The sequence below is a fragment of the Kocuria sp. CCUG 69068 genome, from assembly GCF_020833785.1.
In the GTDB taxonomy this organism is placed as follows: Bacteria; Actinomycetota; Actinomycetes; order Actinomycetales; family Micrococcaceae; genus Kocuria; species Kocuria rosea.
The window spans coordinates 1-54,100 of sequence record NZ_PDDL01000014.1; the positions used below are offsets into that span (position 1 = coordinate 1).

Below are 54,100 nucleotides of genomic sequence, written 5' to 3' on the forward strand. Positions count from 1 at the left end.
CCCCGGAGGGACGTCTGCATGGGGACCGACACGAGCCCGATCCCATGGCCCAGGACAGGGAGATCAGCTGTCCGTCAGCAGGGAGATACGTGTCCGCCTACAGGGAGATTGGCATGTCCGCTAGCAACCACCGAATGAGCCCTTTCCCAACACTTACTTAGGCATGCTGGCCATCCTGACCCGGAGACTCCACGTGACAAGCACTCCCCGGGCAGAGATCAACCCCATCTGCAGCTCCGTCCCCACGTGCAATGGCCGGCATCCGGTCGCACATAAAGGGCGACAACGCGCCTGCGTCCGCGCCGTCGCCGGTCCGATCAGGAGTTGTTCGGGCGGCCCTGAGGCAGTGATCGCATCCCGGATACAGGACGCAGCCCGCCTGAAGGAATCCCGGGCACGGAACCGCCAACATAGTAACAAGCATGCTTTCTATCAGTAAGCTTCATACTTACGCTGGCCGCAGTGGTCGGCGTACGGGGTGATCGCACGGTCGGGTACGACGGTGCCGGCACCCCGGGAGCCTGCCGTTGCTCCGCGGTGAGGTTGTCGCCTCCGCGCCGCCAGCCATGACGGTGCGGAGGCGTTCCCCGTGGGTATCAATCCTGTGAGACGACCTCAATGACACCACCCTGTCTCGGCCGCGGCGGCGAGAGACCGCATGGGTCATCCCGGGCCACACAGAGCTTCAACTTTTGGTGAGACCATTGATCAGCAGGCTGATTATCAGTAGGGTGAGAGGCAGCAGCCGAATGCATCACCCCGCCCACCGGCGGATACCGTCTGCGCCGGGCTTCCGCCCGTGAGTTCGTGCCACGCGAATTACCCAAAGGAGATTTCATGGCCACCTACGACGTCAATGCCCTTCTCTCCGCCACCGCCTACGGGTCGGACGGCGACAAGATCGGCAAGGTCGAGCAGGTCTTCCTGGACGACACCACCGAAGAGGTCACCTTCGTGACCGTCAACACCGGTCTGTTCGGCACCAAGGAGAGCTTCGTCCCCGCCGACGGCGCCCGGCAGGACGGCGACCGCCTGGTCCTTCCCTACACCAAGGACGTCGTCAAGGATGCCCCGAACGTGGACGCGGATCAGCACCTCTCCCCGGCCGAGGAGGAGGAGATCTACCGTTACTACAAGATGAACTACTCCGGCACCGGGGGCCGTGACGACCGACACGCCACGGAAACCGATCACAACGCCGTTCCGGCGGCTGGGACCGCCGGGTACACCCGCAATGACCGGTACACCGACGACACCGCGGACCGTCACGACACCGCCGCTCGCGCTGATCTCGACGACAACGAGGTCATCCGTCATGAGGAGCGCCTGCGCGTGGGCAAGGAGCGTCAGGAGACCGGCCGCGCCCGTCTGCGCAAGTACGTCGTGACCGAGCACGAGACCGTTGACGTCCCCGTCCAGCGCGAGGAGGTCCGGGTCGAGCGCATTCCCCTCGACGGCACCGAGGTCACCGGCGGCACCATCGGCGAGGACACCGTGGAGGTCACCCTCCATGAGGAGCGTGCCGTGGTGGCCAAGGAGACCGTGGGCGTCGAGAAGATCGAGCTCGAGAAGGACACCGTCCGCGACACCGAGCGCGTCGACGCCGAGGTCCGCAAGGAGCAGGTCGAGGTCGAGACCGACACCGAGCGCGGCACCGGCCTGACCGACGACGATCGCCGCGACCGCAACTGATCGCACCCGATCGACTCCGGGGCCCCCGTCACCGCTGTGGTGACGGGGGCCCCGTCGTCGTGCCGGACGCGGTTCACCCCGCTGCCCGCCGGGCCCGCGCGCCGGGCACGGCCGCGTAGTAGACCAGGCCCAGCGCGACCACCACCGGTTGCACCGATGAGACCCGGCTGACCCAGTTGGACCAGTCCGAGGTTCCCGCCGAGGAACTGGTGGGCGAGACCATGACCTTGACCAATGAGGTACAAGAGGTGCTCGTGCCCGAGGTCATCGCCATCGGCGCGGAAGACACCATCGTCATGGCCCAGCAATTCCCCGAAGACCTCACCGTCGGGGAGAAGGACGAAGTCACCGGCACCGTGGAAAGCCGAGACGTTTTCACCATCGACGACCACGAGGCCCTATTGGCGGTCACCGACGAGGAGACCGCCACCCACTACATCGACCGTGAGGAAGAACGCATCCTCACCGAGGCCACCGTCACCCAGACCGGCTGACCACCGCCACCAGACGGACCTGCCCCGACACGCTCTCGGCTGAGCCGGCAGAAGGCGAACCCCTGTTCCGCGGCGAGCTGGTCCTCGATCATGCTCACCGCGCCCAGGATGTGGGGCGGGAGGCGGAGGCGGCAACATCCTCAGCAGATGGACATCGGCGATCGACCACCACCGTCCCCGGGATAGAAAACAACCAGGTTCGACCGAAGGCGGACCACGGTGCGACCCAGTGGCCCCATGTCTGCCCCGGAAGATGGTTGACCCCGCATCCTCCCCGGGGTGACGAAGCGCCCCTGCCCGGGAGAGGGCGGGGCGCTTCGCTGCGCCGGAACGCAGAAGGCAACCCCGGCCGCCAGGGAGCAGCCACGGGGTTGCCGGATCGGCGTGCACGCCGATCCAACGGGAAAAATACCAGAGGGTAATCCACGGCGTCGACGGCGCATTCATCCACATGAACTGCCCGGTCAGGGCAAAGACGCCCCGCTCTGTCCTGCAGCGGGGCGTCTCTGCTGCGCCGCAGCGCAGGGCGGCCGTGGTCGGACTGGACGTCGGGCGCTTCCCCCCGGAGGCGCCCTCCGACTCCGTGCCGAGCCCCCCGGCTCGACCGGCCGCACCACCACCAACCCAACCGCCCAGTAACCCTCGGCTCCGAATTGGCGTCTCATGTTGTGGACAACACTGCGCTGACCAGGTGCAACACCCTGGTCCCCATGAAGCCCTGAGCGTGGTGCTCCTGGCCGACCGAGGCGGGGGTACAGGCTGGGCGGGACATCCCGGCGCCGCACGCCGGGTCCGGGAGGGTGCACGAGTCCACGGCGTGCGGGCCGCTCAGTGCCCCCCGGGGTCGGGTGGGCTGACCAGGCCGTCGGCGAAGCGCGACAGCAGCATCCCCAGGCATTCCACCTCGACTGGGTCCCAGTCGCGCACCTGGTCGGCGAGCCATCGGGTGCGCGCGGCCACGGCGCGTTCCCGTAGCGCGGCCCCGGCCGGGGTCAGCTCCAAGGCGGTGCGCCGGGCGCTGAGTGCTGATCGGCGTCGGTGTAGCAACCCGGCCGCTTCGGCCCGGTCCACCAGCCGGCTGGCGGTCGAGGCGGTGACATCGGCCAGATGGGCGACATCGCCCACGGTCACTTCGCACTCTTGTGCTGCGCCGCGGGCGCAGGCCTCGATCACCAGCAGACTGGACATCTCCACCGCGGTGGCACCGTCGTCGACGAAACGGGTGCGCGAGGCGCTCCACAGCCGGCGTAGGCGGATCAGGGCGTCATCGAGTACAGACAGATCAGCATCCACATGTGTACTGTACACATATGGGTTCGCCGATGCTGATCACCGGGGCCACCGGCAACGTCGGGGCGCCGCTGGTCCGGGCGCTGCGCGGTGCGGGGGTCGAGGTCCGCCCGGCCTCCCGGAACAACTCGGATCCAGGCGGGATGTCTTTCGACTTCACCGATCCGACCACCTGGAAACCCGCATTCTCCGGGGTGCGCTCGATGTTCGTGGTGCGTCCCCCGCAGATCACCGATGTGCGCCACGCCATGGTGCCGGCCCTGGAGGCAGCGCGGTCCTACGGGGTGCGACGGGTGGTGCTGCTCTCCGTGCAGGGTGCGTGGCAGGTGCCGGTGCTGCCGCACGCCCGGCTCGAGCGGTGGCTGGCCCAATCCGGGATGTCCTGGACGTTCCTGCGACCGGCCTACTTCGACCAGAACCTCACCACCGTCTTGGCCGCCGACATCCGCGACCGAAATCAGATCGTGGTGCCCGCCGGCAAAGGGCGCATCGCGTTCGTGGACGCCCATGACGTGGCCGCGGTCGCCGCGGCCGCCCTGCTCGACCCGTTGCGCCACACCAGCCGGATCTGGACACCCACCAGCGAAGAAGCCCTCGGCTACGAGGAGGTCGCCACGGTGCTCAGCCAGGCCCTGGGGCGCACCATCACCTACCGGCGCCCCAGCATCCCCGGCTACGCCCGGCATGCCCGCACCGTCTTGGGCTTCGACCCGGCGATCACGGCGGTGACCACGCTCATCCACGCCACGGCCCGCCTGGGCGTGGCCGCCGGCCTCACCGACGACGTCCGCACCGTCACCGGGCGGGCGCCCACCACGCTGGTCCAGTTCGCGGCACGGGAGCGCGCCGTGTGGGAGCCCCGGCTCCCCCAGGAGGCCCCACCGGGGAAAGGCGGGATGCCATGATCGTCACCGTGCTCGGCGCCACCGGCAGGACCGGGCGGCTGCTGGTGGCCGAACTGCTCCGCCGCGGCCACGAAGTCACCGTGGTGGTCCGTGACCCCTACGGGGCCCCGGAGGGCACCCACCTGGTGATCGGCGACAGCCGCGATCGGCAGGCCCTGGTCGCCGCACTGGCCGGGGCCGAGGCGGTGGTCTCCGCCCTGGGCCCCAAAGGAAAAGACCACCAGTTGCACCGGCAGACCGCAGCGCAGCTGGTGCCGGCCATGCGCGCAGCCGGTGTGCGCCGCTACATCGGCATCAGCGGTGCCGGGGTCAACACCGCCGGCGACCGCAAACGGGCCCGGGACCGGGTGATCTCCGCCGGCATGGGTGTGTTCGCCCGGTCCCTGGTCGCCGACAAGACCGCGGAGCTGGCCGTGTGGCAGGACACGGAGGCTGACTGGACGCTGGTGCGTCCACCCCGGCTGGTCGATGGGCCCGCCACCGGCAGGGTTGATCACGATGCGTCCGTGTCCACCCGCTCCACGGTCATGCGGCGGGGTGACCTGGCGGTCTTCCTCACCGACGTCCTCGAGCAAGGGCTCTATTGTCGACAAGCCCCATTCGTGGCCACGGCCGATCCCCGGCGGTGACGACCGCCCGCGGCGACCGGACAACCGGGTGACCGAGGGCACGGGCGTAGGCGTGGGCTGCGGGCCATGGGCGCAGTGACGCTGCCGTCAGAACGCTGTGGGCGCAGGCCGGGCACAGGATAGGCAGACGCAGGCCACGCCGGGTCCGGACGTGGTGCGGAGGGGCTCGTGGTGCTCTGCGGGTCGTTCAGGGGATTTGGGCTGGCCCGGGGGCGGAGTCGGGGACGAAGATGGCCAGCAGCTCGCCCACTTCGTGGCTGGCGGTGGCGGGGTGGCGGAAGTGCTGGTGGGTGTTGACGGTGTAATGGCTGCGCCGGCCCACCCGGTGCCGGGTGAGGTAGCCGGCGTCTTCGAGGTCTTTGAGGATGGTCAGGGTGGCCCGGGTGGTGATGCCCACTTGGGCGGCGATCTCGGCGACCCGGGCGTCCTGGGACTGGGTCACGGCCAGCAGCACGTGGCCGTGGTTGGTCAGCAGCGTCCAGGCCGGACGGGCAACGACCTCTGGGCCGGGTGCTTCGGGATCTTCGCTCGAGGGCGGCGGAACGCGGTCGGGTTCGGAAGTGCCGGGGTTCATGGCCGTGATTCTGCCTTCCCGTGAGGACCCGCGGTGGACTGTGCGGCCGGCTTCCCTGAGCACGGGCCCAGTGCTGGGCGGAAGAGGCTGCGGAGGCCTCGCGTCGATCCTGGCCGCAACAGCACAGGGGATAGCCCTACTGCAGCACCGGGGTGAGGTACAGGGAGACGACGCCGATGGCGATGACGACCGTGACAGCCAAGAGGAAGCCGGCCGATACGGTCAGCAGCGCCCAGGGGCGCCGTCGCCGGTGCTGGGGGTGGGGTGCCGGGGTATTCACGATGCGTCCTTCGTTGGGTGTGACGGGAGCTCGTCCTGGGCCTTTGCAGTGGGTTCTACCTGTTCGTGGTGGGGTTTGATCACAGCTTGTCCTCCCGCGTGCTCATCTGTCCGGGGTGGGGAGGGGCGGTGCCGGTGGCAGGCCCCGCGTGCGGGAGGAATGGGGCGTAGTGGTCCAGCGTCGCGTCGAAGACGGGCACGGCGATGATCCGGGATTCATCTGCTGTGGTGAACTCGGTGTGGGCCATTAGCCCGGGGTCGGCTCCGGCCCGTTCCAACAGCACCGGGGTGATGTTCTCGAGCTGCACCAAACCCTGGGCAGGGATCCGCACCCTGGTGGTGGCACCGTCAGCGGCGATGCGCAGGGTCACCTCTAGCGGGCCGTTGTTCACCAGGGTGCCGAGCACACGGCCTTGTTGATCGGCGGCAGCAGCCACGATCACGACGCTGTGCAGCTCGACCTCCCCCAGTTGCGCCTGCATTCCATTGGGTGGTGAATCGTCCATGGTGGTGACGGCCGGATTGGTGGCCCAGCACCCGGTGGCACACACCAGGACGGCCACTGCCGCCCCCGCGCGGCCGGCGACGCCACGCCACATCGCGGCCGAGCTCGCGCTGGTCGACCCTCTGAGGGGCTGGCCCCACTTCCAGCGACTGTGGTCGCAGACCTCCGGTGCCTCCCGGAGCGGTGCGACCGGCGCTGGGGACGGACCGGGTGATCGCCCCGGCCCGGTGGAAGCCACTGCACCCATACTGGTGGTCCCCCTGTTCTTGATGACCTGGGGTGCTGTGACCGAGCCGGGGTCCGTCACAGCTGGGCCAGTCGGCGCGAACGCGCCGGGCGGCGCACAGCGATCGGTGCGCCGGTGGTGACGAGCAGCACCGCGGCCCCGTACGTCACCGTGGGCACCGGCAGCTCCGCCGGGGTGACGACCACACCCGCCCCGATCCGGCCAGCGGTATGGGCGAGGGCAATGGCCCGGACCTGTCTGGCGCGGCGGAAAGGACAGGCCCGGTGCCACACCACCACCACTGGTGCACTGACTCCGGCGGCATCCAGGGTGGGGCGGATGCGGGCCGCCACGGCTCGAGCCGCCTGCAGACCCGCCTGCTGGACTCGGGTCGCGACAACGGAATCTGCACCAAAGGCCGAGCGCAGTGTCGGCACCAGCAGCAGCATGGGCCGGTTCTGCTCGAGGGCGATCCGTACCGCGCAGCGGGCCACCGCCACTGCCTCGGGTCCGTCGGTGATCACTGCGGCCACGGGTCGGCCGGAGGCGGTGGGGGCAGCGGTCCTTGTCAGTGCCCTTTCCCGGTCGGGGAATCGTGAGTCGTGGTCGTCGGTGGTGCCCTGGGCCCGGGGGCGCTGGTGTGTCACCGGGGGCTCGGAGCGGCCGGAATCGGCCCGTCGGGATCCGGTCCGTGGGGGTCGGACCGATGAGGACCAGGCCGGTCGGGGTCGCTTTTGTCCAGTCCGGCGCGTGCTTGCTCGGTGCCCTTGCGAATGCGGGCCTCATGGCGTCCGCCGGTCCTGGTGTTGGCGACCTCACCGATTTTGTTCACGCCCTGGTCGATTTTCTGGCGGTTCCGGGTCAGCGCCCCGGTGGCGTTGGTACGGGCCTTGGCGATCATGTCCTTGAGTCCCATGGCTGCTCATCTCCTCAGGTGTAGATGTGGTTATCGGGTGGCGGGCGGATCAGAGGGGGTGGAGGACCCGCGGTGACCCCACACCGGTTCCAGGGCTGCGTCCTCGGCCGCGGTGGCAACCCGGAACGGGGGCTCGGCCGGGACCGGCAGCGCCTGGCGGCCCTGTCCGCGGGTGGCGCGCAGGCTGGCGACGACGGACACGGCGATGATCGTGGCGACCACGGCCAGGGAGATGCCGGTCGGGATGTAGAACACGTCGATCTTCAGCAGCATCTTGATCCCGACCCAGATCAGCACCAGAGCCAGGCCGATCTTCAGGTACACGAAGCGGTGGATCAGATCGGCCAGCAGGAAGTACATGGCCCGCAGTCCCAGGATCGCGAAGGCGTTGGCGGTGAAGACCAGGAACACCTCGTCGGTGACGGCGAAGATCGCCGGGATGGAGTCGACGGCGAAGACGACGTCGGTGGCCTCGATCAGCACCAGCACCGCCAGCAGCGGGGTGGCCAGCAGCACCCCGTTCTTCCGGACCAGCAGCTTCTGCCCGTGGTAGGCCTCGGTCATCGGTACGAAGCGGCGGAAGCCGCGCAGCACCATCGACTGCTCGGGGTTCAGGTGCTCGTTGCGCTGGCGGATCATCCGGTAGCCGGTGTAGAGCAGGAACGCGGCGAAGACGTAGAGGATCCAGGAGAAGTTCTGGATCAGCACGGCCCCGGCGGCGATGAAGATCCCGCGGAACACCAGGGCGCCGAGCACCCCCAGGAACAGCACCCGGTGCTGGAACTCCCGGGGGACGGCGAAGTAGCTGAAGATGATCGCCCAGACGAAGACGTTGTCCACCGCCAGGGACTTCTCGATCAGGTAGCCGGCGAAGTACTGCTGACCGAACTCCGGCCCCCACACCTGCCAGACGATGACGCCGAAGGCCACGCCGAAGGCCACCCACACCCCCGACCACACCGCCGCCTCGCGCACTCCGATCACGTGGGCGCGGCGGTGGGCGAACAGGTCCACCGCCAGCATCACCACGATGAAGCCCAATACCGCGGCCCAGATCCAGAACGGGACATCCATGACGAAACCTTCCGATCGATCCGATCGGAGGTCTCTCCCGGCCCCGGCTGCGGGCCCGTCCGCCGGACCCGCACGGGGTCGTAGTGACGACGGAACGCTGGTGGGATACTCCCCTCCCTGTACCGACAAGTGAAGCATGCTTCACCCATTGATTCAAGGGGTTGGCCGGTGGTGCCGCGCCATCGACCGCCCCTAAGGTGCTACGGCATTCGCCTTTCGCCTGCCGGGGCAACACGGCCCGACGGCAGGAGAGCCGCACTCCCGTCACGGTGACAAGCATGCTTGCTATTGGTAGAATCGGACGACCGCCCATCCTCGCGATGGGTGTACGGGGTGGGCGGGCTACATGCGGTGGCTGGGTCCCCCCGGGGGGATCATGCCGCCGCTCACCGGCATGACTGTCGCCTCCGTACTGCCTCCCATGACGGTGCGGGGGCGTTCCTCTCCACACCGGCCCGACTACTGCTTAGCAAGCAGCACAGGTGGCCTGGGCAACGGCTCCACGGTGTGGTCCCGCCGTCAAGCTGCTGATCATCCCGGTGGGCGATGTTGTCCTGCTCTGTCTGCTCTGGCCAAAGGATCCCGCCGATATGCCCACCCCGGTCCCCCCTGCATCCGCGCCGCTCCCCGATCGTGTTCACCCGGTGGCGCTCAGCCAGCCGGCCGGCCGGCGAGCACCAGCACCGCAATCGGGCGCGAAGGACGATGCTGCGCTCTGGCCGGCCCAGGTCCGGGCAGGGGAAGTGATCGAGGCGTGGATGGGTGGCATGCTCCGGCACCGCGGGGTGCTCGAGGAGATCGCCCCGCAGATCGGGGTGGTGTGGATCCAGGAGCTGGGGACCGGCATGCGGATCATGCTCGATCTGACCGAGACCGACATCCGGGCCCACCCAGCACCGCCGCCGCACCGGGGCTGACCCCCCCGAGGGCCTACTCCCACTCGCGGTCTTCGAGTGGGGCAGGCTCCGCCTGCTCTACCCTGATCTTCCTCCGTCCTGCATTCCCGGCGCCCGCGCCGGCCCCTGCCGAAAGGTGTATCCCGTGACCGACGACTCCTCCTCAGTGGCCCATCGTCCGATCCCGTCGTTCCCGTCGGTCTCCACCCGGTTGCGCCTGCACGAGGTCCTGGCCGAGAGCCAGGATCTGCGGGAGTTCCTGGAGGAGTTCACCCAGGTGATGGCCGCGCACCTCACCGGTGAGCACACCTCGGTGTGGTGCGCGGTGACGCTGTTGCGCGACGGGCGGGTGGGCACGGTCGCCAGCTCCAACGCCCGGGCCTTGGTGCTGGACGAGATCCAGTACGACTACGGCGACGGGCCGTGCCTGACCGCCGCCCGCCAGCAGCTGATCGTCCACGCCCCGGACCTGGCCCAGGGGCCGTGGCCGGAGTACGGGCAGGCCGCCGCCGCCCAGGGGGTCCATGCCGCGGTGGCGGCCCCCTTCGATCTGCCTGGCCCCGACAAGGCCGCGCTGAACGTCTACGCCGGCACCCGTGACGCCTTCGACGAGGACGCGATCGCGGCGATCACCCAGGAGGTCGTGGCCGCCTCCACCGCTCTTCGCCTGGCCCTGCGCCTGGCGAAGCACCAGGACACCGAAACGGACCTGGCCGCGGCGATGTCCTCCCGGACCGCCATCGACGTGGCCGTGGGCATCCTCATCGGCCAGCAGCACTGCACCCAGCAGGAGGCTTTCGATCTGCTGGCCGCCGCCGCGGCCCGGCGTAATCTCAAGGTGCGTGACCTCGCCGTCGAACTCGTCACCTCCACCACCGGACAGGCCCCCACCACCCACTTCAACACCTCTGAAGCACCCTGGGCGGCCCGCGGCACCGCCTGAGACCCCCGGTCGCCCCGCTGACCCCCGGGGGCGGCTGATGGCCGCACAGGGCGTTGCGTACCGGGGCCGACGGTGGATAAGCTCTCCCCTGGTCGAGTAGCTGACCGATCCCTTGATCGTGCCCAGTGAAAGATCGTTTCCATGCCTTCGAGCTTCCCCGCCCCGTCTGCATCGAGTTCCCCTGCGCCTTGCCCCCGACACCCCCTGCACCGTGTTCCGGGACCTGGTTCCCGGGCCGGTTCCGCCCAGCAGTCGGCGGTGACCCGGTGAGCGGCGCAGCGGAGGCCGCCCCCGCCCCCGGCGCCACCGTGACCGCCTCACCGGCCCTGGAGCGGCTGATGCGGTTGGGTCCCGACGACGCCTTCCCGGAGGAGCTGCTGGGGCTGCCCCTGGAGCAGCTGCAGATCCTGCACAGCCGGATCTGCCGGCAACTGGAGCTGGAGTACCTCACCGACCCCGAGGGCGGGCACCCGATCACCTGCGACCGGCTGCACGAGCTGCAGATCGAGTTCACCTCCCGCGTGCTGGGCTGAACCACCACCGGCCCACCCGGGGCCGGCGGTAGTACCGAGGACCCGGCGATACGGGGGCCGGTGGGCCGTAAAACCCCCGTCCCAGGAGGGCCCACCCACCCACCCCCGTCCTCACCCATCTCGGCTCCTGCCCCGGGAGTGGTGCCGGGGCTTCTGAAAGGACATTGTGCGCGTCGTTGTGCTCGGTGCTGGAACACCCCTGGGACAAGAGGTCGTCGAAGACCTCGTGTTCCGCGGACACCACCCCACCGCCGTCCTCGACGGTGAGCCGGTTCAGGACGCTCACCAGCCGTACCCGGTGGATCTCGCCTACGGGGACATCACCGACACCACGTGGCTGGCCTCCACCGTGGCCACCACCGAGGCCGTCGTGGACGTGCTCAGCGTGTCCCGCAAACAGGCCGCGGCCGCCCGCGCCCGGACTGCCACCCGGCATCTGGTGGCAGCCATGACGGCCCACCGGGTGCACCGCTACGTCGGTCTGGCCCCGCACCACCTCTATCCCGTCCCCGGTGACAGCACCAAGACCGCCCACGTCCGCCAGCAGCTGCGCCAGACGCTGCGCCCGGCCGGTATCGCCCATACCCGCGACCGGTTCCAGATGATCACCGGATCCGGGCTGAGCTGGACCATCGTTCGCACCCCGGTCCTGAGTGCTGGGCCCGCCCGCGGTGTGCGCCACGTGCACCTGCGCCCGGGCCCTCACCGGCGGGCCTCTCTCACCCAGCAGGATGCCGCCCGGTTCCTCGCCGCCCAGGTCCTGGAAACCAGCCTGCTGTGGACCAGTCCCCTGATCAGCAACTGAGAGGTGTCCTGCGAAACTCAGGGCGCCATGCTCACCGGCACCCCCGATCATGAACCGATGCTCGGGGGTGGTGATACGTCTGACATTGCTCCCCATCACCCGGTGTGAGATTTTGGACATGAGCCCGAAACACCGGGTTCCCGGACGAGGGGTGCTGTACCCGGTGTGCGACAAGACGGCCCGCAGGAGGCTGTCATGTCATGGTTCGTTCTGGTGCTCTCCGGGATCCTCGAAGCGGTGTGGGCCACCGCGCTGGGCAAGTCCGAAGGCTTCAGCCGGCTCGGACCGACCCTGGTCTTCGCCTCGGCGCTGGTCGCGAGCATGGCCGGGCTGGCCTACGCCATGCGGGACCTGCCCGTGGGCACCGCCTACGCGGTGTGGGTGGGCATCGGTGCCGTGCTCACCGTCGTCTACGCGATGGCCACCGGCGAAGAACCGGTCGCGATGCTCAAAATCGTGTTCCTGCTGATGATCATCGGCGGGGTCCTCGGACTCAAACTCTCCCACTGAGAACGCATCGAGGCGCTCCACGTCATCACGAGCTGATGACCGCGTCGAGCAGCCCGAGCCGACAGCAGCCCGGCTTCCCGGGCAGCCACACCGCGGGCTTGCGTGAGCCGAGAGAAACACCGCTCGACCCCGCTGCCCAGCGTCACCGGTGTGCCCGCCGATGGGGACCCCGCACATCGGCCTCCCGCTCCCGCCAGCACTTCGAGGACCGGCATGGAACTCCGTGGCTGGGCTTTGCCCGCCGGCTTCCTCGCAGGAGCCCTTCTACGACAAAATCCCCGCCCAGCCGAGGGCCTGGGCGGGGGTCTTGTCTTCGTAGTGCTCAGGTGCTGGGCGGAGGACCGACCACCTGAGGGCCTGTACCGTCGTCGGGAACGACGTAGGAATTCTTTTCGGAGAGCGGCACCATCGGAGTACCTGAACCTGAGCCGTTGGCTTCGATGGAGACACCGACGATGTCTTCAGGCAGTTCGCCAGGAGTAGCGATCCAAGACTGGGAACGTTCTAACGGGTCAGCGCCATCATCAAAGTACTTCTCGTAAAGAGCGGCTTCCATCTGTTCGAACTTGTTGGCGGTAGCTTCATCAAGCACGGTTCCATCAGGCATCACGTAGTCATAGTCTTCGGTGAAGGTTGGCCCCCACTCTGAGAAGTGGTACAGCTCAACATCTTGGAACGGGTAAGAGTTGCCTTCTTCATCGTACAGAGTCACTTGGTAGACGCTTGAATATTCGGTGCCCTGACGGTTGTCGATATCCACAGTTGCGTAGGTGCCAACTCCGGTGCCTGTGGCAATCCGGTATTCCTCAATGTCGGCAGGGGGCTCAGCCGAGAAGTCAACGACAATCTCCGAACCCTCGGGAGTCTTCACGTAGAACGGTTCGTCCAAGTTGACCCGCTCAGGTGAAGGGGACTCAGAAGGGGTCTGGGAGCTCATAGCGGTTTCACTGGGCGTTTCGGGGGTTGCCGTCGGATTACTGGAGCACCCCGCGAGAGCGAGGCCTGCAGCGAGGACTAGGGAGGTCAAGGTGGTCCTTTTGTGCATGGTTCATCCTTCGGAGTAGTCGTTTTGTGCTGATACACATTCTGCCGAGAAGGGGCCAGCCGCCCTCAGCGGCATCCTTCTGGTCCTTACTGATCATGCGCGTATTTCAATACCTTTGGTCAAGGCATGTTCTTCCCGCTGGCATTCGACTGCGGTCATCCCCACCAGGACAGCATGGAATATTGGGCCATCATCGTCATGTACCCAGTGGGACCGCAGAAATTTTCCTGCGCCGTGCTCGCCCTGACTGCAGCCCTCGGCTTTGCCCCTCTGGTGCCGGGCACCCTCGTGAGCATCTCCCTGCGGTGAACGCGATGACCTGTGCAGGACGTCAGCGGTCCTCACGCCACCGGTGACAACCTGGAGAGGACCGTTGTTTCACGGGACCAGTTCTAGGAATCTGCCGCCACGGACAGCAGTCCGGTGATCCCCACCAGGGCGATCCCGGTGCTGAACAGCACGATCACCGCCACCGCGGCCACCAGTACCGCCAGTGTGGCTGCCGCCCCGGTCGGGCTGTCCCCGGTACGGGCGTCGTGGCGCACCACCACTGCCAGCAGCACGGCGCCCAGCAGCATCCCGGCCACTCCGAGCAGCATCGTCATGACCACTCCTCCTTGCTGTCCTCCACCTTGATGCGGCGACTCATCCGACCATGGCCACGGTCGGGCCCGGCGCCGGGAGCAGCGGAGCTGCCAGCAGGTCCGCCCCGCCCAGATGCACCGGTCGGTGCGTGTTCACCCACTCGCGCAAGTGCTCGGAGTTCTCGCCGATGGCCACGACCACCCGCACCTGGGCCATGGCCTCCGCCCTCGCCAGGGTGGCCGCATCGGGGCGGTAGGCGATCAGCACCCGGTCGAAGTGGTGGGCGTCCTCGGCCTGGGCGATGGTGCCCATCCGCACCCCACGGCTCTTGAGCCGGCGCAGCTGCTCGAGCTCGGGCACCAGGGACCGGTCCGGGACCACGATCCCCAGCGACGACCAGCTCAGCTCCTCGCTGTGGCTGAAGATCCAGGCCGCCGCGTGGAACACCGCGACACCGGGGGCCATCGGGGCGGCCGTGTAGGCCCGCGGATTGGCAAAAGATTCCCAGGGTCCCACCGACATCGCGCTCCTCTACCCAGTACCGCGCCCGATACACCCGAACGCATTAGTAAGCATACTGGCTAACGGGCTGGTGCCGGTATTCTGGGCGGGTCACCGTGCACTCTGCCCGCACAGGCCCCCTGCTGGGATGCGCCCCTGGGGAGGGTGCACGGTTGTGCCGTCGGCTGCTGTCCAGGTCTGGGGGGACAAACGCTGGTTCATGGTGCTGCGGCCCCGTCCCACCCACCGCACCAGGGGGGTGCGCTCGGGCTTGCCGGCTTCACCTGGGGTGCTGTCGGTGGCCGGTGCACCAGTCCGGTGCTCGTCCGTGGCGGGAGTCCGAGGGGGGGGTGGCGGCCGGGCCCGCAGTCGTCTCAGTTTACCGCCCGGGCCGCGCCGCGGGGCCTGCGGCGGCCGGGGCCCCGCCTGTCGGCGGCCCCTGGAGCGGTGGTCCCGGACGGGGCGGTGGGCCAGGTCGGTGTTCTGAGCTCAGGGTGCGGGGTGGGGCAGATCGGCCTGGGGCAGGGACCGGGTGGCCCACTGGTGGAGCTCCCAGGCGGTGTCGGGGGGCCAGTGCAGCTGCCAGACCAGGGCGAGCAGGGACTCGGCGGTGAAGTGCTCACCGTGGTGGTAGAGGTGCTCCAGGCGGTGCAGCAGCATGCGCCACACCGGCTCCGGTACGGCCGGCTCCCGCTGGAAGCGGTGGGTGTAGTAGACCATCGCCCGGCGCACCAGCGGCACCGGCAGCACCACCGGGGTGGGGGCCACCGGAGCCCCGGCCAGACACTCGGGGTCGAAGGCATCCACCCAGGGGCGCAAGGTGTCGTTGTTCAACGCCACCACGACGGTGCGGGTCGCGGCCAGGGTCTCGGCCACGGCCAGGGTGGCCAGGGTGGGCCAATACACGACCAGCGGCCCCGCCCACTGCGCCAGGTCACCGGGCTCCTGGGCGGATCCAATGATCGCCCCCTTGCTCTGGGCCTGGCGCAGATGACGCGCCCGATCCAGTGTCACCAGATCCGGCACCAGCAACCCGACCGAGGACCAGCCGACAGGACCACGAGGAACACAGGCCCATTCCAGGGCCCGCTCCGAAGCCTCCCTCGGTGGCACCGGGGCGGGCACATAGGCCCGCGGGCGTTGCCGTGAGCAGAGGGAACGGTGGGGCACGGCGGGGTCTCAGACCCCGTCGGGCAGCACGGCGGAGCGGTCGAAGTCCTCGGTGGTGGCCACCGTCCCGTCCTCGCCGATCAGCGTCACCCCCGCCGGTGAGCCGCGGCGGCTGCCGCCGGAGATCTCCGCACCCACATCGGCCACGACGTTGAGCAGACTCACCCCGGGGCCCACCCGCACCCCGTCCAACAGCACGCAGTTACGCACCGTCGCGCCCTCTTCGACGACGACACCGGGGCCGAGCACCGAGTGCTCCACCACCCCGCCCACGACCGCGCCGGCGGCGACCATCGAGGTGTGCAGCTGCGCGCTGCCGGCGATCCGGGCAGGCACCCGCTGCGGCTGGGCCGAGAGGATCGGCCACCCCGGATCATCCAGGATCACCCCGTCACCGTCGAGCAGCTGCATGTGCGCGGTCCAGTAGGACTGCAGAGTGCCAAGGTCCATCCAATACCCGTGTAGGCGGTGTTCGGCCACGGCACGGTGGGCGACGAACCAGGGCACAAGGTCGTGGCCGTAGTCCTCCAGCTGCCCGTGCTGGGCGTGCAGCTCCTCGAGGGCTTCCAGCAGTTTCTGGGCGTCGTAGAGGAACATCTCCCCGGCCACCAGCCGGCCCTGCGGCTCCTCGGGCTTGTAGTCGAAACCGGTCACCCACCCGTCGTCGTCGACCTGCACCACACCGTAGCGGGAGGGGTCCTCGGCGACCTCGGTGGTGACCATGGTCAGGTCCGCGCCCTTCTCCAGGTGAGTGTCCACGACATCGAGGAAATTGATCGTGTAGAGGTGATCAGCACTGAGCACCAGCACCAGATCCGGGGCGAACTCGCGGATCAGCTCCTTCTGCCGGTAGATCGAGTCCGCGTTGCCCTCGGCGAAGCCCTCCCCGGCCGCACCCTCGTAGGGGGGCAGCACCTGCAGCCCGCCGTGGGAGCGATCCAGATCCCAGGGCCGCCCATTGGCCAGGTGCACATTGAGACTGTGCGGCAGGTACTGCTGCACCACCCACACATCGGAGATGTGAGAGTGCGCCAGATTCGACAGGGCCAGGTCGATGAGCCGATAGGTGCCCGCCACCGGCAGGGCCGGCTTGACTCTCTTCTCGGTCAGAGCACCCAACCGGGAGCCCTTCCCACCGGCCAGCACCAGGGCCAGTATCCGCGGTATCCGCATCAGAACATCCCCCCCCCCATTCCACAGGCGGGGGCACCATCATCGGCCGCACCGCCCCACCTCACCTGGGCCGCGGCAGTGCGCCACCGCGCATGCCGGGCAACCCACCACCACTACTAAGCCAGCTTAGCTCCCTGCTGGGATCGGTGCCCGATCTGCGCTAGGACCACCTCGCTCGACACCGGCGGCCGCCGGTCGGCTCAGTCGCCCACGGCATCCCGACCGCGCCGGATCAGCGACGCATCCGGGGGATAGACCACCGAGACGTCCTTGTCCTCGTAGTCGAACTGGGTCAAGAATACCCGCATCGCGTTGAGCCTCGCGCGCTTCTTGTCGTTGGACTTCACCGTGATCCAGGGGGCGTGGTCGGTGTCGGTGCGCAGGAACATCTCCTCCTTGGCTTGCGTGTAGTCCTCCCACCGGTCCAGGGACGCCAGATCCATGGGCGAGAGCTTCCACCGGCGCACGGGGTCGATCTGGCGGATCGCGAACCGGGTGCGCTGCTCGTGCTGGGTCACGGAGAACCAGAACTTGGTCAGGTGGATGCCGGAGTCCACGAGCATCTTCTCGAACACCGGGGCCTGGGCCATGAACTGCTCATACTCCGCCTCGGTGCAGAAACCCATCACGCGTTCCACATTGGCCCGGTTGTACCAGGAGCGGTCGAACATCACGATCTCCCCCGCCGTGGGCAGGTGGCCGATGTAGCGCTGGAAGTACCACTGCCCGGCCTCCCGGTCCGAGGGCTTCGTCAGGGCCACCACCCGGGCCGCCCGGGGGTTCAGGTGCTCGGTGAAGCGTTTGATCGTCCCGCCCTTGCCGGCGGCGTCCCGGCCCTCGAACACGATGACGTGCTTGAGATCGTGGTCCTGGGCCCAGTACTGGAACTTCAGCAGCTCGATCTGCAGCTGGTACTTCTCCAGCTCGTACTCCTGGCGGCTCATCAGCTCCTCGTGCGGGTAGTCCTCCCGCCAGGTCTCCACCGCCGAGCCCCCTGGGTCGATGAGCTCCGGGTCCTCCTCGTTGCCGTGCGGCACGGTGTAGCCCTGACCAATGAGCTTGTCGATGAACTCCCGCAGGTTCTCCCGCCCCGGCTCCGTCGTCTCAGTCATGGATCGATCTCCTCCCGGGCCACACGGCCCACTCAACACTGCACAACGACGCCGGGATCAGCACAAGACCACCTCACCTGCCCTCAGGAGAGGGCACAGCACCAGGGCCCCGCCCGCTTCTCACCCCCGCCCCGGCCAGCGGCAACACCGGCGCGGGCACACCACGACGATTCCCCTAGACCATGGCGTCTGCGTGGCCTCACTCGCCGGGGCCGCCTCGCAACAGCCTACTAGTAAGCACCCTGATTAATGTGGCAGCGGGGAGCATGCCTGGGGATTGCCCTGGTGAGCCGGGACCATGCCGTCCCCCGCCCGGGGGCCTGTCATCGGTCCCCGCCGGTGGACTCTCTGCCCCGCTCATGAGCAGGCACGGGCGGGCCCTGGCTGGAATCGGCCCGGCCGGAGTCCCGGACTCCGGGGCCGAGGACTTCGGTGTCGGTGCATCCGCTCAGCAGCGTCAGGACCATCCACAGACCCACCCGCACCCACAGCAGGATGAAACCGGACGAGGCGCCCATCGACATGGAAGACCCCCTTATCTGTCGGCCACACCTCTGGCCGCACCCGGTGACCACCCCTGACGTGCACCCGGGGCGACTGTCGGCAATCATGGCCCGGAGGCGGGGATCCGTGCACTCTCCAACGCCGTCATCACCTCGACCGGAAGTGGCGAGGAGACCGTGAAGGTCGCAGCACTCAACTGCTCCACGCCGGAGACTGCCACGGCCGGGTGCACCACGAGGTCCGGGACTGCCGCACGAATAGGTGACACCCTGACCTGACCTATCGGTGCGGCAGTCCCAAGGCTGGGACATGAAGGTCGTTGCCCAGCTGCTGGGTCACGCTTCGGTGACCACCACCTCCAGGTACCTCGATGAGCTGCCCGGAGAGCTGTCGGTGGCAGTCAACGCCCACCCCTGACTCCGGTGGATTTGTCAGAGTTCGCCGCACCGTTGCCGCGGGGGCTCGCGCCGCTCCGAGGAGCGCCAGAGTAGATACCACATGAGATAAAGCCTCGAATAGCCACCCGAGTGTGATGTTGCTTACTATGTCTCCACCATTTGCGGAGCTGCTCGTGGGAGCAACTCCGGCTCCCTGGGGCGATCGTTGACCTGAGGGAGTCTGATGTCTATCACCTTTGAGCCCGTGCCCCTGACGGATCGACGGCTCTTCGAGGCCCGGCTCAGTGAAGCCACCCTCGCCCTGCACCACGAGGGCCACGATCCGGAGAGAATCTGCCAGGAAGCGACGCGGATCGGTCAGCGCTACCCCTGGGTGGACGCCCGCACGGTGGCCAACGCCCTGGTGGACGCCCTGGGCCCGGGATGGGGCGCCATCTACCTGCACTGGCTGTGGAGCCAGGACGACGACTCCTGACCCATCGCCCCTCGGTAACAGCATCCCTGTGGGGAGCGTGCAAGAACGGCCAGCACGCCCATCAGGACAGGGCCTACCCCCGCGCGGGCCAACCCCACAGGCAATGTCGTTCTCGTGGAGCGGCTGATAGCCGGGCCATATGTAAAGCCGGGGCTCGGGGCGTCCAGGTGGTTCGGGTGCCTGGGGCACCCTCGGCCTTCCTTGCTCAGTCGTAGTCGACAGGTGCTGATGACGCTCAGGTGAAACTCCCCAGACCTGCTCACTGAAATTCCCCACCCGTGTGGCTCCGCCAATGACGGCGGGGCCCCCTCGATGATGGCGGTCTCTGACCACCAGCCATCCATTCGAGGGAGCCCCGCTGACCATGCTCACACGGGAGGAAGACATCGACGCGCACGCCCTGGCCCGTCAGGGCTGGACGATCTCCGCGATCGCCCGGCATCTGGGCCGTGACCGCAAAACCATCCGCGCCTACCTGGCCGGGAACCGCACCCCCGGGGCACGCCAACGCAGCACCCCGGACCCCTTCGCCCCCTACGCCGACTACTGCCGGGCCCGCCTGGGCGAGGACCCGCACCTGTGGGCCACCACGCTCTACGACGAGGTCACCGACCTCGGGTACCCCGGGGCGTACCAGACCTTCACCCGACAGCTGCGGCAACGCCAGCTGCGCCCGGTGTGCCAGGACCGCCGGCCCACCGCCGGGCGCCCCGTGGCGGTGATCGAGCACCCGCCCGGGGAGGAGACCCAGTGGGACTGGGTCGAACTGCCCGACCCACCGGCGGCCTGGGGTGTGGGCGCCAAGGCGCATCTGCTCGTCGGGGCTCTGGCGCACTCCGGGGCCTGGCGCGGGCTCCTGTGCGAGTCCGAGGACCAGGCGCACCTGATCGCCGGCATCGACCACATCACCCGCGCCCTGGGCGGGGTCAGCAAGGCCTGGCGCTTCGACCGGATGGCCACCGTCTGCCACCCGCCCAACGGGGCGGTCACCGTCACCTTCGCCGCGGTGGCCAAGCACTACGGGGTCTCAGTGGCGATCTGCCCACCACGCCGCGGCAACCGCAAAGGCGTGGTCGAGAAAGCCGTGCACTCCGCCGCCCAACGCGTCTGGCGCACCCTGCCTGATGAGGCCACCGTCGAATCCGCACAAGCTGTCAACGCCGAACGAAAATTGACCCCCTATCGCCGGGCGGATTCAACAGCTCGTCGCAACACCGACGTTGTTTCAGCATGACATCTTGGCCGCGAACACGGTGGCCGGCGTCGCCCATCCGAGGACCTTTCGCGGACGGGTGTTGAGCAGCTGCTCCACCCTGGCCGGGTCCTCCGCGGTGTGAACGCTCAGGTCCGTGCTTTTCGGGAAGTACTGGCGCAGCAACCCGTTCATGTTTTCGTTGGACCCCCGCATCCACGGACTGGCCGGGGCGGCGAAGTACACGCCCTCGCTGAACCAGGCGGCCACCAGGTCGTGGCGGGCCATCTCCGCACCCTGATCCCAGGTCAACGTCCGCCGTGTCGGCTGCGGCAGGTCCTCCACCAGTACCTCCAGAGCGTCGGTCAGGGCCTGCGCGGCGTGGCCGCGGGGCAGGTGCACCAGGCGGACGTAGCGGCTGGTGCGGTCCACCAGCGTCCCGATCGCCGAGCGGCTCTTCGCCCCCACGATGAGGTCGCCCTCCCAATCGCCGATCCGCACCCGCTCTTCGACCACAGCCGGGCGCCGGTCGATCAGCAGCCCCGGGGCGATGAAGCGCGGGGCCCGCTGGTCAGGGCGTCGGCGCCGGCGGCGCATCGACCGCCCCGTGCGCAACCGAGTGGTCAGCCGCCGGTGCAGCCCGCGACGAGTGCCGTGGTAGAGCGCCTGATAGATCGTCTCGTGGCACACATGCCACTCCCGGCGGTGTGGGTACTCGATCCGCAGCCACACGGCGATCTGCTGCGGGGACCAGTCCAGCTCGAGCTTGGACTGCACCACACGACGGAGCTCCTCGTCGTGAGCCAGTACCCCGGGTCTGTGCCGTCGGGCGGCTGTGCGGGCGCGGGCATGGGCCAACACCGGGTCATAGCCTCCGCGGTCGTGGGCGGCGGTGTTGCGCCGCAGCTCCCGGGAGATCGTTGAAGGCGCCCGCCCCAGCCGGATGGCGATCGTCCTCATCGACAGGCCCTGTCGACGGAGCACCGCGATCCGTTCTCGTTCCAGCAACGACAGGTAGCGTTTCGATGGCTGCGCCTCGGCTCTTCTGGCCGGAGCCAGTCCGCCGAGCTCGGCCCGCCACCGGTACCCGGTCTTACGCCCGATCCCGACCATCCGGCACGCCTCGACCGTGCCCACCCCGGTAAGGATTAGCGCCCAGTACTCATCTTCCAGGACCAACCGCCGCTTGCGTCCTCTGATGCCCATCTCCATCCCCTTCATCTACAGGGATGTTGCGACGACCGCTAGAACCCACCGTTGAATCCGCCCGGCGCCCGAGGGTCAGTATTCAGACGGCATCGACACAAGCCGCACTGGATCAGTGGTGCACCACCCGTGGTGACGCCCGGGCCCGCACCACGGCCCAGGGCCGCACGACCGTGGGCGCCCTGGCCGCCGCCGAACCGCTCGGGGCGCTGCCCCCGGCCCCGTTCCCGGCCGTCACCACGGTGACCCGGAAGGTCTCGGCCCAGGCTCTGGTGGCCTACCGCGGCAACTCCTACTCCGTGGCCCCTGAGCTGGCCCACTCCACGGTCACCGTCATCGCCCGCCTCGGCGAGCCGCACCTCGACATCTCCACCAACAACGGGACGGTGATCGCCCGGCACCGTGCCGCCGCCCCTGGTGCCGGAGCGATGGTCCGCGACCACGGCCACGTCATCGCGCTGAACACCGAGGCGATGAAGGCCGCCACCTCGGCGGTGCCGCACCGGAGCAAGGTCCGCATCCCACCAGGGGCCGACGCCCTGGCCGCAGCCGCGGCCCTGCGCGGCACCGCCGCGCCCACGTCCACCACAACCTCGGTCCACGGCGCCGAGGAGGGCTCCGTGGTGATCGATCTGTCCCGCTACGCGGCCGCCGCCAACGGAAGGAACACCCTCACATGAGCACCCCCACGAACATCCCGACAGAGCCCATGAGCCTCTCGCAGGCCTCGACGTATCAGCGGTTGCGCGCCCACCTGGCCGAGCTCAAGCTCACCACCGCCGCCGAGCACCTGCCGGGCGTCCTCGATCAGGCCACCGCCGAGGGCCTGTCGATGACCGCCGCCCTGGAGAGACTGCTGGGCCTGGAAGTCGAGGCCACCGAGGCCCGCCGGCTGGCCGGGCGGCTGCGGTTCGCCTCGCTGCCGTCGCCGGCGACCCTGGAGGACTTCGACCTCGAGGCCGCCCCGGGACTGGACCCAGCCCTGGTGAACGAGCTGGCGTCCTGCCGCTACCTCGAGACCGCGACCAACGTGCTGCTGATCGGCCCGCCCGGAGTCGGCAAGACCCACATGGCCGTCGGACTGGCGCGCAAGGCCGCCGAGGCCGGCTACCGCACCTACTTCACCACCGCCGCCGATCTGGCCGCCCGCTGCCACAAGGCCGCGATCGAGGGCCGCTGGGCCACCACCATGCGCTTCTACGCCGGACCCACCCTGCTGGTCATCGACGAGCTGGGCTATCTGCCGCTGCCCGCCGAGGCCGCCTCAGCCCTGTTCCAGGTCGTCTCCCAGCGCTACCTCAAGACCTCAATCATCCTCACCACCAACCGCGGGGTCGGCTCCTGGGGCGAAGTCCTGGGCGACACCACCGTCGCCGCGGCCCTGCTCGACCGGCTCCTGCACCGCTCCGTGGTCCTCAACCTCGACGGCGACTCCTACCGGCTGCGCGCCCACCAAGCCCGCGCCGACACCCTGCGCCGCACCACCACCGGCACCCCACGACCGCTACAGTGACCACAACCACCGGGTGGGGAAAATCGGGGAGCATCCCTGGGGAATCTCAGAAAGCGCCATCAGTGCCGGCGGCTGGCCGCGGCGGGCGTCCATGACGCGCGCGTGGGCCATCTCCATCCGCCCGACCCACAGGATCGTCGTCCCCAGGATCGGCCAGAACGTCATCGCCGAACCCACCCCGACGAAGATCAGCCACGCCAGCGTGGCGACCCAGGTGATGATTCCGAATGCCCACCCCGCGAAGACCCCGCCCTGGGCCTGGGTCTGGTAGTCGTAGGGTGCCGGCAGCGGGTCCGGGTCGCCCTCGGTCTCCAGGCGCCGGTGTTTGACGTGCAGCCGTTGGATGCCGATGAAGCACCCGCCCAGGGTGAGCAGCCCGATGATCGCGTTGGAGAACCCGTACCCGCCGGTGGCCACCAACCAGTCCAGTGCGGCCTCGAACACCTCGTCGGCAATGATGAACCAGAACAGCCACGCGCCCAGCCCCCACAGCCACTTCCGGTCCTTCTTCGGGGCGGGCCCCTCACCGGTTCCCGGTGCCACGAACATCGCCTGTCCTTCCCCGGGGTCGTGGGCTCACCGCAACCATGGCCTGGTGCACGTCCTACCGGTCCGGGGACGCGTCGGGTCCGGTCCCCGAGGGCCGGGACTTCCGCAGCCGGTAGCCCAGCACGGCGGCCGCGGCCAATAACCCGGCGGCCAGGCGGGGCAGGATCTCCTCGAACCACGGGTGCACCAGCTCCCCCAGCACCACCCCGGCCGGCCAAGCCACCACCCCGGCGAGGACCAGCAGACCGATCCGCCGCTTCACCCTCTGCCGCCCGGCGGGATCCTGCGGCATCGGGGTGGCGCGCTCATGGTGGCCCTCCCGGTCGAAGAGCATGAACGGCAGGGTCGCGAAGAGGTTGGCGAACATCGTCCGGTACGCCAGGGACGCGTCGAAGGTGTCGCCCTCCTCGGCGGGCAGGGTCGCGAAGAAGATCGCCATGCCGACGACCACTACGGTCAAGGCCGCGACGGTCAGCAGGCGTCGGCGGTCCCGGACGAAGACGATGTCCCGGCCCTTGGACCGGCCGCGGATCAGCCACGCCCCGCCGACGGCCAACCCGGCGCCCCAGAGGAAGAACCCCCAGATGGTCAGCTGCTCACTGCCGGAGGTCGTGGTCAGGTAGGGCAGGGATGAGAGCACGCACACCAGGCTCAGCCCCAGGGTGATGGCCCCGCACAGGGTGCGGAACCACGGACCCGGTGTGCCAGTAGTGGGTCGTGCTTCGACTGCCATGGTGCGTCCCTATCGTCGTCGTGAGCGGTGAATGCGGGCCATGCTCAGCTGGGGTCGCGGCCACATCACAGGGAGCTGCGTCGTCCCTGCCGGTCTCACCGGGTGTAGCGGGGTCGGGTGAACCAGGCGCGCAGCGGGGCGCCGAAGGCGGTCACCAACCAAGCGATGTTGACCGCGATGAAGGCGATCCCGAGGCCGATCAGCACAATCGCCCACTGCCCATAGAGCCAGAACCCGAAGAGGTTGCCCAGAAAGCCCAGGGAGCTCAGGATCGCCAGCACGATGCCGGTGATCCGAGCCCAGTTCGCCCCCTTGCGCAGGAAGACGTAGGCGGAGGCGTACAGACCCAGCAGCACCACCACCGCGATCACCCCGGAGGCGATCGAGACCCCGCGCATCCGCTCGAACATCGTGCCGATCTGCCCGGCGTCCTCGGCCGGTATGCCCATCCTCTGGTACATCGCGGCGAAGTCCATCGTGGCGTAGATGATCGTGACCACCACCCCAAGTGCCGCATACAGGGCGCCCGAGGCCACGGTCAGACCCAGCAGCCGCTGGAGCTGCCGCGGCGCCGGCACGGCCCCACGCTGCTGCCCGGGGCCACGATCCGCGCCTTCGGGCCATCCTTGTGAGGAGTATCGGGGCGGGGTCCTGCGGGAGGACTCGTACGGGCAAGCAGGGTTGCCCGGGTCCTGTGGTGGGCTGGTCATGACCGGAACTCCTTCGAGGCGCCGATGGGCTGTCAGTGGGGCCGCGCGTAAGCGCGAACGGTCGTTGCCCCGATCTGCGAGACCCTTCAGACGGCACCGCGCATCCACACCCCTCCCCCATAATGTGCTAAGGCACACGTCGAAGGGGGGTGGCGCGCGTCCCTACTAATGGGGTCCTCACGCCCAGGAGATGCCGCATCGGAAGACGGCCAACTCCTCGGCGGGAATCCCATCCACCTTCACCCGCAAAGGAACCTCTACTGAGAATCCACGGGACAGATTGCTCCGTACTCGGTTACATCCTCGTGGGTGCCGAAACGCCGAGGAGGTCGAGGCCGTTGGCCAGGACCTGCTGGGTGGCGTTGTTCAGCCACAGGCGCGAGCGGTGCACGTCCTGGATCGGGGCGTCTCCCTGGGGAGCGATGCGGCAGGCGTCATACCAACGGTGGTAGGTGCCGGCGATGACCTCGAGGTGGCGGGCGACGCGGTGTGGTTCCCGGAAGGTCGCCGATTGGGCGACCACCCCGGGGAACTGCCCGAGCGCGGCCAGCAGGTCGCCCTCGGTGGGATGATCCAGCGACGCCGCGTCGAAGCTGCCGGTGTCCACTCCGGCCGACTCCGCATTGCGGGCCACGGCGTGGGTCCGGGCATGGGCGTACTGGACGTAGAACACCGGGTTCTCGTTGGTGTTCTTCTGCAGCAGCTGCGGATCGATCGACATCGCCGAGTCCGCCGAGGATCGGCCCAGCGAGTACCGCAGCGCGTCCTTGCCGAGCCACTGCAACAGATCCCGCAGCTCGATGATGTTCCCGGCCCTCTTCGACAGGCGGGCTCCGTTCACGGACACCATCTGGCCGATGAGCACCTGGATGTTGTGCTCCATGTCGTCCCCGGCGCAGGCGGCAATGGCCTGCAGCCGGCCGATGTAGCCGTGGTGGTCGGCGCCGAGCAGATAGATCTTCTGCTCGAACCCGCGGTCCTTCTTCGACAGGTAGTACGCCGCGTCCGCGGCGAAGTACGTGGGCTCACCGTTGGCCCGAATGAGGACACGGTCCTTGTCGTCGCCGAAGTCGGTGGTGCGCAGCCAGACGGCACCCTCGAGATCGAAGACGTGACCCTGCTCCCGCAGGCGGTCCACCGCCTGCACCACCGCTCCGCCCTCGTGCAGGTCCGACTCGGAGAAGAACACGTCGAAGTGCACCCCGAAGTCGGCCAAGGTCTCCTCGATGTCGGCCATCTGCGCTCGATAGGCCAGTTCCCGGACGATCGGCAGCGCCTCATCATCGTCCATGTCCGCCAGCTCCGGCCGGGCAGTCAGAGCCTGGCGGCCAAGATCGGCGATGTACTCCCCCGGATAGCCGCCCTCCGGGACCGGTCGGCCCTTGATGGTGGCCAGGACGGAGGCGGCGAAGGTGTTCATCTGCGTTCCGGCGTCATTGATGTAGTACTCCGCCGTCACCGCCGCGCCGCTGGCGCGCAGCACACGGGCGATCGAGTCGCCCAGTGCGGCCCAGCGGGTGTGGGCCAGATGCAAGGGCCCGGTGGGATTGGCCGAGACGAACTCCATGTTGATGGTGTGACCCGTCAGGGCGTCGTTGGTGCCGTAGGCGGGTCCTGCCTCGACGATGGTGCGGGCGAGCTCGCCCGCCGCGCCGGCGTCCAGGGTGATATTGAGGAAACCCGGGCCGGCCACGTCGACGCTCTTGACGCCGTCGATGCCGGCCAACCGGTCGCTGAGGACCTGGGCGAGCTCGCGCGGGTTCCTCCCCGCCTTCTGGCCCAGTTGCAGGGCGATGTTCGTGGCCCAGTCACCGTGCTCCCGGTTCTTCGGTCGCTCCACACGCACCTCCGAGGGGAGGTCGACATCGAAGTCACCGGCCTCGACAGCGGCCTGCAAACAAGCGGAAATGGCGGCGGATAATTCCTCAGGAGTCACCCGTGAAGCATAACGCCGCCCTCTGCAGCGCCCCGATCCCCCTGACATGGTCGCCACCAGTGCACAATAGCGACAAACACCACTTCTCAGACACCAAAGCCACATCCGATGGGAACCCCAATTGCAGCGCGTGACCTTCGTGACGGCCCCGGTCGATCCGAGAAGAGAGCCAGCAGGCAGGAGCGGCTCAGTCGGTTCGTGGTCGCTCCATCTCCACGGCATGCCAGGGCTGGCCGTTCACCTCGGTGCTGCGCACCCGGCCGGTCTGGCGGAACCCCAGATCCTCGTACACGCGCCGAGCCGTGACGTTGTGCGCGTACACGCCCAGTTTCATGGTCGGCAGCTCCGTGACCTCGAAACCCGTGCGCACCGCTGTACTGATCAGCTCGCGACCCAGGCCACGCCCTCGAACTGCCGGATCGAGGAGGATGCACCCGAGCCGCATCATGGCTGCGTCGTGGTCGACCAGCAGGGAGGCGTGGCCGACCGGATTCCCCGACTCGGGGTCCAGCCCGGTCCAGTACCGACGCTGATCATTTCGCAGGTAGCGCTCCAGCTGCCCCCGATCCAGCGGCCAGGCAAAGGTGCGCCCGGACCAGAGCACCATGTCCGCCTCGGAGAAAACCCAGCCTAGGAAGAGATCCAGATCGGCTGGGACCGTCTCTCGCAGGCGCATGCCCCCATGCTAGGCACACCCCGGCATGGGTCGGTGCTACGGCCGTTGAGGCAGCCTGTTCGAAGCCGGAGGCATACCGTGACCAGGCCGCCTCACCACAGGACAAGAACGTCAACGCTTTCGGAAGACCCGGCACAGCCGGCCCTCGGCCAGGACCTCCTCCACGAGTTCCAGCCCTGCTTTCTCGAGGACCCGCTGCGAAGCGACGTTCTCCACGAACGTCTCCGCCCAGACCGGCAGACCCATCTCCTCACCGATGCCGACGAGCTCAGCGACCACCTCGGTCGCCAGACCGCACCCCCACACCTCCGGTCGCAGTGCGTACCCGACCCACAACTGCCAGGACTGCCCCTCAGGACCCGGCTGGAGACGCAGCGTGGCATCCCCGATCATCCGACCCTCTAGGAGGACCGCCACCCCGCGCACGAACCACCCCGACACCGAATCCCGCCCGGACAAGCGAGACTGAATGCGCTCCTGCACCCCATCGCGCGACAGCGGGGCATGGCCCAAGTGCTCGGTGACGTGCGGGTCACCCCGATAGACGAGCATCGCCTCCAGGTCGGCATCCTGTACGGGGCGCAGCAGGCATCGGTCGGTGTGCCGAGGCCACGCCCCGGCGATCGGGTCAGGCGGATCGAACATGTCTCCAATCGACCATGCGTGCGCGGCACCACAGCGCGCAGAACCTCTGGTGTCGCTTCAGAACCCCAACTGCAACGGGTCTGATCCAGGAATCATGCGGCTCTGAGGCCGCCGATGAGGGTACTTCCGCTAGTCCTGCAGGAGCCGGAATCGCTCCAGCACCACAAGCGTGTCGTCGTCCAAGTCCCGCACTGGGGCCTCGGCACACGCCTCCGGCGGCGTGGCCGTCCAGAACACCTCGTGAGCCTCCCGCCACTGGGACACGCTGCGGTGCCCCTCGCCCTCGGCCAGCACGTGCTCCCAGGGCACCTCGGCCAATCGCATCGTGGCCACCTCGGTGATCTCCAAGGTGGCAACCACCCGCCCGGTGGAGTCCATGAGGGCCTGACATTCGCCGAGGCGCGGCAGGGGCTGGCCCTTGGCTTCGTAGTCACCCAGCAGCGACGATGTGCCTGTCTTCGTGCCGGACCGGATCAGCTGGACGAGCCGGTCCCGCAACGGTCCGGGTGCCGCGAACTCGGCCACCGGCATCGATTCATCCATGGGTCGAGTATGCCGCCCAGTGACCCAAAAGGAGCGCACTCGATGCTACGGGCAACGCGCTCACACGGGAATCAAGTGCCCACCAACGAACCCCAACTGCAACAGGGTTCATCGGCGGTTTCTCGATCGGTCCGCTGGGGCTGGTCGAGTGCCGCGGTCAGGAGGTGAACTGCGGCCACACCTGGTGGATGGCGGCGATGATCTTCTCGTTGGTGGCCTGCAGTGCCACCAGGTCGGTCTCCTCCTCAAGGCTGCCCCGATACCCGTCCAGATCCACTGCCACACCCTGTTTCCATACGGCGGTGATGTCCTGGGTGGCGGTGATGCCTTCATCCGGGCGCCCGGCCACGAGGACGAGATCGGCCCGTGCCCCCGGGCGGATCACCCCGCGGTCCTGAAGACCGAAGGCGGCCGCCGGGCCGGAGGTCGCCGCGGCCAGTGCGTCCAGCTGGCTCAGCCCGGCGGCCACGAGGTGCTGGAGTTCCCGATGCAGGCTCGCCCCGTGTACCAGACCCGGGTTGGGGGCATCGGTGCCGGCCAGGATCGGCACCCCACGGGCGTGCAGGGCCCCCACGTTGCGCCTGGCGGCGGCGAAGTCGGGCGCCCCTGGGGGCATCCACCGCTTCCCCTGGCGCTGGAGCATCCCGGTCCATCCCGGTCCCAGGCGCGAGGCCAGGCGCGACTGGCCCAGTAGCGGCATGGTGCCGTCCGGGCCCGGGAAGCCGTCGGCGATGCCCAGCGTGGCGATCACCGGTATCCGGGATGCGGCCAAGACCTCCAGCTGGGCCTCGTTCAACGGCTCGAACGGCACGTGGGCGAGGACGTCGACGCCTTGGGCCACGACGTCGACGGCGGCCGCGGCACTGGTGACGTGGGCGACCACCAGCATCCCGCCCGTGTGGGCGGCCCGGACCAGGGCGGCCACCGTGGGCAGATCTAAGGAGGGCATGCGCATCGGGGCGGTCGAGCCGTCGTCGTAGAAGACCTTCAGATGGGTCGCACCCTCTCCCCTGCGGTCGGCGACGAAGGCTGCGGCGTCCTTGGGTCCGGTGACGTAGGGAAAGGGTGCGTAGGCCATCGTGGGATGCCCACCTGGGGCGGTCGCCCCGATGCTCGAGGTCCTGATCTGCGCCACCTCCGGTCGGTGGTTGCGGGCCAGGACCGGGGTGATCACCTCAGGTTTGCTGAACTGGTCGATCCCGGTGGTCACCCCGAACGTCACCGCCTGGTGGGCGGTCCCGGGCAGCAGGTGCAGGTGCGCATCGATGAGCCCGGGCAGCAGGGTGGCCCCACCTGCCTCCACCACGGTGTCCCCGGCGGCCACCAGTTCAGGCCCTCCCACAGCTTCGATGCGCCCGTCCACCACGCGCACCGTGTCGTGGGCGCTCATGGTGGTGCCGTCGAAGATTCTCGTCTGGGTGATCGTCAGTGCCATGGCTTTCACGGTAGAAGTTGACGCTACGAGAAGGTCAAGGCGATACGGTGGAGCGTGCGCTACTCCATCAGCCAGCTCGCCACCATGGCCGGGATCAGCGCCCGGACCCTGCGCCACTACGACGCCATCGGGCTCCTGGCACCGGCTGAGATCGGGGCCAATGGCTACCGTTGGTACGGCCGGGAGCAACTGCTGCGTCTGCAGCGCATTCTGTTGCTGCGCGAAGTGGGTGTGCCGCTGGGGCAGATCGGGCAGGTGATCGACGGGCAGGTCAACGAGATCACCGCCCTGCGCGCCCAGCGCGAACAGATCCTCGCCGAGCAACACCGTCTGGGCACCGTGATCGAAACCATCGAGGCCTCGATCACCGACCTCACCGGCGCCCACACCATGGAACCTGCGGACTTCTTCCGCGGCCTCCACCACGACCGCACTCGGCTGAAGGACCGGCTCAGGGCCGCCCACGGCCCAGCAGTCGAGCACACCTTCGCCGCCGTCGAGACCGCCACCGACGGCTGGGAAATGACCGACTACGAACAAGCAGCCGCCGATAGCCGAGCCTTGCTCCACCGCATGGCCGGACTCATGCGACACCAGGTGCCGTCTGATGGCCAGGACGCCCAACAGCTCGTCGAGGAACACCACGAAGCCATCGCCCAGTTCTGGAAACCGGATGCCGAGGCCTACCGCGCCCTGGCCGATCACTACCTCAACGACGACCAACAACGGACCTGGATCGCCGACGTCGACCCAGCCCTACCCGGCTGGCTGGCGACAGCAATGAAGTACTACGCCACCCACCACCTGCACGGCGCAACCACGCCTTGACCCCTAGCAGAACCGGTCACGGAGGAACCCCCATCGCAACCTCACCCTTGTGGAGATGTCCGGTAGCCGGGCCATATGTAAAGCGGCAAGGGTCAACCTGCACCCACTGCCCACAGTCCACTTCAATTCCTGCAGCAGCGAAAAGCCGTGGGACCTGGTGTGCCAGGTCCCACGGTTCTTGCGCGTTCTCAGGCGGGGGTGCCGGTGCCGGGGGTGGGGACGGTGGCCCAGGGGTTCTCCACGCCGATGTACTGGGTGGTGGTGTACTCGTGCAGGCCCTCGGCCCCGCCCTCACGGCCCAGACCGGACTGCTTGACCCCGCCGAAGGGGGCGGCGGCGTTGGAGATCACCCCGACGTTGAGGCCCATCAGGCCGAACTCGATGCGGTCGCCGATGCGCAGCCCGCGGGAGATGTTCTCGGTGAACACGTAGGAGGCCAGGCCGTACTCGGTGGCATTCGCCAGGGCCACGGCCTCGTCCTCGTCGGCGAAGGTCACGACCGGGGCGACGGGCCCGAAGATCTCCTCGGTCACCGCCCTCGCGTCCCGGGGGACGTCGCGCAGCAGGGTGGGGGCGAAGAAGTAGCCGGGCCCGTCCACCCGGGAACCGCCCACGACGACCTTCGCCCCGCGCTGAACGGCGTCGGTGACGAACTCCTCGACGGAGTCCCTCGCCTTGGCCTCGACCATCGGGCCCACGGTGACCCCGTCCTCGACACCGTTGCCCACGGTGAGTGCGGCCATCTTCTCGGCCATCTTCGCCACGAACTCCTCGACCACGTCCTCGTGCACGAGCAGCCGGTTGGCGGCGGTGCAGGCCTCGCCCATGTTGCGCATCTTCGCGGCCATCGCACCGGCCACGGCCTTGTCGATGTCGGCGTCCTCGAAGACGATCAGCGGCCCGTTGCCGCCCAGCTCCATGGAGGTGCGCAGCACGTTGTCGGTGGCGGCCTTCATCAGCTGCTTGCCCACCGGGGTGGAACCGGTGAAGGAGACCTTCCGCAGCCTGGGGTCGGCCATGATCGGCTCCGACACCGCTGCGGCGGAGGCGGAGGAGACCACGTTGAGCACCCCGGCCGGCAGACCCGCCTCCAGCATGAGGGCGGCGAAGTACTGGGAGGTCAGCGGGGTCAGCCTCGCGGGCTTGAGCACCATGGTGCAGCCGGCGGCCACGGCCGGGGCGACCTTGCGGGTGGCCATCGCCAGCGGGAAGTTCCACGGGGTGATCAGCAGGCACGGGCCCACCGGCTTGTGGGTCACCAGCATCCGCAGATTGCCCTCGGGGGACTCCAGGTAGCGGCCGTAGTCGCGCACGGCCTCCTCGGCGAACCAGCGCAGGAACTCACCCCCGTAGGTGACCTCACCGGCCGCCTCGGCCAGCGGCTTGCCCATCTCCAGGGTCATCAGCAGCGCCAGGTCCTCGGCGCGCTCCTGCACGAGGTCGAAGGCGGCCCGCAGGATCTCCGAGCGCTCCCTGGCGGGGGTGCGGGCCCAGGACTCCTGGGCGTCGGCGGCGGCGTCCATCGCGGCCTGGGAGTCCTGGCGGGTGGCCGAGGCCATGGTGGCCAGCACCTGCCCGGTGGCCGGGTTCTCCACCTCGAAGGTGGACCCGTCCGAGGCGTCGCGCCACTGGCCGTTGATCAGCAGCCCCGTGGGGGTCCTGCCCAGGACCTCGGTGATGCGGTCCGTCATGCCGGTGGCCGCGGGGGCCTTGTCCGTGATGCTCATGTATCAGCCTTTCTGGTCGACGCGCCCCCCAGGCACCGGGCGCCGGTGCCTGGGGGGTGCGTCAAGGAAACGGTCGGACGGGCGGGCGACAGCACTGGGGCCGCCTGCAGTTGGGGTTGGGCACCCCGGAAGCCACCGGGGCGGGGGTGTCATCGGGCTTTGTGCGTCCCGAGAGGATTCGTGAACCCGGTCATACCTTCACGGATGTGCCTTGGTTGGCCGGGGCTCGTGGACCGACAGTGGAATGAGGTGCCGTGGTCAGGTGTGCCTGGCATCGCCGCGCCAGGCTCTTGCTGAGTCCGGTTCGACGCGCGAGGTCTGCTGGGTTCAGGGTGTGTCGCCCGGCTTCGCGTTCGGCTTGGAGGACTCCTGATACTCGTTGGACGGCCCACTTCGGGGGTCCCTGCTGGGTCATACCAGCGCCCTTTCCCGGGTCTTGGACCCCTGGGTGCTCAAGAGCCATGGGCAGTGGATGACGGCCCACTGCCGGGTGGCTTCGACGTCGCGGTGCAGCTGCTCCATGAGTGCTTGGACGGAGGGGAAGCTCTTCTGGCCCCGCAGCTTCGCGGTCAGCTCGACATGCATCGTGCGCCCGTAGAGGTCGCCGGTGAAGTCCAAGAGGTGGGCTTCGAGCAGCCGGGGGCCTTCGCCGGTGTAGAAGGTCCGGCGCCGGCCGACGGACACCGCCGCGACGGCCCACTCCTGGGAACCGATCCGAACCTGCGCGGCCCACACCCCGTCCTCGACCTCGAGGTCGCAGATTGCGAGGTTGGCGGTGGGGAATCCGATGGTCCTGCCCCGGGCGTCTCCGTGCTCGACGATGCCTTCGATGACTGTCATGAGGAAGTCCTTTCTGGGTCTGGAAACGGCGTTGAGGCTGTCGGTTCGTCGGCCCCGGATCGGAGCCGACGTCCGTGGCACGCACGTGGTCGCCTGGAGGTGGTGGAGAGGAGGGTGGTTTCCCTTGGGAGGGCGCAGAAGACGGTCGAGGCCTGGGCGGCGTTGCGGCCTCCGGGGTGATGGCTTCGACCGTCTTCTGATGCGCCGGCGGTCAGCGTCCGTGCGGTGAACGGAACGTTGCCTGACCTATCGGGTCTGGGTTGCCGTCAGCGAGGACTCGCTGTTTTCCACGGCAGTGGGCCCGTCGTGGGTGATGTCGGCATCGGCGGTCGTCTCGACCCCGCTCTGTGCAACGCCCTGTCCCTGCTGGGAATGTTCCGTGCCGGAAGGGCCCTCGGTGGCGCAGTGACGCCCCGGTTGCAGGGGGGTCATCAGCGGATCCCGGCGCAGAAGCATGACGATCGCGATGGCCAGGGCGAGAATCACGAAGATGAACGGTGCGGCCGAGAGGATCACTGCCGTCTGGAGTGCTTGGAGGCCACCTGCGTAGAGCAGGACCGCGGCCATGGCGCCGGTGAGGATGCCCCACACGGCCAGGACGGAGCGCTTCGGGTACATGTCGCCGTCACTGGAGATCACCGCCAGCACGTAGGTGTTGGAGTCGGCTCCGGTGACGAAGTAGAGCACGACGAGCACGATGGCCACCACGGAGGTCAACAGGGTCAGCGGGAGCTGGTCCAGCAGGCCGAAGAAGGCGGTGTTGACGTCCTGTGCGGCGGCCGCGCCGATCCCGGCGTCCCGGTTCATGTCCATGAACATCGCGCTGCCGCCCATGACGGTGAACCAAGCGGAGAACACCAGGGTGGGCACGCCGAGGACCACAAAGACGAACTGCCGGATCGTGCGTCCCCGGGAGATCCGGGCGACGAACACGCCCACGAAGGCGCCCCAGCTGATCCACCACGCCATCATGAAGTAGGTCCACCACTGCATCCAGGCCAACTCGTCCGAGGTGGTCGGCAGCATGAGGCTGATCTCGAGGAAGCCGCCCACGTAGCCGCCCAGGGAGCGGAAGAAGATGTTGATGAGGTAGGTGGTGGGTCCGGCGATGAGGACGAAGAGCAGCAGCGCCCCCGCGATGACCATGGTCGTCTGGCTCAGGTAGCGGATGCCGCGGCTGACCCCGCTCATGGCGGAGAGCGTGAAGATCACGGTGATCACGGCGATGATGCCCACCTGGATGGGGATGCTCGTCAGCGTGGTGCCGGTGATCTGGCTGAGGCCCTGGCTGATCTGGGCGGCGCCGAGGCCGAGGGAGGTCGTGGTGCCGAACAGGGTGGAGAGGATCACCAGGACGTCGACGGCCTTGCCGACCAACCCGTCGGCATGCCGTCCGATCAGTGGCCGCAGGATCGGGGAGACGAGGCCCTTGTTGCCCAGCCGGTGGGTGGAGTACCCGATGGCCAGACCGAAGATCGCGAAGACGGCCCACGCGTGCAGACCCCAGTCCAGGAAGGTGAAACGCAGCGCTTCCACGACAGCGTCCTGACTGCCGGGCTCAGCGAGGTCGTGGGGCGGTGTGAGGAGGTGGGAGACCGGCTCGGCCACGCCGTAGGTGATCAGCCCGATGCCCATCACTGCCCCCAGCAGCATCGCGATCCAGGCGTAGGTGGGGTATTCGGGTCGGGAGTCGTCGGGTCCCAGGCGGATCCTTCCGTACTTGGTGACCGCGAGGAAGATCAGCAGTCCCATGAGGCCTAGCGGGATGAGCAGCATGGACCATCCGGTGGACTCGGTGACCCAGTTCAGGGCTGTTGTGCTGATTTCGCCCATCTGGGTGGGGAAGAAGCCTGCGAGGACGATGAAGACGACGATGAGGGCAACTGATACCCAGAACACCGGGTTCTTGGGGTTGCCGTCCGCACGGGCGTTCGGCGGTGCGTTCGTGGCGCCGTCCGCAAGAGTGTCCTGGGACATGGTGGGCTCCGTTTCTGGGAGAGACTGGATCGTCTGGGAGGGATCACCTAGGGCCGCGCCGGGTGGCGGCGCCCTGAGGTGAACCAACGGTGGTGTGGCCTGGGGGCTGGACGAGCAGCTCCGGCCACTCATGAACGGTGCAGCTCCTACGGAGCCGGTCATCCACGCAGGGCGCGAAGGTCGGATCCGGGTTGTTGATGGGGCTAGAGCTGCTCGAGGTTGTCACTGTCGTAGAAGCGGCCGGCCTTGTAGATGATGGGGCTGGCCTCGCTCACCTCCGCGTGGCGCACACGGCAGATGAACACGGTGTGGGTCTTGGCCTGGAAGCGCTCACGGATCTCGGCCTCCAAGCACGCCGGAGAGTTGTCGATCAGCGGGCTGCCGCTGGGCCCGGGGTGCCAGTCGACCTCGGCGAACTTGTCAGGGGCCTTGGAGGCGAAGGTGGCGATGGTCTCCCGCTGTTCCGTGCCCAGGATGTTGATGCCCAGGTGGGTGGCGGCGAACAGGGCCGGGTAGGTGGAGGAGGTCTTCTGGATGCACACCATCACCAGGGGCGGTTCCAGGGACACCGAGGCGTAGGAGTTCACGGCCAGCCCCTTGGGGGTGCCGTTGTCCTGGGTGGTGACCACGGTGACGCCGGTGATGAACTGCCGGTTGAAGGTCTTCATCACCTGCGGGTCCGGCTCACCGGAGAGGTCATCGAGCACGACCTCCTCCGGCTGCAGCGGAGTGTCGCTGAGGTGGCGGACGCCGAGGCTGTGGAGCAGCTCCGAGCCGTCCCAGGTCACCTCCTCGCGGGTGATCCGCCCCTCCACCAGGGTCACGTGGTTGGATCCGCGGGTCTGCACCTGGCGGCCAGTGGGCGGCACCCCGAGGAACGTCTCGGTGTGGGTGCCCGTGCTGGTCCAGAAGATCGCCGCGGTGTCCCCCTGAGTGACCACCGCGTCGAGGGTCGTCACCAGGTCCGGGAAGCCGGCCCGGACGGTACGGATCTCCTCCTGCAGCTGGGCCAACGTGATGGTGTGCCCGCTGGCCCGGCTCACCCTCACGTAGTCAGGGGCGGCAACGGTTTCCAGCGCCTCGACCTCCCCGCGGTCCCAGGCGGCCTGCCAGACGGTCGTGAGCGTTGCTTCAAGTTCCTGTTGCATGGCACAGAACGTAACCCGTATCACAGGGTCAGGTCAATGGGCGGCAGTCACGAACTCTCAAATCCAGTAATGGCGCGGATAAGCTGCCGTTCTTTCGCACTGCCCTTGACGGCTGGGTCACATCCGCCTAGCGTCTGTTGCATGCAACAAGTGACAGATCGGACCGTGGGAGTCGACGACAGTGCGGAAGCTCCGCTTCTGGAGCGCGTCCGCCGGCTGGTGCTCAGCGGGCAGTTCCCGCCAGGGGCGCCGCTGTCCGAGGTCTTCCTGTCTCAGGAGTTCGAGGTCAGCCGCACTCCGATCCGGGAGACCCTCAAGCAGCTCCAGCACGAGGGCCTGGTGGAGATCCGCCCCAAGGTCGGCACCTTCGTGCGAGAGCCCACCCGCCGGGAGATCGTCGAGCTCTTCCAGCTCAAGGAAGGCTTGGAAGGTCTGGCCGCCGGTCTGCTCGCCCGACGTGGCAACGTCCCGGAGCTCGACGTGCTCGAGCGCAACATCGCCGAATCCGACCAGGCGACCGCCGACCAGGACGCCACCCGGTACGCGGAACTGGTGCACGAGTTCCACCACACGATCATCACCGGGTCGGACAACTCCAAGCTGGCCGAGCACTACGACCGGCTGATGAACCAGCTGGCCTACCACCGCCTGGTGCTGCGCACGGCCGAGCACCCCGGGCGCATCAAGGCCTCCACCAGCGAGCACCGTGTCGTGCTGGAGATGATCCGGGACAAGGACCACTTCGGCGCTGAGGCCGCCATGCGCAACCACGTCTATGCCTCCGCCCGGGAAGTCCTCACGGACTCCCGCACGGCCGGCCGACCCCTTAATTCGTGATCACCGCCTCAACCACCGCCGGCTGCGCGCCGGCGCGAAAGGACCACGCCATGCGCTGCCTGGAACTGTTCGCCGGGAAGGTCATGCCGGACCTCCCCCACACCCCGCACCTGGTGGGTGCGCGATGACGACCGTGTCGTCCCGCGTTCCCGAGAAGGCCGGCATCCGCAAGATCGTCCACTACCAGGAGGAGATCCTGCTGGAGAACGGCCAGGCCCCGGACGTACCGGTCGTGCGCGCCACCGTCGCCGCGGTGGTGTCCAATCCCTGGGTCGGGACCGGCCCGGAGACGGACCTCGCCCCGGCCACCGAGGAGCTGGCCCCGGCGCTGGCCCGCGTGCTGACCGACCGGCTGCTAGAGAGCCTCGGCGGGGCGCAGCAAGTCGAGGCCTTCGGCAAGGCCGCCATCGTGGGCACCGCCGGGGAGATCGAGCACGCCGGTGCGCTGATCCACACCCCGTACTTCGGCAATCTCGTGCGGGAGTTCCTCGAGGGCTCCTCGATCATCTGCTTCGCTGACGACCGTGCCGAGGCAGGCCAGGCCCTGGTCGTGCCCATGTGGCACAAGACCGCCGCGGCGACGCGTAGCCACTACCAGACCATCACCACCCGGGTCAGTGACGGGCCCCGTGCTGACGAGATCGTCGTCGTCGTCGCCGCCTCCACCGGTCCCCGCCCGCACCCCCGCATCGGGGACCGGGTCACCGACCCCGCCGTCACATCCGCCATCCTCGAAGGAGCCACAGCATGAGCACCCGCAAGATCATCACCCTCGTCGAAGAGACCGTCACCGAAGGCGGCCGTCCCGTCGAACCCGCCGCGCGCGTGGCCGTCGTGGCCGCCATCATCGCCAACCCCTGGGCCGGCCAGGGGTTCGTCGAGGACCTCAACCCCGGCATCGATGCCACCGCCTCCGAGGTCGGCGCCCTGCTGGCGGCCCGGGTGGTCGAAGCCCTGGGCGCCCCGGTGGAGGCCTACGGCAAAGCCGCCATCGTGGGCCTGGACGGGGAGATCGAGCACGGCTCGGCCCTGATCCACACCCTGAAGTTCGGCGACCACTTCCGCAAGGCCGCCTCCGCGACCACGCTGCTGCCGGCGGTGGAGAAGCGCGGGCCCGCCGGGGTCGTCTTCGACATCCCGCTCAAGCACATCACCGACGCCACCATCCGCTCCCACCACCAGAGCATCGAGGTGCGCCTGGCCGACGCCCCGCACCCCGGGGAGATCGTGATCGCCCTGGCCGCGGCCGCCCAGGGACGCCCCCAGCAGCGCCTGGCCCCGCTGAGCACCGAGCAGTGACCATGGTCCAGCCCCTGCCGATCGTCCTGCTCCACGGCGTGGGGCTGGACTACACCATGTGGGAGCCTCTCCGCACTGAGCTGGCCCGGTGCACCGACCGCCCCGTCGTGGCCCTGGATCTGCCCGGCCACGGCGCTCAACCGCCCCTGACCGGCCCGGCCACCCTGACCGAGCTGGCCGAGGACGTCGCCGCCCGACTGCCCGGGCGGGCCCACCTGGTGGGGTTCTCCCTGGGCGCGCTCATCGCCCAGCACCTGGCCCGGTACCGTCCGGAGCTGGTCGCCACCCTGACCAGCGTCAGCTCGGTGTGCCGGCGCACCCCGGAAGAGGCGGCCTCGGTGCAGCGGCGACTGGAGGGAGCCCGGGCGGACTTCCCCAGCAGCGTGGAGGCCTCGATCGGCCGCTGGTACCCCGCAGACAGCGGGGTGGACGCCGGCACCGTGGCTGCCACCCGGAGCACCTTGCTGGCCAACTCCGTGGAGTCCTACCTGCACGCCTACAAGGTGTTCGCCACCGCCGACGCCGAGATCAGCCCCGAACTGGGCAGCATCGAAGTCCCGTCCCTGGCAGTAACCGGGGAACTGGACCCCGGATCCACCCCGGAGATGACCGGACGTCTGGCGTCGGCGACCCCGGACGCCCAGGCCGTCGTGGTCCCCGGGGCCCGCCACATGCTCCCCGTGGAGCAACCGGGCGAGCTGGCCCGCATCATTCACCACTTCATCGAGGAATCGAGTCGAGAAGACCATGCCTGAGCGCTACGACCACTTCATCAACGGACAGTACGTCGCCCCGGTCGAAGGCGCGTACTTCGAGAGCACCAACCCGGCCACCCTGGAGACCCTGTACTCCGCGGCCCGCGGCACCACCGCCGACGTCGACGCCGCCGTCCAGGCCGCAAACCAGGCTTTCCACGACCCGAAGTGGCGGGACCTGTCCCCCACCAAGCGCGGGCACCTGCTGCGACGCCTGGGCGATCTGGTCGGGGAGCACGCCGAGGAACTGGCCCGGATGGAGTCCCAGGACAACGGCAAGCTCCTGCGCGAGATGCGCGGGCAGCTGGCTGGCCTGCCGGAGTACCTCTACTACTACGCCGGTCTGGCCGACAAGGTCCAGGGCAGCCAGATCCCCACCAACTCCGTGCAGATGCTCAACTACACCCAGCGCGAAGCACTGGGAGTCGTCGGAGCCATCACCCCTTGGAACTCCCCACTGACCCTGACCACCTCCAAGCTCTCCCCGGCCCTGGCCGCCGGCAACACCCTGGTCATCAAGCCCTCCGAGTACACCTCCCGCACCGTGCTGCGCCTGACCGAACTGGCCACCGAGGCCGGGTTCCCCGACGGGGTCATCAACGTCGTCACCGGCTACGGCGTCGAAGCCGGCGCCCCGCTGGTGGACCACACCGGCATCGCGAAGATCTCCTTCACCGGCTCCACCGCCACCGGCTCGACCATCGCGGCCTCGGCCGCGTCCCGGTTCATCGGGTGCACCCTGGAACTAGGTGGGAAGAGCCCCAACATCGTCTTCGAGGACGCCGACGTCTCCAACGCCGCCATGGGCGTGATCGCCGGGATCTTCGCCGCCGCCGGACAGACCTGCATCGCCGGCAGCCGGGTCTTCGCTCACCGCTCCATCTACGAGGAGCTGCTGGAGAAGGTCGCCGACCGCGCCCGCAGCATCGTCATCGGCGACCCGATGCTCGAGACCACCGAGCTGGGCCCGCTGGCCTTCGCCGCCCAGCAGGAAAAGGTCAACTCCTACGTCGAGCTCGGCGTCTCCGAAGGCGCGACCGTCCTCACCGGCGGCGGCCGCCCCGAGGTCGAACTCCCCGGCTACTTCTACTCCCCCACCGTGCTCACCGGAGTGAACAACGACATGCGCGTGACCCGGGAGGAGATCTTCGGACCCGTCGCTGCGATCATGCCCTTCGACACCGAGGACGAAGTCCTGGCCCTGGCCAACGACACCGAGTACGGCCTCGCCGCCGGGATCTGGACCCAGAACCTCGCCCGGGCCCACCGGATGGCCCGCCGCCTGGAAGCCGGCACCATCTGGGTCAACACCTACCGCGCCATGTCCCCGATGTCCCCGCGCCAGGGCTTCAAGAACAGCGGCGTGGGCATCGAGCACGGCCTGGAGTCCATGCACGAGTACACCCGCCTCAAGAGCGTGTGGATCAACACCGACGAAGGCCCCGTCGCGGACCCCTTCGTCATGCGCAGCTAAAAAGGAGACCCCGATGCCCCTGATCGACGTGTCCATCGCCGAAGGCCGCAGCCCCGAACAACTGCGCGCCCTCATCTCGGCCCTCCACAGCGCCGCCGAAGAGTCCGTCGGCGCCGTCCCGGAGAACACCACGGTGATCCTCCGGGAGGTGCCGACCACCCACTGGTCCAAGGCCGACCGCACCATCGCGGAACGTAACAGCGCCGCCGAACCGCGCTGACGGCCCCTGGGACGCGAGAAGAACCCCCTCAATAAAGACCACGTCATCCGGACACGCCCCCATCACGCGTGCAGGTGCGGCTCAAGGGCATTCATCGCAAAGCCCCCGAGCTGCCACCCCGGAACAGACCGCAGGCAGTCAACCTACAGAAGGACAACCACAATGCGCTTCTCCCTCTTCGTGCACATGGAACGCTGGGACGACCAGGTCAGCCACCGACAGCTCTTCGAAAACCTCGTCGACCTCGTGCACGTCGCCGAAGACGGCGGGTTCTCCACCGTGTGGATCGGCGAGCACCACGCCATGGAGTACACCGTCTCCCCGAGCCCCATGCCCCTGCTGGCTTACCTCGCCGCCGAGACGCAGACCATCCGCCTGGGCGCCGGCACCCTGATCGCCCCGTTCTGGAACCCCGTCCGCGCAGCCGGCGAATCCGCGCTGCTGGACGTCATCAGCGGTGGCCGCCTCGAGCTCGGCGTCGCCCGCGGCGCCTACCAGTTCGAATTCGACCGGCTCGCCGGCGGCATGCCTGCCGCCGCCGGTGGCCAGCACCTGCGCGAGATCCTCCCGGCCATGCGCGCCCTGTGGCAGGGCGACTACGCCCACGACGGGGAGATCTGGCAGTTCCCCACCTCCACCAGCGTGCCCAAGCCGGTCCAGGACGAGATCCCCATCTGGGTCGCGGCCCGCTCCCCCGAGTCCCATGAGTTCGCCGTCGAGAACGGGTTCAACATCATGGTCACTCCCCTCATGAAGGATGATCGCGAGGTCGCCGATCTCACGGACAAGACCAAGGCCGCGATGGCCAAGTTCCCGGACGCGGACAAGCCTGAGGTCCTGTGCCTGCGGCACACCTACGTGCACAGCTCCGAGGACCCGGACGCCTGGCGTCCGGCCGCCGCTGCGATCAACCGCTACTACCGCACGTTCGATGCCTGGGCCGGGAACAAGACCACCCCGACCAACGGCTTCCTCGAGCCCTCCCCCGAGGAGAAGTTCGCGGACCGACCCGAGTTCGAACTGGATAGCCTGCATAAGTCAGCGATGATCGGCACACCCGATGAGGTCATCGAGCGGATCAAGCACTACCAGGATCTGGGTGTCGACGAGTTCGCCTACTGGATCGACAACGGCATGTCCCACGACGAGAAGAAGAAGTCCCTGGAGCTGTTCGTCCAGTACGTGGTCCCCGCCTTCCAGGAACAGCCCGCCGCCGTGGCCCGATAACGACCAAGTTGGGGCATCCGGCACGATGACACCTAGGAGTCGATCCCGGAAGCCCCAACTCGTGACCACTTCTGCTGTAGTGCGAAAAGCGGCCTCGGCTTTTGCCGCGGCCGCTTTCTCCTGCCCACGGAGAAACCTTCACCGCGTAGCGGCCTGCCCTCTAACCGGACCATATGTAAAGCAGAGGGGACGGCGTGGTCTATGCCTGAATCAGCGCGGGCGGGATCGATCGACGATGCTGGCAGTGGCAGCCACAACGGTCAGTGCACTCACCAGGATCAGCGGCGCCCAGACCGCGTGGGTGATGGTGGCGCCGGCGGCGGCCGTGCCGGCTGATCCGGCAGCGATCTTGAGCGCGCCCACCCAGATGAAGACCTGACCGCGGGACTCCACGGGTGCGTACTCGCTGCGCGCGGCCAGGGTGGCCGCGAAGAACATTGCGTTGCCGACCCCGGCGAGGCCGAAAGCCACCAGGGACGTCTCCAGTGTCGGGCCCAGCATGACCACGGTCAGGGTGGCCGCGACGAGGACGGCGAGGGCGCTCATGAGGCGGTCCGCTTCCCCGCGCAGCGGCCACAGCATCAGCCCGGCCGATCCGAGCAGGTTCCCGGCGCCGTAGGCCGCCACCATGGTGCCTGCCACGGAGGCTCCGCCCAGCATGGGAGCGATGGCCACCGCGTAGATCGGCAGTGTGGCCACGGAGAACGCGACCGTCACGGTGAGCCCGAGGGTGCGGCGCAGCGGACCGCTCCTGAGGATCAGGCGCAGTGTCCGGGCCGGGGAGGGCACCTCCACGGTCGTATCGCGTTGCTGTTGGCGGGGCAGGGCGAGCACCGCGGCGGCGCCGAGAACCGCGGCGGCGGCCAGGGCCAGGGTCGCGGTGAGGGGGCCGGTGGTGGCCGCGATCCAGGCCACGGCGGCGGGGCCCAGGGTGCCGCTGAGTCCGTAGCTGGCCACATCCCAGCTCTGGGCTCTGCGTTGGTCGCGCTGTGTGGGTCCGGCGATGGCGGGCAGGCGGCTGCTGATCCCGCCGGTGAGCATCGGCCCGAAGAGACCGGAGGCGAAGAGCAGCAGAGCAGGGACGAGCGGCCAGGCGATCGGCAACAGCAGTGCTGCCGCACCGAGCAGCAGCCCGTGGAGCACGGCCGAGACCGCGATGACCGTCCGCCCGTCGCGGGCGGTGTCCAGGCGCCGGGCGATGAACGGTCCGAGCAGGTGAGGTGCGGTGATCGAGGCACCCAGCAGTCCTGCCACCCACCCGGGCAGCCCGCTGGCTTGAGCCAGGAGCACGATGGCGACCACCGCTCCCCCGTCGGCGCTGCGCACCAGGGTCGCGGCGAAAACGTAGCGTGCCAGTGCTGCGCCCCGGCCATCTCCCCCTGGGGAAAGCCGGGTGTCAGGGTTGATGGTCGAGTCCGAGGTCGTCGACGATCCGCGCTACCCGGGCGCGTTGCTTCTCAGCGAGCCCCCGGATCGGCAGCGGCAGGCAGGCCCTGGGTGCCAGCTCCAGGTGTTCGGCGATCGCGGCCACGACCCGCAGACTCCCGAACTCGGCGAACAGTTCCCACAGCGGTACCAGCAGCTCGGAGGCAGCCGCCGATTCGTCGGCTCGCCCGTCCAGGGCGGCCCGGGTGATGTATCGGGCCGGGCCCGGCAGCGTGCCGCCGATGACCGAGTACCAGGCATCGCAGCCGGCGTTCAGGCCGGCGGCCGCCGCGGCGTCCCCGGACACTCCGATCGTCACATGCGCCGGGACCACCGCGCGGATCTCGCGCACCCGCGCCTGAGCCTGTTGCGGGTCGGCGGGAACGCCGGGGATCTTGATGGAGGCGATGCCGGGCAGAGCGGCGATGCGTCCGTAGAGCTCGGTGGTGAAGGTGAAGTGGGTGGTGCCGGGGTTGTCGTAGACGATCACCGGCACCGAGGAGTGGGCGGTGACGGTGTCGAAGAGCCCGACCACGTCGTCGTCGGTCAGGGGCTGGTAGCTCATCGGTGCCAGCAGCACCGCGGCGGCTCCGGCCTGCTGGGCGTGCTCGAGGTGGGTGAGGACCTGGGAAGTCCGCAGCGCCCCGATGCCGACGAACACCGGGACGTCCCCAGCGTGCTCGACCGCCAGCCGGGCCACGTGCTGGCGCTCCTCGGTGCTCAGGTAGGCGTAGGAGCCGGTGGAGCCCAAGGCGGTGATGGAGTCGACCCTTGCGGCCGAGAGCCGTCGGATCAGACCGACGAAGGCGGACTCGTCCACCGCATCGTTCGCCAGGGGGGTGAGGGGGAAAGCGCTCAGACCGGTGAACATCGTGTCAGTCTCCTGATTTCGGATCGTGGTGGTGGATCACGGCGCCAGCGCCGCCAGCTAAGCGACGGGGTCGAGTGCGGCGTGGTTGCTGGCCGGTTCGGGGACCCGCAGGCTGCGCCGGCCGTCGCGTTGGGCGGCCGCGCCGGCGAGGACGACGAGCAGGATCCCGGCGATCTGGACGCTGGAGGGCTGCTGGTGCAGCACGATCAGCCCCAGGAGCACCGCGAGGGCCGGTTCCAGGGCCATGAGGGTCCCGAAGGCGGTCGGCGTCATCCGGCGCAGGGCCAGCATCTCCAGGGCGAAGGGCAGGACCGGCAGCAGCAGGGCCAGCCCGGCCGCGGCGGCGAGCACACCAGGGGTGAGGTCCCCGGCGGCCTGCGGGATGCCGATGACCGCTGCGGTCACCGCGGCGACGGGCACGGTCAGCGAGAGCGCCCCGATGCCGGTGAAGCGGTCGCCGATCCGCTGGGTGAGCAGGATGTAGACGCCCCACCCGATGGCGGCCAGTCCGGCGAAGGCGACGCCGAGGAGATCGATCGCGCCGTGCCAGGGCTCGGTGAGCAGCACCACCCCGGCCAGCGCCAGGGCGGGCCAGGTGAGCGCCCGGGCGCTGTGGGAGCGGATCGCGGCGACGGTGAGCGGGCCGAGGAACTCGATTGCCACGGCGGTGCCCAGCGGGATGCGTTCGATCGCGGCGAGGAACCCGATGGTCACCAGCCCAGTGGTGATACCCAGCCCCAGCAGCGCCGGCACATCGGCCCGGCGCACAGAGCGCAGCGGGGGCCGGATCAGGACCAGGAAGATCAGCGCCCCCAGACTCAGTCGCAGCCAGGCGGTTCCGGCCGGGCCCACGGCGGCGATCAGGTCCACGGACAGGGCCGAGCCCAGCTGGATCGAGAGCATCGCGGCCACGGCCAGCCCCCAGGGCGGCACCGCGGTGGTGGAAGGGATACGAATGGTCACGACGGGTCTCCTGGGGTGTGCCGGTCACTGGCAGGGAGCAGGCGGCGGGCGATGCGCACGTCGGGGCCGAGGTCGGCCAGGCGGGTGGCGAGGTCCTCGGCGGCGGCGTGCAGAGCTTCGTCCGTCATGGGCGCCAGCGCGTCGAGGATGAACAGGGCGGTGGTGGTGTCCTCGGTCAGCTGGGTGCGCCGGCCCTGGCGCCAGTTCCAGCGCCGGCAGGTCACCCCGGCCTCGTCGCACCACACCACCTCGCCGGGTTCGGGGTGCTCGATCACCGGCTCACCGCCGGCAACCGTGTCGAAGAGCTCTTGGCCGGTGGCGCGCACCAGCCGCGGCGCCCCGCGGTAGCCGGCCAGGTCCTCCCCGCCCAGTGGGATCTGGTGCAGGACCGAGACCGCGTTGTAGAGATCGGTCAGCCGGTTCACCCGCGGCAGCCCGGAGGCCGCTCGGCGCGTCAGGGCTTCCAGGCTGTTGCGCGTGCGCTGCGGTTTCGCCCCGAACGCCCGATAGGCCTCCCGCCACGCGGCCACGTGCGCCAGCTGGTCCACCGGCCGGTCGGCCAGGGCACGGGCGGTGGCGGCTTCGGCTTCCTGCAGCAGGGCCTCACTGGCCGCATCACTGGGGCCCGGCACGAGCCCGTCGACGGCCAGCAGCACCGCCCGGTAGTCCGGGCGCAGCGCGAACACCTCGGCCTCGACCCGGGCGTCCTCGAGCAACCGCTCCGGCGTGTTCGGTTCAGTCACGGGAAGCCTCCTGGTGGTGTCCCGAGCCCACGCCCGGTTCAAAAACGGTCAGCGAGAACCGGGCCGGCTCGGCGCCCGGATTGGTGTAGGCGTGGGCCACGTCGCCCGGGAAGGAGACCGCATCCCCGGTCTCGAGGGTGATCGACTGCTCGGCGACCTCGACCGTCATGGTGCCCTGCTGAACCTGCAGCAGCTCCTCGGTGCCCCGGGTGTGGGCCTCACTGGCGTGCCGGTCACCGGGGCCCAGGGTCCAGTCCCACAGCTCCACCACGTCCGGCGGTGCGGTCCCGGCCACCAGGAGGCCGCGGCCGCCGGAGTCTCCGCTCCACAACTGAGCCCCTTCACCGTGGCGGGTGACCGTCACGGCCCTGGGCTGTGGCACCTCGACCAGTGCCGGCAGCCCGATGCCCAGGGCGTCGCTGATCCGCAGCAGGGTCCCCACACTGGCGTTGGTCGCCCCCTGTTCCACGTTGACCAGCATCCGACGGCTGACCCCGGCGGTCTCGGCCAGCTGGTCCAGCGTCCAGCGCAGGGACTGCCGCTGCTGCTTCACCCGGGCGCCGATGGCCGTCGCAAGGGTCGTCGTGCTCTGATCCATTAGTGCATCATACTGCACCGATAGTGCATTGTCTGCATTTGAGTGTCGGATGCCTCCCCTCATGACCACCAAGGACGATGCGCAGCACCAGGCACGCGGACGCCACGCGGTGCAACATCATCCAGACAGAACCGAGTCGAGGCGGCACCGGTAGCCGGCCACATGAGAACCGGATCATGAGGGCCGCTGTCTACTGCAGGGTTTGGACCCCTCGGCCCGTGGCGATGGTCGCCGACAAGGCCTACTCCCACCCCTCTACACGCAGACAGCTGCGGCGGCAGAAGGTGCGGTTCGTCAGCCCCGAGTTGATCGACCAGGCCACCCGTCGGGTCGCGAGGGGTTCACGAGATGGGCGCCCACCGGTCTTCGACGAGGACCTGTACCGGGGGCGGAACGTGATCGAGCGCTGGTTCAACCGGCTCAAGCAGTTCCGCGGCCTGGCCACTCGATACGCCAAATGGGTGGCCTACTACCGGCTCGAGGTGCTCATCGCGGCCATCATTCTGTGGTTGCGGTGAGCACCTCGGCGCGCCCTCAATGGGACAGCTTGAGACCGAGGACACCACCGATGGTCATCAGCAAGAATACGATCTTGAGCACCGGCACCAGCTCTTCACCGGTGGCCATGGCGTAGACGACGGTGAGTACTGCGCCGATGCCCACCCCTCAGGAGGAGACGTACTCCACGTCGGTGAAGTCGTCGGCCGCCAACGCGCAGAGGAAGCGCATAACCCGGTGTCCACGGAGCGGGGTCAGGGCCAGTGTTGCGGATGCCGTGCTCATTGGGACCCGGGGATGAAGACGGTGGAGCCGGCCTGCACCGATGCGACGGCACACTGGAGGCACCCCGACCGCAACACCGCTTTTGGGGAGAGTGTCCGGGAGCCGGTCATATGCAGAGCACGACATGACGGGCCCGAAGGGCGCCGAGCAGGCACGATGGACCACCCGGTGGAAGCTTGCGGTGAACTTCGCCACTATCGCCTTCGTCGACCGTCGGCTGGCGGCGGAGAGACACTGACCGGGGAACATCTCTTGTACAGCTCTTGCGACAGTCCCTAGCGCCATTGCCCCTGGGGAATTGGTGGCCGATGCTGTGCTCGTCAGGTGTCGGGGGTCAGCCCCGGCCGGTGCCGGAGCGGGGCGACCCAGGGCTCGCCGAAGATGAGCTGGGTGCGGCAGTGCGCGACTTGGGGCAGGGCGAGGAGCTTATCGATAATGAGGGTCTGCAGCTCGGTGCTGCTGGCCACGGCGACGTGCACGAGGTAGTCCTCACTGCCGCTGACGTTGTAGAGGGCGAGGGTTTCCGGCAGCGCAAGGGCCTTGTGCACGAAGTCGTTGGCGGTGTCGCGAGCGTGCGGACGAATTTGGATGCCGAGGAACGCCTGCTCCCCCTTCCCGAGCAGGCCCGGGAGCACATGGGCGCGGGTCGCGACGATGGTGCCGTTGCGGCGCATCCGCCTGATCCGCTCCAGGCAGGTGCTCGGGGCCACACCCACCTTCGCTGCGATCTCCTTGTTCGGCGTCGTCGCATCGACCTGCAGCAGTTCAAGGATTGCCCAGTCCACCGAATCCAGTTCGGGAACTCGATTCGAATTCGTCCGCGGTTCGCTCATGGTCGAAGAGTAGCGAATCCGCCTCGTACCGTTGCCCGGGAGGAGAACTACGGTCAGGAGGTTGAGGTGGGGACTGAGTCATGGGCGGTGTTTGCCCTCGCGCTGCTGGTAGCGCTGGCCGTGCCCGGTCCGGACCTCGTCCTCGTCGTGCACTCGTCGACCCGTGGCGTTAGGGACGGCGCGTCGACGGCGGCGGGGATTGTCACTGGCCTGATGCTGCACGCGCTGCTCGCGGTGGCGGGGGCGACCACGCTGCTGGTGTCCGCTCCAGGAGCGCTGACCGTCGTGCAGCTGCTCGGCGCGGGCGTGCTGCTGTGGATGGGCGTGAGCATGCTCCGCCCCACCCGGCTCCCGGATCCCGCCGCCTCGGAAGGGACGGCCCAGCCGGCACGGGGCGGGTACGCCCGCGGGTTCGTCACGAACGCGACCAACCCAAAGGCTCTGCTGTTCTTCGCGGCGATCCTGCCCCAGTTCATTGGCCATGGCGACGACGCGGGGGTGCGGACCGTGACGCTGTGTGTGACGGTCGTACTCGGGGCCGGGCTGTGGTGGGCCGCGGCGATCGCCCTGGTCCGGTTGTCCGGCTTTCACCGATCCCCGGCCACAGATCGGATCGTCACCCTCCTGGGCGGGGTTGTGCTGCTGCTCATCGGCGCGGGACTGCTCACCACTACCGTGCTCGGCTTCGCAGCCCTCGCCACCTGACCGAGCTGTTCCACAGACCCCGGACCGGGAATCGACCCGGCATCCTTGAAAGGATCAAGCCGTATGACTCGCATTCTCATCGTCGGAGCCGGAGCGACCGGTGGAGCCCTGGGGGCCCGTCTCGTCGCCGCAGCGCAGGACGTGACGTTCCTCGTCCGTGAACGCCGAGCCGCCCAGCTCGCCCAGGACGGCCTGCGCTTCCGCGCCCCGGACCTTGCGGCGACGCACGACGTGCGAGCCCTGACGAGCGTGGAAGGCGTACCCCCGTTCGACCTGGTGATCGTCGCTGTCAAAGCACCGGCTCTGCCGGCGATCATCCCCTCGCTGGCTCCTGCGATCGGGTCGGGCACGCGCATCGTTCCGTTGCTCAACGGCATGGCCCATATCGACGCGCTGGAGAAGGCGTTCCCCGGGCAGGTGCTCGGCGGCATTGCGAAGATCGTTGCGACCCTCGACGACGATGCGACCGTGGTGCAGATGACCCCGCTGTGCAGCCTCGCCGTCGGCGGCCTGCATGGTGAAACGGTCCCCGGGCCTATCGTCCAGGCGCTTGCCGCGGATGGCATCGCGCTGGAGGTCGTGGACAAGATCGTGTCGCGCCTGTGGGAGAAGTGGGCTTTCATCGCCGCGGCCGGCGTCATCACGTGCCTGTTTCGCGGGAACATCGGTGACATCCTCGCCGCTGGGGGCAAAGTGAAGATCCTCGAGGCCATCGAGGAATGCGAACAGATCGCGGCGGCAGCGGGCCACCCGGTCAGCGAGGTCGGGCACGCGCAGTCGCTGGCGCTGCTCACCGAACCGGGCTCGGAGTTCACCTCCTCGCTCTACCGCGACCTCCAGCATGGCGACCCCGTCGAGGCTGAGCACATCATCGGTGACCTCGCCGACCGGGCACAGAGCCTGCGGATTCCCTCACCGCTGCTGGAGGCCGCCCTCATCCAACTGCGCACCCACCATCAGGCACTGATCCGGACCGAAAACGCATCCAACCAGGGGGTTCTCGCATGAGGGACGGGATCTTCGACTCCTCGCTGGCCGCCATCGGCGACACTCCACTCGTGCGCCTGCGACGCCTCGTGCCCGGCAGCTCGGCGCAGATCCTCGTCAAGATCGAGGCGGGCAACCCCACCGGCAGCTACAAGGACCGGATGGCCCTGGCGATCATTGAGGAAGCCGAGCGTCGCGGAGCCCTCCGGCCGGGACAGCGGGTCGTGGAGTACTCCGGTGGCAGCACGGGGTCCTCTCTGGCCTACGTGTGCGCGGTCAAGGGATACCCCTGCACCATCGTCAGCTCCGACACCTTCTCTCCAGAAAAGATCCGGACGATGCGAGCATTCGGCGCTGACGTCGTGCTCGTGCCCAGCGACAACGGCCTGATCACCCCGGACCTGTTCCACCGCATGCGCCAGGTACTGGACAGCATCGTCATCGACCACGACGCCTACTGGACCGACCAGTTCCACAACACCGACGCGCTCATCGGCTACGACACACTCGCCCGGGAACTGCTGCAGCAGACCCAAAACGGCGGGGTCGCGATCGACGCCTTCTGCGCCGCCGTCGGTACCGGTGGGATGCTCGCAGGAGTGTCCCGCGCCTTGAAGGAGCACCTCCCCGGAGTCAGCATCACAGCTCTCGAACCGACCACCTCGCCCATGCTTACTGCCGGCCACGCTGGTCCGCACCACGTCGAAGGCATCGCCACGGGAATCGTTCCGCCACTGCTGAGCAGCAACCTCTACGACCAGGCGCTGACCATCGACGAAGAGGACGCCAGAGCACTGGCGTTACCGCTTGCCCGCCAGGAAGGCATCTTCGCCGGAACATCCAGTGCCCTCAACATCGCCGGAGCGCTGCACCTCGCACGCGAACTCGGACCCGGGCGAACCGTAGTAACCGTTGCCTGCGATACCGGCCTGAAATACCTCACCGGTGACCTGTACGAGTCCGGCCCCGACAACTAGCGCAGAACTTCCCGCGACACACCACCGTGTCGCTGCAGGCCGATACCCCTGCCATCTCAGCGACCCCGGGTGAACGCGCCCCATGGGCCCGCCCCATCCCCTCCCCGGCTCGACTGGCCTCTCGGGGCTCAATGAACCAGCGCTGGTGGGAACCACCCGTACGCAACTCGGTCCCGTGGGCAGTGCCCGGGAGCCCGCCATATGTAAAACGGCGGGCGTCCATTTGCTCAGTCGCCACATGGGAGGACCCGGGGCTGCCTCATCATGCGAGACGTCCGCGGAGAACATCGAACGGGCCGTAGCCGTGGCTCCTACCGGCGCGGGGTGAGCAGGAGGGCTTGCCGACGATATCTCGCCCCCCTCGGAACTCACCTGCCGATGACCCGCGGGGGTAAGGCTCGGCACCGGACTCGTGGTGGGGTGCGTCTAGGCTTCGATGACGACGCGGGTGAACTCGGCCCAGGTGTCGCCGTCGTTGCGGTAGGTGTAGTGCTGGTCGCTGCGGATGCGGCTGGCCTCTCCGGCGCGTATGCGCAGGGCGGAGCCGGCGGTGGTGATGACCAGCTCCCCGGCGTGGATTTCGTGCAGTTCCTCGGTCCCGGCCGTGTCCGGCTGGGCGTCGTAGGTGTCTCCCGGAGCCAGGCGCCAGCGCCACAGCTCGGTGCGGGGGGAGCGTTCGGTGGCGATGAGCAGCACGGCTTCGCTGCCTCGGTCGGAGTGCCACACGCGCAGCGCCGTCCCGACTTCTGGTTCGCCGGGTTCGTGCCCGGGGGTGGTGGGGGGCATGGTGAGGGCGACGAAGTCGGTGTCCAGGGCGTGGGCGATGTGGTCGACGGTCACCAGGCTGGGGTTAGCCTGGCCCAGCTCGATCTGGGTGAGCATGCGTCGGCTCACCCCGGCGCGGTCGGAGAGCTCCTGGACGCTCCATCGGCGCTGCTGGCGCCGGTGCCGGATCTGTCGGCCGACCGTGGCGACGAACTCGGCGGTGGCCTCGCCTTTCTCACGGGTGGCCATCCGGCTCCTCCTCAGGTGGACAACAGGGCGGGCAGAGGCGGTGTCGTGATCAGCAGCTGCGCCCCGATAGTACGTCCCGGGCCTTTCAGCACGCCTCTGCCCGGTGGCCACGCAGGCGCGTCGACTGTGCACGGCCAATGCCGGCGGCCCTGACTGCCTCGTCCGCTTAGGAGCCGGCACGCTCCGGGCACGAGGCCCTGGAAATGGTCGATCGCCGGCGCCGGTCACCGGGCCTCGAGGTGGTCCCGGCCCGCACTCTCCTCCGCCTCAGGGGTGGGTGGGCGCCCGGTCTCCGGGACACGGGGGCGCAGCTCGCTGACCAGGACACCGACGACGATCAGCACGGCCCCGAGGATCGCCAGACCGGGCAGGCGTTCTCCGGCGAGGCGCCCGATGATCCCGCCCCACACCGGTTCTCCGGCGTAAATGACGGTGGCTCTGGTGGCCGAGACGGAGCGCTGCGCCCAGTTCATCGCCCACTGGATCAGGATGCTCGCCGCCCCGAGCCCGACGCCGGCAGCCAGCCACACCCAGGAGAATTTTGGGACCTGCTCGCCGGCCACGGGCATCATGGCGAAGGACAGCAGCCCCGCCACCAGCACCTGCACCACGGTGACCCGGCGGGCGTCCACCGTGCCGGCGAAGCGGCTGATGAGCACGATCTCTACCGCGCAGGCCACCGCGCTGAGCAGCGTGAGCGTCTCCCCGGTGCTCAGCCCGCTCAGCCCGGCGTCCGGGCCGGCCAGGAGCACCAGCCCGGCGAAAGCGAACGCCACCCCGACCAGGGCCATCACCCCAGGGGCCTTGCGGAGCAGCGCCCATTGCAGCAAGGGCACCATCGGCACATACAGGGCGGTGATGAATGCCGACTGGCTGGCCGTGATCGTCTGCAGCCCCGACGTCTGCAACCCATGGCCGATGAAAATCGTCACCCCGATCCCGGCCCCGGCGGCGATCTCGTGGCGGGTGATCCCCCGCAGCGCGCGCCAGAACACGGCCGCCCCGATCAGTCCGGCCACCACGAACCGGATCCCGACGAAGAATAACGGTCCGGTGTGGGTCATCGCCACATGGATGATTAGGAAAGTCGCTCCCCAGATCATGGTGATGCCGATCAAGATCAGCTCGGGGCGGTTGACGCGGAGCCTGAGCCCGCCACTGCGCAAGAAAGTGTGCCACACGCACCCCATCATATGAGCAATATAATGCGCAGAGCAATGCCGCACCCCGGAGCCCTCACGGCAACAGGGACCACAACGCAGAAGAGGACCGCAAACGGAATCCTCGCCCCGCCTCCATCGATCCCTAACACCGCCATATGTAAAGCGGAAGAGTGCTGAAGCGAGGTCATGATGTCACCTGATAGTGCGTGTCAACGGTCAGCGGGACCTCCCGGTGGGCGGTCAGGTGATCTCCCCGTCGGCGGACAGCTGATCTCCCTGTCCGCGGTCAGTTGATCTCCCTCTGGCGATGTCAGGTCAGTGGGACCACCCCTCG

At 68.7% G+C, this 54,100-nt stretch carries 61 protein-coding genes and 1 riboswitch; of the genes, 26 read left to right on the forward strand and 35 right to left on the reverse strand.

All coding sequences use genetic code 11. The annotated features are described in order from the left end of the window. Positions 1 to 837: 837 nt before the first annotated feature. Both CRM73_RS04535 and CRM73_RS04540 read left to right on the forward strand, forming a co-directional pair. The gene (locus tag CRM73_RS04535) at positions 838 to 1,692 is read left to right on the forward strand and encodes a PRC and DUF2382 domain-containing protein (protein ID WP_229586954.1); all 855 of its coding nucleotides are present in this window, start codon (positions 838 to 840) and stop codon (positions 1,690 to 1,692) included. 176 nt (positions 1,693 to 1,868) lie between these two features. Further along, positions 1,869 to 2,186 carry a hypothetical protein gene (locus CRM73_RS04540; protein ID WP_229586955.1) on the forward strand — a complete coding sequence of 106 codons (318 nt, stop codon included), beginning with the start codon at positions 1,869 to 1,871 and terminating at the stop codon, positions 2,184 to 2,186. An 828-nt stretch (positions 2,187 to 3,014) separates the two neighbouring features. On the opposite strand, the gene CRM73_RS04545 is transcribed toward CRM73_RS04540, so the two are convergent. Next, entirely contained in the window at positions 3,015 to 3,479 is a 465-nt protein-coding gene (locus CRM73_RS04545; protein WP_229586956.1) for a MarR family winged helix-turn-helix transcriptional regulator, read from the reverse strand. 17 nt (positions 3,480 to 3,496) lie between these two features. On the opposite strand from CRM73_RS04545, the gene CRM73_RS04550 reads away from it, so the two are divergent. Continuing rightward, complete coding sequence (locus tag CRM73_RS04550) at positions 3,497 to 4,381, forward strand: NmrA family NAD(P)-binding protein (protein WP_229586957.1); 885 nt, start codon at positions 3,497 to 3,499, stop codon at positions 4,379 to 4,381. Beyond that, positions 4,378 to 5,010, forward strand: a complete 633-nt coding sequence (locus CRM73_RS04555) for an NAD(P)H-binding protein (protein WP_229586958.1) — start codon at positions 4,378 to 4,380, stop codon at positions 5,008 to 5,010. The genes CRM73_RS04550 and CRM73_RS04555 overlap by 4 nt, the downstream gene beginning before the upstream one ends. A gap of 187 nt (positions 5,011 to 5,197) precedes the next feature. Here CRM73_RS04555 and CRM73_RS04560 read toward each other — a convergent pair whose 3' ends face one another. The 6 genes from CRM73_RS04560 to CRM73_RS04585 all read right to left on the reverse strand — a co-directional run bounded on the left by CRM73_RS04560 (position 5,198) and on the right by CRM73_RS04585 (position 8,584). Next, positions 5,198 to 5,584 (reverse strand): winged helix-turn-helix domain-containing protein, encoded by a 387-nt coding sequence (locus CRM73_RS04560; protein WP_229586959.1) that lies wholly within the window; start codon positions 5,582 to 5,584, stop codon positions 5,198 to 5,200. A 136-nt stretch (positions 5,585 to 5,720) separates the two neighbouring features. After that, positions 5,721 to 5,864, reverse strand: a complete 144-nt coding sequence (locus CRM73_RS04565; protein WP_229586960.1) for a hypothetical protein — start codon at positions 5,862 to 5,864, stop codon at positions 5,721 to 5,723. A 79-nt stretch (positions 5,865 to 5,943) separates the two neighbouring features. Next, positions 5,944 to 6,426 carry a hypothetical protein gene (locus CRM73_RS04570; protein WP_229586961.1) on the reverse strand — a complete coding sequence of 161 codons (483 nt, stop codon included), beginning with the start codon at positions 6,424 to 6,426 and terminating at the stop codon, positions 5,944 to 5,946. A gap of 245 nt (positions 6,427 to 6,671) precedes the next feature. Continuing rightward, entirely contained in the window at positions 6,672 to 7,127 is a 456-nt protein-coding gene (locus CRM73_RS04575) for a hypothetical protein (protein WP_229586962.1), read from the reverse strand. A gap of 110 nt (positions 7,128 to 7,237) precedes the next feature. After that, positions 7,238 to 7,510: an antitoxin gene (locus CRM73_RS04580; protein ID WP_229586964.1), complete on the reverse strand. Its 273-nt coding sequence runs from the start codon at positions 7,508 to 7,510 to the stop codon at positions 7,238 to 7,240. A 30-nt stretch (positions 7,511 to 7,540) separates the two neighbouring features. Beyond that, positions 7,541 to 8,584: a TerC family protein gene (locus CRM73_RS04585; RefSeq protein WP_229586966.1), complete on the reverse strand. Its 1,044-nt coding sequence runs from the start codon at positions 8,582 to 8,584 to the stop codon at positions 7,541 to 7,543. A 767-nt stretch (positions 8,585 to 9,351) separates the two neighbouring features. Here CRM73_RS04585 and CRM73_RS04590 point away from each other — a divergent pair. From CRM73_RS04590 to CRM73_RS04610, 5 genes are all read left to right on the forward strand, one after another. Continuing rightward, entirely contained in the window at positions 9,352 to 9,501 is a 150-nt protein-coding gene (locus CRM73_RS04590; RefSeq protein WP_154676745.1) for a hypothetical protein, read from the forward strand. Between the two features lie 124 nt (positions 9,502 to 9,625). Beyond that, positions 9,626 to 10,423 (forward strand): GAF and ANTAR domain-containing protein, encoded by a 798-nt coding sequence (locus tag CRM73_RS04595; protein ID WP_229586967.1) that lies wholly within the window; start codon positions 9,626 to 9,628, stop codon positions 10,421 to 10,423. A gap of 266 nt (positions 10,424 to 10,689) precedes the next feature. After that, positions 10,690 to 10,956 carry a hypothetical protein gene (locus CRM73_RS04600; RefSeq protein WP_095649942.1) on the forward strand — a complete coding sequence of 89 codons (267 nt, stop codon included), beginning with the start codon at positions 10,690 to 10,692 and terminating at the stop codon, positions 10,954 to 10,956. Positions 10,957 to 11,122: 166 nt separating this feature from the next. Next, the gene (locus CRM73_RS04605; protein WP_229586968.1) at positions 11,123 to 11,761 is read left to right on the forward strand and encodes an NAD(P)H-binding protein; all 639 of its coding nucleotides are present in this window, start codon (positions 11,123 to 11,125) and stop codon (positions 11,759 to 11,761) included. Between the two features lie 117 nt (positions 11,762 to 11,878). Further along, positions 11,879 to 11,946, forward strand: a riboswitch (guanidine-III (ykkC-III) riboswitch). A gap of 10 nt (positions 11,947 to 11,956) precedes the next feature. Beyond that, on the forward strand, positions 11,957 to 12,271 hold the full coding sequence (locus CRM73_RS04610; protein WP_095649944.1) for a multidrug efflux SMR transporter: 315 nt from the start codon (positions 11,957 to 11,959) through the stop codon (positions 12,269 to 12,271). Between the two features lie 322 nt (positions 12,272 to 12,593). Here CRM73_RS04610 and CRM73_RS04615 read toward each other — a convergent pair whose 3' ends face one another. Further along, the gene (locus CRM73_RS04615) at positions 12,594 to 13,208 is read right to left on the reverse strand and encodes a hypothetical protein (protein ID WP_229586969.1); all 615 of its coding nucleotides are present in this window, start codon (positions 13,206 to 13,208) and stop codon (positions 12,594 to 12,596) included. A 234-nt stretch (positions 13,209 to 13,442) separates the two neighbouring features. Here CRM73_RS04615 and CRM73_RS04620 point away from each other — a divergent pair, with 234 nt between their 5' ends. Continuing rightward, a complete protein-coding gene (locus CRM73_RS04620; protein WP_075873015.1) occupies positions 13,443 to 13,625 on the forward strand; it encodes a hypothetical protein in 183 nt (60 codons plus the stop codon). Between the two features lie 83 nt (positions 13,626 to 13,708). Here CRM73_RS04620 and CRM73_RS04625 read toward each other — a convergent pair whose 3' ends face one another. The 5 genes from CRM73_RS04625 to ppk2 all read right to left on the reverse strand — a co-directional run bounded on the left by CRM73_RS04625 (position 13,709) and on the right by ppk2 (position 17,857). Continuing rightward, positions 13,709 to 13,921 carry a hypothetical protein gene (locus CRM73_RS04625; protein ID WP_075873016.1) on the reverse strand — a complete coding sequence of 71 codons (213 nt, stop codon included), beginning with the start codon at positions 13,919 to 13,921 and terminating at the stop codon, positions 13,709 to 13,711. A 40-nt stretch (positions 13,922 to 13,961) separates the two neighbouring features. Then, positions 13,962 to 14,423, reverse strand: coding sequence for a hypothetical protein (locus CRM73_RS04630; protein ID WP_229586970.1), 462 nt, complete (start codon positions 14,421 to 14,423; stop codon positions 13,962 to 13,964). 468 nt (positions 14,424 to 14,891) lie between these two features. After that, on the reverse strand, positions 14,892 to 15,416 hold the full coding sequence (locus tag CRM73_RS04635; RefSeq protein WP_141246759.1) for a hypothetical protein: 525 nt from the start codon (positions 15,414 to 15,416) through the stop codon (positions 14,892 to 14,894). Between the two features lie 165 nt (positions 15,417 to 15,581). Then, on the reverse strand, positions 15,582 to 16,745 hold the full coding sequence (locus CRM73_RS04640) for a glucose-1-phosphate adenylyltransferase family protein (RefSeq protein ID WP_095649947.1): 1,164 nt from the start codon (positions 16,743 to 16,745) through the stop codon (positions 15,582 to 15,584). A 200-nt stretch (positions 16,746 to 16,945) separates the two neighbouring features. Then, positions 16,946 to 17,857, reverse strand: coding sequence for a polyphosphate kinase 2 (ppk2, locus tag CRM73_RS04645; RefSeq protein WP_075873020.1), 912 nt, complete (start codon positions 17,855 to 17,857; stop codon positions 16,946 to 16,948). Between the two features lie 1,125 nt (positions 17,858 to 18,982). Here ppk2 and CRM73_RS04650 point away from each other — a divergent pair. Beyond that, the gene (locus CRM73_RS04650) at positions 18,983 to 19,234 is read left to right on the forward strand and encodes a hypothetical protein (RefSeq protein WP_229586971.1); all 252 of its coding nucleotides are present in this window, start codon (positions 18,983 to 18,985) and stop codon (positions 19,232 to 19,234) included. Between the two features lie 364 nt (positions 19,235 to 19,598). Beyond that, a complete protein-coding gene (istA, locus tag CRM73_RS04655) occupies positions 19,599 to 20,468 on the forward strand; it encodes an IS21 family transposase (RefSeq protein ID WP_229586972.1) in 870 nt (289 codons plus the stop codon). Here the strand turns inward: istA and CRM73_RS04660 are convergent. Next, positions 20,460 to 21,638, reverse strand: a complete 1,179-nt coding sequence (locus CRM73_RS04660; protein ID WP_229586973.1) for an IS30 family transposase — start codon at positions 21,636 to 21,638, stop codon at positions 20,460 to 20,462. The genes istA and CRM73_RS04660 overlap by 9 nt on opposite strands. Positions 21,639 to 21,805: 167 nt before the next feature. Between CRM73_RS04660 and CRM73_RS04665 the strand changes: the two genes are divergently transcribed. Together CRM73_RS04665 and istB are read left to right on the forward strand one after the other, a co-directional pair. Beyond that, entirely contained in the window at positions 21,806 to 22,312 is a 507-nt protein-coding gene (locus CRM73_RS04665) for a hypothetical protein (protein WP_095651758.1), read from the forward strand. Continuing rightward, positions 22,309 to 23,145 (forward strand): IS21-like element helper ATPase IstB, encoded by an 837-nt coding sequence (gene istB, locus CRM73_RS04670; RefSeq protein WP_126349977.1) that lies wholly within the window; start codon positions 22,309 to 22,311, stop codon positions 23,143 to 23,145. The genes CRM73_RS04665 and istB overlap by 4 nt, the downstream gene beginning before the upstream one ends. On the opposite strand, the gene CRM73_RS04675 is transcribed toward istB, so the two are convergent. The 8 genes from CRM73_RS04675 to CRM73_RS04710 all read right to left on the reverse strand — a co-directional run bounded on the left by CRM73_RS04675 (position 23,137) and on the right by CRM73_RS04710 (position 30,372). Beyond that, positions 23,137 to 23,694: a hypothetical protein gene (locus tag CRM73_RS04675; protein WP_229586974.1), complete on the reverse strand. Its 558-nt coding sequence runs from the start codon at positions 23,692 to 23,694 to the stop codon at positions 23,137 to 23,139. The genes istB and CRM73_RS04675 overlap by 9 nt on opposite strands. 55 nt (positions 23,695 to 23,749) lie before the next feature. Continuing rightward, on the reverse strand, positions 23,750 to 24,427 hold the full coding sequence (locus CRM73_RS04680; RefSeq protein ID WP_229586975.1) for a hypothetical protein: 678 nt from the start codon (positions 24,425 to 24,427) through the stop codon (positions 23,750 to 23,752). Positions 24,428 to 24,522: 95 nt separating this feature from the next. Further along, entirely contained in the window at positions 24,523 to 25,005 is a 483-nt protein-coding gene (locus tag CRM73_RS04685) for a hypothetical protein (RefSeq protein WP_229586976.1), read from the reverse strand. A 427-nt stretch (positions 25,006 to 25,432) separates the two neighbouring features. Continuing rightward, entirely contained in the window at positions 25,433 to 27,073 is a 1,641-nt protein-coding gene (gene argS / locus CRM73_RS04690) for an arginine--tRNA ligase (protein WP_229586977.1), read from the reverse strand. Positions 27,074 to 27,260: 187 nt separating this feature from the next. Beyond that, the gene (locus CRM73_RS04695; protein WP_095651754.1) at positions 27,261 to 27,749 is read right to left on the reverse strand and encodes a GNAT family N-acetyltransferase; all 489 of its coding nucleotides are present in this window, start codon (positions 27,747 to 27,749) and stop codon (positions 27,261 to 27,263) included. A 111-nt stretch (positions 27,750 to 27,860) separates the two neighbouring features. After that, the gene (locus tag CRM73_RS04700) at positions 27,861 to 28,394 is read right to left on the reverse strand and encodes a GNAT family N-acetyltransferase (RefSeq protein ID WP_229586978.1); all 534 of its coding nucleotides are present in this window, start codon (positions 28,392 to 28,394) and stop codon (positions 27,861 to 27,863) included. Positions 28,395 to 28,523: 129 nt separating this feature from the next. Then, positions 28,524 to 28,937, reverse strand: coding sequence for an ASCH domain-containing protein (locus tag CRM73_RS04705; RefSeq protein WP_075872303.1), 414 nt, complete (start codon positions 28,935 to 28,937; stop codon positions 28,524 to 28,526). A 157-nt stretch (positions 28,938 to 29,094) separates the two neighbouring features. Then, complete coding sequence (locus CRM73_RS04710; RefSeq protein WP_229586979.1) at positions 29,095 to 30,372, reverse strand: amidohydrolase family protein; 1,278 nt, start codon at positions 30,370 to 30,372, stop codon at positions 29,095 to 29,097. Between the two features lie 54 nt (positions 30,373 to 30,426). Here CRM73_RS04710 and CRM73_RS19905 point away from each other — a divergent pair, with 54 nt between their 5' ends. Further along, a complete protein-coding gene (locus CRM73_RS19905) occupies positions 30,427 to 31,200 on the forward strand; it encodes a MerR family transcriptional regulator (RefSeq protein WP_229586980.1) in 774 nt (257 codons plus the stop codon). Between the two features lie 188 nt (positions 31,201 to 31,388). Here the strand turns inward: CRM73_RS19905 and CRM73_RS04720 are convergent, their stop codons facing one another. The 4 genes from CRM73_RS04720 to CRM73_RS04735 form a co-directional block, all read right to left on the reverse strand. Continuing rightward, positions 31,389 to 32,927 carry an NAD-dependent succinate-semialdehyde dehydrogenase gene (locus tag CRM73_RS04720; protein ID WP_229586981.1) on the reverse strand — a complete coding sequence of 513 codons (1,539 nt, stop codon included), beginning with the start codon at positions 32,925 to 32,927 and terminating at the stop codon, positions 31,389 to 31,391. Positions 32,928 to 33,338: 411 nt separating this feature from the next. Continuing rightward, entirely contained in the window at positions 33,339 to 33,767 is a 429-nt protein-coding gene (locus CRM73_RS04725) for a riboflavin kinase (protein WP_229586982.1), read from the reverse strand. Positions 33,768 to 34,013: 246 nt separating this feature from the next. Beyond that, entirely contained in the window at positions 34,014 to 35,744 is a 1,731-nt protein-coding gene (locus CRM73_RS04730; protein WP_229586983.1) for a BCCT family transporter, read from the reverse strand. A gap of 203 nt (positions 35,745 to 35,947) precedes the next feature. Continuing rightward, the gene (locus tag CRM73_RS04735) at positions 35,948 to 36,892 is read right to left on the reverse strand and encodes a flavin reductase (RefSeq protein WP_229586984.1); all 945 of its coding nucleotides are present in this window, start codon (positions 36,890 to 36,892) and stop codon (positions 35,948 to 35,950) included. Positions 36,893 to 37,033: 141 nt separating this feature from the next. Between CRM73_RS04735 and CRM73_RS04740 the strand changes: the two genes are divergently transcribed. The 7 genes from CRM73_RS04740 to CRM73_RS04770 all read left to right on the forward strand — a co-directional run bounded on the left by CRM73_RS04740 (position 37,034) and on the right by CRM73_RS04770 (position 42,704). Beyond that, complete coding sequence (locus tag CRM73_RS04740) at positions 37,034 to 37,729, forward strand: GntR family transcriptional regulator (protein ID WP_229586985.1); 696 nt, start codon at positions 37,034 to 37,036, stop codon at positions 37,727 to 37,729. 124 nt (positions 37,730 to 37,853) lie between these two features. Next, positions 37,854 to 38,480, forward strand: coding sequence for an amino acid synthesis family protein (locus CRM73_RS04745; protein ID WP_229586986.1), 627 nt, complete (start codon positions 37,854 to 37,856; stop codon positions 38,478 to 38,480). Next, positions 38,477 to 39,028: an amino acid synthesis family protein gene (locus CRM73_RS04750; RefSeq protein ID WP_229586987.1), complete on the forward strand. Its 552-nt coding sequence runs from the start codon at positions 38,477 to 38,479 to the stop codon at positions 39,026 to 39,028. The genes CRM73_RS04745 and CRM73_RS04750 overlap by 4 nt, the downstream gene beginning before the upstream one ends. A gap of 2 nt (positions 39,029 to 39,030) precedes the next feature. After that, on the forward strand, positions 39,031 to 39,783 hold the full coding sequence (locus CRM73_RS04755) for an alpha/beta fold hydrolase (protein WP_229586988.1): 753 nt from the start codon (positions 39,031 to 39,033) through the stop codon (positions 39,781 to 39,783). Continuing rightward, the gene (locus CRM73_RS04760) at positions 39,776 to 41,257 is read left to right on the forward strand and encodes an aldehyde dehydrogenase (RefSeq protein WP_229586989.1); all 1,482 of its coding nucleotides are present in this window, start codon (positions 39,776 to 39,778) and stop codon (positions 41,255 to 41,257) included. The genes CRM73_RS04755 and CRM73_RS04760 overlap by 8 nt, the downstream gene beginning before the upstream one ends. Before the next feature lie 13 nt (positions 41,258 to 41,270). Then, entirely contained in the window at positions 41,271 to 41,477 is a 207-nt protein-coding gene (locus tag CRM73_RS04765) for a tautomerase family protein (protein WP_229586991.1), read from the forward strand. A 162-nt stretch (positions 41,478 to 41,639) separates the two neighbouring features. After that, positions 41,640 to 42,704 (forward strand): LLM class flavin-dependent oxidoreductase, encoded by a 1,065-nt coding sequence (locus CRM73_RS04770; protein WP_229586992.1) that lies wholly within the window; start codon positions 41,640 to 41,642, stop codon positions 42,702 to 42,704. Between the two features lie 210 nt (positions 42,705 to 42,914). Here the strand turns inward: CRM73_RS04770 and CRM73_RS04775 are convergent, their stop codons facing one another. The 5 genes from CRM73_RS04775 to CRM73_RS04795 form a co-directional block, all read right to left on the reverse strand. After that, positions 42,915 to 44,030, reverse strand: a complete 1,116-nt coding sequence (locus CRM73_RS04775) for a YbfB/YjiJ family MFS transporter (RefSeq protein ID WP_229586993.1) — start codon at positions 44,028 to 44,030, stop codon at positions 42,915 to 42,917. Positions 44,031 to 44,100: 70 nt separating this feature from the next. Beyond that, positions 44,101 to 45,000: a dihydrodipicolinate synthase family protein gene (locus CRM73_RS04780; RefSeq protein ID WP_229586994.1), complete on the reverse strand. Its 900-nt coding sequence runs from the start codon at positions 44,998 to 45,000 to the stop codon at positions 44,101 to 44,103. Between the two features lie 57 nt (positions 45,001 to 45,057). After that, positions 45,058 to 45,903 (reverse strand): EamA family transporter, encoded by an 846-nt coding sequence (locus tag CRM73_RS04785; RefSeq protein WP_229587009.1) that lies wholly within the window; start codon positions 45,901 to 45,903, stop codon positions 45,058 to 45,060. Positions 45,904 to 45,959: 56 nt separating this feature from the next. Then, a complete protein-coding gene (locus tag CRM73_RS04790) occupies positions 45,960 to 46,706 on the reverse strand; it encodes a phenylalanine--tRNA ligase beta subunit-related protein (protein ID WP_229586995.1) in 747 nt (248 codons plus the stop codon). Next, on the reverse strand, positions 46,699 to 47,304 hold the full coding sequence (locus CRM73_RS04795; RefSeq protein ID WP_229586996.1) for an XRE family transcriptional regulator: 606 nt from the start codon (positions 47,302 to 47,304) through the stop codon (positions 46,699 to 46,701). The genes CRM73_RS04790 and CRM73_RS04795 overlap by 8 nt, the downstream gene beginning before the upstream one ends. 176 nt (positions 47,305 to 47,480) lie before the next feature. Here CRM73_RS04795 and CRM73_RS04800 point away from each other — a divergent pair, with 176 nt between their 5' ends. Beyond that, the gene (locus CRM73_RS04800) at positions 47,481 to 47,822 is read left to right on the forward strand and encodes a transposase (protein WP_229586997.1); all 342 of its coding nucleotides are present in this window, start codon (positions 47,481 to 47,483) and stop codon (positions 47,820 to 47,822) included. 16 nt (positions 47,823 to 47,838) lie between these two features. On the opposite strand, the gene CRM73_RS19710 is transcribed toward CRM73_RS04800, so the two are convergent. Together CRM73_RS19710 and CRM73_RS04805 are read right to left on the reverse strand one after the other, a co-directional pair. Further along, positions 47,839 to 47,967, reverse strand: coding sequence for a hypothetical protein (locus CRM73_RS19710; protein ID WP_255662441.1), 129 nt, complete (start codon positions 47,965 to 47,967; stop codon positions 47,839 to 47,841). Between the two features lie 440 nt (positions 47,968 to 48,407). Next, positions 48,408 to 48,920, reverse strand: coding sequence for an Lrp/AsnC family transcriptional regulator (locus CRM73_RS04805; RefSeq protein WP_229586999.1), 513 nt, complete (start codon positions 48,918 to 48,920; stop codon positions 48,408 to 48,410). Between the two features lie 66 nt (positions 48,921 to 48,986). On the opposite strand from CRM73_RS04805, the gene CRM73_RS04810 reads away from it, so the two are divergent. The 3 genes from CRM73_RS04810 to CRM73_RS04820 all read left to right on the forward strand — a co-directional run bounded on the left by CRM73_RS04810 (position 48,987) and on the right by CRM73_RS04820 (position 51,589). Next, positions 48,987 to 49,625 (forward strand): LysE family translocator, encoded by a 639-nt coding sequence (locus tag CRM73_RS04810; protein ID WP_229587001.1) that lies wholly within the window; start codon positions 48,987 to 48,989, stop codon positions 49,623 to 49,625. Between the two features lie 63 nt (positions 49,626 to 49,688). Beyond that, positions 49,689 to 50,633, forward strand: a complete 945-nt coding sequence (locus CRM73_RS04815) for a 2-dehydropantoate 2-reductase (RefSeq protein ID WP_229587003.1) — start codon at positions 49,689 to 49,691, stop codon at positions 50,631 to 50,633. Continuing rightward, positions 50,630 to 51,589 carry a cysteine synthase family protein gene (locus tag CRM73_RS04820; protein WP_229587005.1) on the forward strand — a complete coding sequence of 320 codons (960 nt, stop codon included), beginning with the start codon at positions 50,630 to 50,632 and terminating at the stop codon, positions 51,587 to 51,589. The genes CRM73_RS04815 and CRM73_RS04820 overlap by 4 nt, the downstream gene beginning before the upstream one ends. Positions 51,590 to 52,015: 426 nt before the next feature. Here the strand turns inward: CRM73_RS04820 and CRM73_RS04825 are convergent, their stop codons facing one another. Beyond that, positions 52,016 to 52,603, reverse strand: coding sequence for an XRE family transcriptional regulator (locus CRM73_RS04825; protein WP_229587007.1), 588 nt, complete (start codon positions 52,601 to 52,603; stop codon positions 52,016 to 52,018). A 224-nt stretch (positions 52,604 to 52,827) separates the two neighbouring features. Further along, positions 52,828 to 53,784: a DMT family transporter gene (locus tag CRM73_RS04830; protein WP_229587008.1), complete on the reverse strand. Its 957-nt coding sequence runs from the start codon at positions 53,782 to 53,784 to the stop codon at positions 52,828 to 52,830. Between the last annotated feature and the right edge of the window lie 316 nt (positions 53,785 to 54,100).

What these genes read in the sequence shown, in the direction of transcription:
- CRM73_RS04755 (WP_229586988.1), top strand. Translation starts at nt 39,031, where the DNA reads ATGGTCCAGCCCCTGCCGATCGTCCTGCTCCACGGCGTGGGGCTGGAC.
- CRM73_RS04680 (WP_229586975.1), bottom strand. Translation starts at nt 24,427, where the DNA reads ATGGCAGTCGAAGCACGACCCACTACTGGCACACCGGGTCCGTGGTTC.
- istB (WP_126349977.1), top strand. Translation starts at nt 22,309, where the DNA reads ATGAGCACCCCCACGAACATCCCGACAGAGCCCATGAGCCTCTCGCAG.
- CRM73_RS04760 (WP_229586989.1), top strand. Translation starts at nt 39,776, where the DNA reads ATGCCTGAGCGCTACGACCACTTCATCAACGGACAGTACGTCGCCCCG.
- CRM73_RS04555 (WP_229586958.1), top strand. Translation starts at nt 4,378, where the DNA reads ATGATCGTCACCGTGCTCGGCGCCACCGGCAGGACCGGGCGGCTGCTG.
- CRM73_RS04795 (WP_229586996.1), bottom strand. Translation starts at nt 47,304, where the DNA reads ATGGATCAGAGCACGACGACCCTTGCGACGGCCATCGGCGCCCGGGTG.
- CRM73_RS04710 (WP_229586979.1), bottom strand. Translation starts at nt 30,372, where the DNA reads ATGGCACTGACGATCACCCAGACGAGAATCTTCGACGGCACCACCATG.
- CRM73_RS04640 (WP_095649947.1), bottom strand. Translation starts at nt 16,745, where the DNA reads ATGCGGATACCGCGGATACTGGCCCTGGTGCTGGCCGGTGGGAAGGGC.
- CRM73_RS04610 (WP_095649944.1), top strand. Translation starts at nt 11,957, where the DNA reads ATGTCATGGTTCGTTCTGGTGCTCTCCGGGATCCTCGAAGCGGTGTGG.
- CRM73_RS04805 (WP_229586999.1), bottom strand. Translation starts at nt 48,920, where the DNA reads ATGAGCGAACCGCGGACGAATTCGAATCGAGTTCCCGAACTGGATTCG.
- CRM73_RS04590 (WP_154676745.1), top strand. Translation starts at nt 9,352, where the DNA reads ATGCTCCGGCACCGCGGGGTGCTCGAGGAGATCGCCCCGCAGATCGGG.
- CRM73_RS04725 (WP_229586982.1), bottom strand. Translation starts at nt 33,767, where the DNA reads ATGACAGTCATCGAAGGCATCGTCGAGCACGGAGACGCCCGGGGCAGG.
- CRM73_RS04770 (WP_229586992.1), top strand. Translation starts at nt 41,640, where the DNA reads ATGCGCTTCTCCCTCTTCGTGCACATGGAACGCTGGGACGACCAGGTC.
- CRM73_RS04560 (WP_229586959.1), bottom strand. Translation starts at nt 5,584, where the DNA reads ATGAACCCCGGCACTTCCGAACCCGACCGCGTTCCGCCGCCCTCGAGC.
- CRM73_RS04815 (WP_229587003.1), top strand. Translation starts at nt 49,689, where the DNA reads ATGACTCGCATTCTCATCGTCGGAGCCGGAGCGACCGGTGGAGCCCTG.
- CRM73_RS04735 (WP_229586984.1), bottom strand. Translation starts at nt 36,892, where the DNA reads ATGCAACAGGAACTTGAAGCAACGCTCACGACCGTCTGGCAGGCCGCC.
- CRM73_RS04615 (WP_229586969.1), bottom strand. Translation starts at nt 13,208, where the DNA reads ATGAGCTCCCAGACCCCTTCTGAGTCCCCTTCACCTGAGCGGGTCAAC.
- CRM73_RS04705 (WP_075872303.1), bottom strand. Translation starts at nt 28,937, where the DNA reads ATGGATGAATCGATGCCGGTGGCCGAGTTCGCGGCACCCGGACCGTTG.
- CRM73_RS04700 (WP_229586978.1), bottom strand. Translation starts at nt 28,394, where the DNA reads ATGTTCGATCCGCCTGACCCGATCGCCGGGGCGTGGCCTCGGCACACC.
- CRM73_RS04695 (WP_095651754.1), bottom strand. Translation starts at nt 27,749, where the DNA reads ATGCGCCTGCGAGAGACGGTCCCAGCCGATCTGGATCTCTTCCTAGGC.
- CRM73_RS04825 (WP_229587007.1), bottom strand. Translation starts at nt 52,603, where the DNA reads ATGGCCACCCGTGAGAAAGGCGAGGCCACCGCCGAGTTCGTCGCCACG.
- CRM73_RS04660 (WP_229586973.1), bottom strand. Translation starts at nt 21,638, where the DNA reads ATGGAGATGGGCATCAGAGGACGCAAGCGGCGGTTGGTCCTGGAAGAT.
- CRM73_RS04785 (WP_229587009.1), bottom strand. Translation starts at nt 45,903, where the DNA reads ATGCTCTCGATCCAGCTGGGCTCGGCCCTGTCCGTGGACCTGATCGCC.
- CRM73_RS04535 (WP_229586954.1), top strand. Translation starts at nt 838, where the DNA reads ATGGCCACCTACGACGTCAATGCCCTTCTCTCCGCCACCGCCTACGGG.
- istA (WP_229586972.1), top strand. Translation starts at nt 19,599, where the DNA reads ATGCTCACACGGGAGGAAGACATCGACGCGCACGCCCTGGCCCGTCAG.
- CRM73_RS04745 (WP_229586986.1), top strand. Translation starts at nt 37,854, where the DNA reads ATGACGACCGTGTCGTCCCGCGTTCCCGAGAAGGCCGGCATCCGCAAG.
- CRM73_RS04740 (WP_229586985.1), top strand. Translation starts at nt 37,034, where the DNA reads ATGCAACAAGTGACAGATCGGACCGTGGGAGTCGACGACAGTGCGGAA.
- CRM73_RS04780 (WP_229586994.1), bottom strand. Translation starts at nt 45,000, where the DNA reads ATGTTCACCGGTCTGAGCGCTTTCCCCCTCACCCCCCTGGCGAACGAT.
- CRM73_RS04650 (WP_229586971.1), top strand. Translation starts at nt 18,983, where the DNA reads ATGTCTATCACCTTTGAGCCCGTGCCCCTGACGGATCGACGGCTCTTC.
- CRM73_RS04550 (WP_229586957.1), top strand. Translation starts at nt 3,497, where the DNA reads ATGGGTTCGCCGATGCTGATCACCGGGGCCACCGGCAACGTCGGGGCG.
- CRM73_RS04580 (WP_229586964.1), bottom strand. Translation starts at nt 7,510, where the DNA reads ATGGGACTCAAGGACATGATCGCCAAGGCCCGTACCAACGCCACCGGG.
- CRM73_RS04765 (WP_229586991.1), top strand. Translation starts at nt 41,271, where the DNA reads ATGCCCCTGATCGACGTGTCCATCGCCGAAGGCCGCAGCCCCGAACAA.
- CRM73_RS04625 (WP_075873016.1), bottom strand. Translation starts at nt 13,921, where the DNA reads ATGACGATGCTGCTCGGAGTGGCCGGGATGCTGCTGGGCGCCGTGCTG.
- CRM73_RS04585 (WP_229586966.1), bottom strand. Translation starts at nt 8,584, where the DNA reads ATGGATGTCCCGTTCTGGATCTGGGCCGCGGTATTGGGCTTCATCGTG.
- CRM73_RS04720 (WP_229586981.1), bottom strand. Translation starts at nt 32,927, where the DNA reads ATGAGCATCACGGACAAGGCCCCCGCGGCCACCGGCATGACGGACCGC.
- ppk2 (WP_075873020.1), bottom strand. Translation starts at nt 17,857, where the DNA reads ATGACTGAGACGACGGAGCCGGGGCGGGAGAACCTGCGGGAGTTCATC.
- CRM73_RS04750 (WP_229586987.1), top strand. Translation starts at nt 38,477, where the DNA reads ATGAGCACCCGCAAGATCATCACCCTCGTCGAAGAGACCGTCACCGAA.
- CRM73_RS04630 (WP_229586970.1), bottom strand. Translation starts at nt 14,423, where the DNA reads ATGTCGGTGGGACCCTGGGAATCTTTTGCCAATCCGCGGGCCTACACG.
- CRM73_RS04620 (WP_075873015.1), top strand. Translation starts at nt 13,443, where the DNA reads ATGTTCTTCCCGCTGGCATTCGACTGCGGTCATCCCCACCAGGACAGC.
- CRM73_RS04730 (WP_229586983.1), bottom strand. Translation starts at nt 35,744, where the DNA reads ATGTCCCAGGACACTCTTGCGGACGGCGCCACGAACGCACCGCCGAAC.
- CRM73_RS04675 (WP_229586974.1), bottom strand. Translation starts at nt 23,694, where the DNA reads ATGTTCGTGGCACCGGGAACCGGTGAGGGGCCCGCCCCGAAGAAGGAC.
- CRM73_RS04800 (WP_229586997.1), top strand. Translation starts at nt 47,481, where the DNA reads ATGAGGGCCGCTGTCTACTGCAGGGTTTGGACCCCTCGGCCCGTGGCG.
- CRM73_RS04820 (WP_229587005.1), top strand. Translation starts at nt 50,630, where the DNA reads ATGAGGGACGGGATCTTCGACTCCTCGCTGGCCGCCATCGGCGACACT.